General features: G+C 57.6%; 50 protein-coding genes and 4 tRNA genes (2 of these 54 running past the window's edge). 42 read left to right on the top strand and 12 right to left on the bottom strand.

What is annotated here, in order from left to right; all coding sequences use genetic code 11:
- From sufT to EP166_RS05665, 16 genes are all read left to right on the top strand, one after another.
- Positions 1–277, top strand: the 3' portion of a protein-coding gene (gene sufT / locus EP166_RS05740; RefSeq protein ID WP_127555808.1) for a putative Fe-S cluster assembly protein SufT. 251 nt of this gene lie to the left of the window's left edge; 277 of the gene's 528 nt are visible here — the last part of the coding sequence; its start codon lies beyond the left edge, outside the window; its stop codon occupies positions 275–277.
- Positions 278–359: 82 nt separating this feature from the next.
- Positions 360–779 carry a SufE family protein gene (locus EP166_RS05735; RefSeq protein ID WP_127555807.1) on the top strand — a complete coding sequence of 140 codons (420 nt, stop codon included), beginning with the start codon at positions 360–362 and terminating at the stop codon, positions 777–779.
- Positions 780–811: 32 nt separating this feature from the next.
- Positions 812–2,374, top strand: a complete 1,563-nt coding sequence (locus EP166_RS05730; protein WP_127555806.1) for a putative bifunctional diguanylate cyclase/phosphodiesterase — start codon at positions 812–814, stop codon at positions 2,372–2,374.
- A 188-nt stretch (positions 2,375–2,562) separates the two neighbouring features.
- Complete coding sequence (gene ndk / locus EP166_RS05725) at positions 2,563–2,991, top strand: nucleoside-diphosphate kinase (protein WP_127555805.1); 429 nt, start codon at positions 2,563–2,565, stop codon at positions 2,989–2,991.
- 111 nt (positions 2,992–3,102) lie between these two features.
- The gene (rlmN, locus tag EP166_RS05720; RefSeq protein ID WP_127555804.1) at positions 3,103–4,266 is read left to right on the top strand and encodes a dual-specificity RNA methyltransferase RlmN; all 1,164 of its coding nucleotides are present in this window, start codon (positions 3,103–3,105) and stop codon (positions 4,264–4,266) included.
- The gene (locus EP166_RS05715; RefSeq protein ID WP_127555803.1) at positions 4,263–5,051 is read left to right on the top strand and encodes a tetratricopeptide repeat protein; all 789 of its coding nucleotides are present in this window, start codon (positions 4,263–4,265) and stop codon (positions 5,049–5,051) included. The genes rlmN and EP166_RS05715 overlap by 4 nt, the downstream gene beginning before the upstream one ends.
- A complete protein-coding gene (gene ispG / locus EP166_RS05710) occupies positions 5,048–6,169 on the top strand; it encodes a flavodoxin-dependent (E)-4-hydroxy-3-methylbut-2-enyl-diphosphate synthase (protein WP_127555802.1) in 1,122 nt (373 codons plus the stop codon). The genes EP166_RS05715 and ispG overlap by 4 nt, the downstream gene beginning before the upstream one ends.
- A gap of 64 nt (positions 6,170–6,233) precedes the next feature.
- Positions 6,234–7,547, top strand: coding sequence for a histidine--tRNA ligase (gene hisS, locus EP166_RS05705; RefSeq protein WP_127555801.1), 1,314 nt, complete (start codon positions 6,234–6,236; stop codon positions 7,545–7,547).
- Between the two features lie 85 nt (positions 7,548–7,632).
- A complete protein-coding gene (locus EP166_RS05700; protein ID WP_127555800.1) occupies positions 7,633–8,274 on the top strand; it encodes a YfgM family protein in 642 nt (213 codons plus the stop codon).
- On the top strand, positions 8,274–9,428 hold the full coding sequence (locus EP166_RS05695) for an outer membrane protein assembly factor BamB (RefSeq protein WP_127555799.1): 1,155 nt from the start codon (positions 8,274–8,276) through the stop codon (positions 9,426–9,428). Before EP166_RS05700 ends, EP166_RS05695 begins: the two co-directional genes overlap by 1 nt.
- A 109-nt stretch (positions 9,429–9,537) precedes the next feature.
- Entirely contained in the window at positions 9,538–10,944 is a 1,407-nt protein-coding gene (gene der, locus EP166_RS05690; protein ID WP_127555798.1) for a ribosome biogenesis GTPase Der, read from the top strand.
- Positions 10,901–11,596 (top strand): hypothetical protein, encoded by a 696-nt coding sequence (locus EP166_RS05685; protein WP_127555797.1) that lies wholly within the window; start codon positions 10,901–10,903, stop codon positions 11,594–11,596. The genes der and EP166_RS05685 overlap by 44 nt, the downstream gene beginning before the upstream one ends.
- Positions 11,586–12,152: a gamma-glutamylcyclotransferase gene (locus tag EP166_RS05680; RefSeq protein WP_127555796.1), complete on the top strand. Its 567-nt coding sequence runs from the start codon at positions 11,586–11,588 to the stop codon at positions 12,150–12,152. The genes EP166_RS05685 and EP166_RS05680 overlap by 11 nt, the downstream gene beginning before the upstream one ends.
- A 28-nt stretch (positions 12,153–12,180) precedes the next feature.
- Complete coding sequence (locus EP166_RS05675) at positions 12,181–12,870, top strand: ABC transporter ATP-binding protein (protein WP_127555795.1); 690 nt, start codon at positions 12,181–12,183, stop codon at positions 12,868–12,870.
- On the top strand, positions 12,867–15,365 hold the full coding sequence (locus tag EP166_RS05670) for an FtsX-like permease family protein (protein ID WP_220432485.1): 2,499 nt from the start codon (positions 12,867–12,869) through the stop codon (positions 15,363–15,365). Before EP166_RS05675 ends, EP166_RS05670 begins: the two co-directional genes overlap by 4 nt.
- On the top strand, positions 15,365–16,474 hold the full coding sequence (locus tag EP166_RS05665; RefSeq protein ID WP_127555794.1) for a lipocalin-like domain-containing protein: 1,110 nt from the start codon (positions 15,365–15,367) through the stop codon (positions 16,472–16,474). The genes EP166_RS05670 and EP166_RS05665 overlap by 1 nt, the downstream gene beginning before the upstream one ends.
- Before the next feature lie 264 nt (positions 16,475–16,738).
- Here EP166_RS05665 and xseA read toward each other — a convergent pair whose 3' ends face one another.
- Positions 16,739–18,064 (bottom strand): exodeoxyribonuclease VII large subunit, encoded by a 1,326-nt coding sequence (gene xseA / locus EP166_RS05660; RefSeq protein ID WP_127555793.1) that lies wholly within the window; start codon positions 18,062–18,064, stop codon positions 16,739–16,741.
- A 400-nt stretch (positions 18,065–18,464) separates the two neighbouring features.
- Between xseA and guaB the strand changes: the two genes are divergently transcribed.
- Complete coding sequence (guaB, locus tag EP166_RS05655) at positions 18,465–19,934, top strand: IMP dehydrogenase (RefSeq protein WP_127555792.1); 1,470 nt, start codon at positions 18,465–18,467, stop codon at positions 19,932–19,934.
- A gap of 83 nt (positions 19,935–20,017) precedes the next feature.
- Complete coding sequence (guaA, locus tag EP166_RS05650; protein WP_127555791.1) at positions 20,018–21,595, top strand: glutamine-hydrolyzing GMP synthase; 1,578 nt, start codon at positions 20,018–20,020, stop codon at positions 21,593–21,595.
- Positions 21,596–21,629: 34 nt separating this feature from the next.
- Here the strand turns inward: guaA and EP166_RS05645 are convergent, their stop codons facing one another.
- Entirely contained in the window at positions 21,630–22,844 is a 1,215-nt protein-coding gene (locus EP166_RS05645; RefSeq protein WP_127555790.1) for a hypothetical protein, read from the bottom strand.
- Between the two features lie 921 nt (positions 22,845–23,765).
- On the opposite strand from EP166_RS05645, the gene tadA reads away from it, so the two are divergent.
- Positions 23,766–24,287 carry a tRNA adenosine(34) deaminase TadA gene (gene tadA / locus EP166_RS05635; RefSeq protein ID WP_281276754.1) on the top strand — a complete coding sequence of 174 codons (522 nt, stop codon included), beginning with the start codon at positions 23,766–23,768 and terminating at the stop codon, positions 24,285–24,287.
- A 65-nt stretch (positions 24,288–24,352) separates the two neighbouring features.
- Positions 24,353–25,528 (top strand): MFS transporter, encoded by a 1,176-nt coding sequence (locus tag EP166_RS05630; RefSeq protein ID WP_127555789.1) that lies wholly within the window; start codon positions 24,353–24,355, stop codon positions 25,526–25,528.
- A 25-nt stretch (positions 25,529–25,553) separates the two neighbouring features.
- On the opposite strand, the gene EP166_RS05625 is transcribed toward EP166_RS05630, so the two are convergent.
- The 3 genes from EP166_RS05625 to EP166_RS21115 all read right to left on the bottom strand — a co-directional run bounded on the left by EP166_RS05625 (position 25,554) and on the right by EP166_RS21115 (position 28,573).
- Positions 25,554–27,038 carry a glycogen synthase gene (locus EP166_RS05625; protein WP_164743832.1) on the bottom strand — a complete coding sequence of 495 codons (1,485 nt, stop codon included), beginning with the start codon at positions 27,036–27,038 and terminating at the stop codon, positions 25,554–25,556.
- Positions 27,025–28,365 carry a glucose-1-phosphate adenylyltransferase gene (gene glgC / locus EP166_RS05620; protein WP_281276767.1) on the bottom strand — a complete coding sequence of 447 codons (1,341 nt, stop codon included), beginning with the start codon at positions 28,363–28,365 and terminating at the stop codon, positions 27,025–27,027. Before glgC ends, EP166_RS05625 begins: the two co-directional genes overlap by 14 nt.
- 70 nt (positions 28,366–28,435) lie before the next feature.
- Complete coding sequence (locus EP166_RS21115) at positions 28,436–28,573, bottom strand: hypothetical protein (RefSeq protein WP_164743831.1); 138 nt, start codon at positions 28,571–28,573, stop codon at positions 28,436–28,438.
- 138 nt (positions 28,574–28,711) lie between these two features.
- Here EP166_RS21115 and EP166_RS05615 point away from each other — a divergent pair, with 138 nt between their 5' ends.
- On the top strand, positions 28,712–29,206 hold the full coding sequence (locus tag EP166_RS05615) for a hypothetical protein (protein WP_127555787.1): 495 nt from the start codon (positions 28,712–28,714) through the stop codon (positions 29,204–29,206).
- Between the two features lie 29 nt (positions 29,207–29,235).
- On the opposite strand, the gene aceK is transcribed toward EP166_RS05615, so the two are convergent.
- Complete coding sequence (gene aceK / locus EP166_RS05610; protein ID WP_127555786.1) at positions 29,236–30,960, bottom strand: bifunctional isocitrate dehydrogenase kinase/phosphatase; 1,725 nt, start codon at positions 30,958–30,960, stop codon at positions 29,236–29,238.
- On the bottom strand, positions 30,947–31,732 hold the full coding sequence (locus EP166_RS05605) for a hypothetical protein (RefSeq protein WP_127555785.1): 786 nt from the start codon (positions 31,730–31,732) through the stop codon (positions 30,947–30,949). Before EP166_RS05605 ends, aceK begins: the two co-directional genes overlap by 14 nt.
- A 158-nt stretch (positions 31,733–31,890) precedes the next feature.
- Here EP166_RS05605 and EP166_RS05600 point away from each other — a divergent pair.
- From EP166_RS05600 to fbp, 7 genes are all read left to right on the top strand, one after another.
- Positions 31,891–31,966 (top strand) — tRNA-Glu (locus EP166_RS05600).
- Between the two features lie 236 nt (positions 31,967–32,202).
- Positions 32,203–33,126 (top strand): carbohydrate kinase family protein, encoded by a 924-nt coding sequence (locus tag EP166_RS05595; protein WP_127555784.1) that lies wholly within the window; start codon positions 32,203–32,205, stop codon positions 33,124–33,126.
- 154 nt (positions 33,127–33,280) lie between these two features.
- Positions 33,281–33,991: a DUF3581 domain-containing protein gene (locus EP166_RS05590; RefSeq protein WP_127555783.1), complete on the top strand. Its 711-nt coding sequence runs from the start codon at positions 33,281–33,283 to the stop codon at positions 33,989–33,991.
- 301 nt (positions 33,992–34,292) lie between these two features.
- Positions 34,293–35,165 carry a kinase gene (locus EP166_RS05585; RefSeq protein WP_127555782.1) on the top strand — a complete coding sequence of 291 codons (873 nt, stop codon included), beginning with the start codon at positions 34,293–34,295 and terminating at the stop codon, positions 35,163–35,165.
- Positions 35,162–35,956: an HAD-IIB family hydrolase gene (locus EP166_RS05580; protein WP_164743830.1), complete on the top strand. Its 795-nt coding sequence runs from the start codon at positions 35,162–35,164 to the stop codon at positions 35,954–35,956. The genes EP166_RS05585 and EP166_RS05580 overlap by 4 nt, the downstream gene beginning before the upstream one ends.
- Positions 35,949–37,169, top strand: a complete 1,221-nt coding sequence (locus EP166_RS05575) for a glycosyltransferase family protein (RefSeq protein ID WP_127555780.1) — start codon at positions 35,949–35,951, stop codon at positions 37,167–37,169. Before EP166_RS05580 ends, EP166_RS05575 begins: the two co-directional genes overlap by 8 nt.
- A gap of 219 nt (positions 37,170–37,388) precedes the next feature.
- Positions 37,389–38,414: a class 1 fructose-bisphosphatase gene (gene fbp / locus EP166_RS05570; RefSeq protein WP_246026221.1), complete on the top strand. Its 1,026-nt coding sequence runs from the start codon at positions 37,389–37,391 to the stop codon at positions 38,412–38,414.
- Positions 38,415–38,465: 51 nt separating this feature from the next.
- On the opposite strand, the gene EP166_RS05565 is transcribed toward fbp, so the two are convergent.
- The 5 genes from EP166_RS05565 to EP166_RS05545 all read right to left on the bottom strand — a co-directional run bounded on the left by EP166_RS05565 (position 38,466) and on the right by EP166_RS05545 (position 40,764).
- On the bottom strand, positions 38,466–39,500 hold the full coding sequence (locus EP166_RS05565; protein ID WP_127555779.1) for a polysaccharide deacetylase family protein: 1,035 nt from the start codon (positions 39,498–39,500) through the stop codon (positions 38,466–38,468).
- Positions 39,497–40,363 carry a sulfurtransferase gene (locus EP166_RS05560; protein WP_127555778.1) on the bottom strand — a complete coding sequence of 289 codons (867 nt, stop codon included), beginning with the start codon at positions 40,361–40,363 and terminating at the stop codon, positions 39,497–39,499. Before EP166_RS05560 ends, EP166_RS05565 begins: the two co-directional genes overlap by 4 nt.
- Before the next feature lie 105 nt (positions 40,364–40,468).
- Positions 40,469–40,543 (bottom strand) — tRNA-Gln (locus tag EP166_RS05555).
- 60 nt (positions 40,544–40,603) lie between these two features.
- Positions 40,604–40,678 (bottom strand) — tRNA-Gln (locus EP166_RS05550).
- A gap of 9 nt (positions 40,679–40,687) precedes the next feature.
- Positions 40,688–40,764, bottom strand: a tRNA-Met gene (locus tag EP166_RS05545).
- A gap of 382 nt (positions 40,765–41,146) precedes the next feature.
- Here EP166_RS05545 and EP166_RS05540 point away from each other — a divergent pair.
- The 14 genes from EP166_RS05540 to ung form a co-directional block, all read left to right on the top strand.
- The gene (locus tag EP166_RS05540) at positions 41,147–41,743 is read left to right on the top strand and encodes a LemA family protein (RefSeq protein WP_127555777.1); all 597 of its coding nucleotides are present in this window, start codon (positions 41,147–41,149) and stop codon (positions 41,741–41,743) included.
- A gap of 14 nt (positions 41,744–41,757) precedes the next feature.
- Positions 41,758–43,674, top strand: coding sequence for a M48 family metallopeptidase (locus EP166_RS05535; RefSeq protein ID WP_127555776.1), 1,917 nt, complete (start codon positions 41,758–41,760; stop codon positions 43,672–43,674).
- A gap of 271 nt (positions 43,675–43,945) precedes the next feature.
- The gene (gene rpsF, locus EP166_RS05530) at positions 43,946–44,368 is read left to right on the top strand and encodes a 30S ribosomal protein S6 (RefSeq protein WP_127555775.1); all 423 of its coding nucleotides are present in this window, start codon (positions 43,946–43,948) and stop codon (positions 44,366–44,368) included.
- Positions 44,369–44,385: 17 nt separating this feature from the next.
- Positions 44,386–44,613, top strand: coding sequence for a 30S ribosomal protein S18 (gene rpsR / locus EP166_RS05525; protein ID WP_127555774.1), 228 nt, complete (start codon positions 44,386–44,388; stop codon positions 44,611–44,613).
- A gap of 25 nt (positions 44,614–44,638) precedes the next feature.
- Positions 44,639–45,493 carry a hypothetical protein gene (locus EP166_RS05520; protein ID WP_127555773.1) on the top strand — a complete coding sequence of 285 codons (855 nt, stop codon included), beginning with the start codon at positions 44,639–44,641 and terminating at the stop codon, positions 45,491–45,493.
- Between the two features lie 10 nt (positions 45,494–45,503).
- Complete coding sequence (gene rplI, locus EP166_RS05515; RefSeq protein ID WP_127556255.1) at positions 45,504–45,953, top strand: 50S ribosomal protein L9; 450 nt, start codon at positions 45,504–45,506, stop codon at positions 45,951–45,953.
- 505 nt (positions 45,954–46,458) lie between these two features.
- Positions 46,459–47,862, top strand: a complete 1,404-nt coding sequence (gene dnaB / locus EP166_RS05510; protein ID WP_127555772.1) for a replicative DNA helicase — start codon at positions 46,459–46,461, stop codon at positions 47,860–47,862.
- A complete protein-coding gene (alr, locus tag EP166_RS05505; RefSeq protein ID WP_127555771.1) occupies positions 47,859–48,944 on the top strand; it encodes an alanine racemase in 1,086 nt (361 codons plus the stop codon). The genes dnaB and alr overlap by 4 nt, the downstream gene beginning before the upstream one ends.
- Before the next feature lie 534 nt (positions 48,945–49,478).
- A complete protein-coding gene (locus EP166_RS05500) occupies positions 49,479–51,902 on the top strand; it encodes a cyanophycinase (protein WP_164743829.1) in 2,424 nt (807 codons plus the stop codon).
- A gap of 376 nt (positions 51,903–52,278) precedes the next feature.
- Positions 52,279–53,763: a malate dehydrogenase (quinone) gene (gene mqo, locus EP166_RS05495; protein WP_127555769.1), complete on the top strand. Its 1,485-nt coding sequence runs from the start codon at positions 52,279–52,281 to the stop codon at positions 53,761–53,763.
- Between the two features lie 370 nt (positions 53,764–54,133).
- Positions 54,134–55,429, top strand: a complete 1,296-nt coding sequence (locus EP166_RS05490) for an NCS2 family permease (protein WP_425470011.1) — start codon at positions 54,134–54,136, stop codon at positions 55,427–55,429.
- A 91-nt stretch (positions 55,430–55,520) separates the two neighbouring features.
- Entirely contained in the window at positions 55,521–56,093 is a 573-nt protein-coding gene (locus EP166_RS05485) for an adenine phosphoribosyltransferase (RefSeq protein WP_246026220.1), read from the top strand.
- Positions 56,094–56,187: 94 nt separating this feature from the next.
- Entirely contained in the window at positions 56,188–57,183 is a 996-nt protein-coding gene (locus EP166_RS05480; protein WP_127555767.1) for a YhdH/YhfP family quinone oxidoreductase, read from the top strand.
- 4 nt (positions 57,184–57,187) lie between these two features.
- Positions 57,188–57,671, top strand: the 5' portion of a protein-coding gene (gene ung, locus EP166_RS05475; protein ID WP_127555766.1) for a uracil-DNA glycosylase. 251 nt of this gene lie beyond the right edge of the window; 484 of the gene's 735 nt are visible here — the first part of the coding sequence; the start codon lies at positions 57,188–57,190; its stop codon lies beyond the right edge, outside the window.

Below are 57,671 nucleotides of genomic sequence, written 5' to 3'. Positions count from 1 at the left end.
GGCGATGGAGACCATTTTCGACCCGGAAATTCCGGTGAATGTGGTCGCACTGGGGCTGATCTACAAGGTGGCCATAGAAGGCCATCACGTTATGGTCGAGATGACGCTGACCGCCCCGGGCTGTGGCATGGGTCCGGTGCTGGTCGACGATGTAAAATACCGGGTGGCCAAGGTGCCCGGTGTCGAGTCGGTGACGGTTGAACTGGTGTTTGACCCGCCCTGGAGTCGTGACAAAATGTCCGAAGAAGCCCAGCTCGAGACCGGTCTGTTTTTTTAGCAGAACTGCCTGAACCAACGAGCCAAAAAACGACACCCCACTAAAGTACTACTTTACCCATTTTCAAACAAACAGGTCAGCTATGAGCACCGAATTCGGCACTGATGTCACCAGCGACGACATCGTTGAAACCTTGTCTTTCTTCGACTCCTGGGAAGACCGATACCGCTATATCATTGACCTGGGGAAGGATTTGCCGGCGATGGACGATGCTCTGAAAACCGACGAGCGAATCGTTCGCGGTTGCCAGAGCCAGGTGTGGCTGGTCGATGACGTCGACGGTGACCAGATCCGTTTTCAGGCCGATTCCGACGCCCACATTGTTCGGGGCTTGCTCGCCATTGTTTTAGCTGCCTACAATGGCAAGACACGCCAACAGATTCTAGACTTCGATACCGAAGCTTATTTTTCGCAGCTGGATCTGGTCAAACATCTCAGTCCAACGCGCGGTAACGGATTGAGAGCCATGGTTGCCCGGATCAAGGACATAGCTGCCCACTGATATCAGGGTAGAACCAAACCGGCGGATTGCCTGTGCGACACAAACGTTGGATCAGTTTGGGCTTATTGTTGCTTTGGCAAGGTGCCGCCTGGTGGTCACTGCAATCGCTGGCCACGCCCTGGTCTGTCTGGGTTGCTACAGCGACCGGCCTGGTGTTTGGCGGTGCCATTCTGATGCTCTGGTCACTTCACTACCGGCGTCTCAAACGCGCTGCCGACTACCGGGTGCTGGAAGCGCATCAGCAGCTCGAAACTGTCCGTCAGGAGGCGAACAAAGATCCGTTGACCGGCCTCAACAGCCGCCGTTACATGCGGGAGCGGCTTGAGGAAGCCTTACACGTCGCGATAGAACGCAATCATCTGTGTGCCGTGCTGATGATGGACCTCGATTTCTTCAAAGACATTAACGAAGCCCTCGGGCATCAGTTGGCCAATCAACTGCTGGAGAGCGTTGCGGTGCGGCTGCGGTCTGTCGTTAAGAAAGGCGATTTGCTGGGCTATTACGGTGCTGATGAGTTTATCGTGCTGTTACCGCACATCCAGGATGGTATGGCCGCCGAACTGGTGGCGCGGCGCATTCTGGCCAGCATGTCCGAACCCTTTGCCGTCAATTCGCATTCGTTGGCCGTATCGGCCTCCATTGGCGTCAGCCTGGGGCCTTCCGATGGCCGGGACGGTGAGACGCTGATACGGGAGGCCGACAGCGCCCTGGCTCAAAGCAAGGCCAGCGGCCGCCGGGGTTACCAGTTCTTTACCCAGTCGATGAACATTCAGGCGGCCGAGCGGCTGCGGATCGATCAGCATCTGCGCGGGGCGCTGGAGCGGGGCGAGCTGGCACTGGTTTACCAGCCTATTGTCGCAACGGAAGATCGCAGTCTGAAAGGGATGGAAGCTCTGATTCGCTGGAACAACCCGGCGTTGGGGCGGGTTTCTCCGGAGGTGTTCATACCCATAGCCGAGCAGATAGGGGTGATTGGCGAGATTGGGCAGTGGGTGCTGAAAGAGGCCTGCGCCCAACTGCGTCACTGGCAGAGCCAATACGAAATTCCGATGCTGATGTCGATAAACGTCTCCCCGCGCCAGTTTCAGGACGGGAGCATTCTGGCTGCGGTTAAGAGCGTATTGGGTCAGATGTTGCTGAACCCCAATTCGTTGCAGTTGGAGGTGACCGAGGGGCTGCTGGTTAATGCATCCGAGCGGGTCGTGCGTGAACTGAATGTGCTCAAGGACGCGGGCGTGCAACTGGCGCTGGACGATTTCGGGACGGGCTATTCATCCCTGTCCTATTTGCGTCATTTGCCGTTTACCGTGCTGAAAATCGACAAAACCTTCATTAACGACATCGCCCAGCGCAGTCAGGATGAAGCGATGGTTGGTGCCATGGTGAAGATGGGTCACAGTCTGGACATGACCGTGGTGGCCGAAGGCGTGGAAACCGCTGCCCAAATGCACTGCCTGGAGACCCTGGGCGTCGACAGCATTCAGGGCTACTATTTCAGCCAGCCACTGTCACCGCGTGAGTTTGAGAACCGATTTCTCTCGCGGGGCCGGGCGACCGGCGTTGCGCTGGATGCCTCGGTGTGGGACCGCCTTTGACGCTTTGGCCCCTGTTTCGGTTGATTTACAGCTGCTCCACCCGTCGGCCCTGACGCCCGTCGCCTTGCGACTTGGGTCCGGCCCGTGTCAAGTCGGGTAAAACCCGCCCCGGAGCCATGGTAACGGCGGCTCCAGCCACGTATAATCCGCGCCCGACTCAATTCGTACACAGTGGAGCTTTACTGAACATGGCTATTGAACGCACTTTTTCCATCGTTAAGCCCGATGCCGTTGCCAAGAACCTGATTGGCGCCATCTACAGCCGCTTTGAGGCCGCTGGCCTGAGCATCGTTGCCTCAAAAATGGTTCATTTGAGCCAGGAGCAGGCTGAAGGCTTTTACGCCGAGCACAAAGAGCGTCCGTTTTTCGGTGCTTTGGTCCAGTTCATGACCTCTGGTCCGGTTATGGTTCAGGTTTTGGAAGGCGAGAATGCCATTGCCAAGAACCGCGAGATCATGGGCGCAACCAACCCGGCCGAAGCCGCTGCAGGCACTCTGCGTCACGACTACGCTGACAGCATTGATGCCAACGCCGTACACGGCTCTGATGCTCCGGCCTCTGCCGAGCGCGAAATCGCCTATTTCTTCTCGAACGATGAGATCTGCCCGCGCGGCTGAAGCATCGATGCGGGGCAGTATCAGGCTGCCCCGGCAGGCCCACGCTGGCATGCTTTCGGGTGTGCGGGGCCTGCTGTTTTAGAACGACCTACCGAATACAAAGGTGAATTCATGACTGAACAAACGGCACAGAAAGTGAACCTGCTGGGGATGGGACTGCCCGCCCTGGAGGCGTTTTTTGTCGACCGTCTCGGCGAAAAGAAATTTCGCGCGATTCAGGTTTTGAAATGGATTCACCAGCATGGCGTCGACAATTTCGACGACATGACCGATATCAGCAAGGCCACGCGGGCCAAGTTGCACGAGTGCGCTGAAATTGTCGCGCCCGAAGTCACCTACCAGAAAGACTCGAAAGACGGCACCCGCAAATGGGTCATGAAAATGCCGGGTGGCAGTGCCATTGAAACGGTGTTCATTCCCGAAGACGACCGTGGCACCCTTTGCGTTTCCTCCCAGATCGGCTGCGCGCTCGATTGCTCCTTTTGCTCCACCGGCAAACAGGGCTTTAACCGGGATTTGAGTACCGCTGAAATCATTGGCCAGGTCTGGATTGCGGTCCGATCGTTCGACCAGCCGGGTGAAAAACGCCAGCGCCGGGTCACCAATGTGGTGATGATGGGCATGGGCGAGCCGCTGCTGAACTTCGACAATGTAGTCGAGGCGATGGGCCTAATGATGGAAGACAACGCCTATGGCCTGTCGAAGCGCCGGGTTACACTGAGCACCTCAGGCGTCGTGCCAGCCATATACGAACTGGCCAAGGTCACCGATGTGGCGCTGGCGCTGTCGCTGCATGCGCCCAACGATGCCCTGCGCAATACGCTGGTGCCGGTGAACCGCAAGTACAACATCCAGTCGGTGCTGGACGCCTGCAACCATTACATGAGCCGGTTCTCGGAAAAGCGTGTGGTCACCATAGAATACACGTTGATGAACGAAGTGAATGACAAGCCCGAACACGCCCATGAACTGGTTGACGTACTGCGCAACACGCCCTGTAAAATCAACCTGATTCCGTTTAACCCCTTTCCGAATTCAGGGTATGAACGCCCCAGTAACAACCGGATGCACAAATTCCGGGATATCCTGACGGCGGCAGGCTACAACGTCACGATTCGCAAGACGCGTGGCGACGACATCGATGCGGCCTGCGGTCAGCTGGTTGGTGAAGTGACGGACAAGACCCGTCGTTCCGACCGGTTTATCGAAGCAGTTCAGTTGGGCCAGACGGCGGCCGAACTGGCGGGTGCCCGTTTTCAGAGGAATGTACTATGAACGTGATCCGTGCCCTGGCGCTTGTTGCGGTGTCGGTGTTGTTAACCGCCTGTGTGACCACAACCCAAAGCCCATTCTCCGGCAAACAGGATCTGGACAAAGCCGTAGAAACCTATATTCAAATTGGCTATGCCCACTTCGAAAACAACAACCTGTTCGAAGCCAAGCGCTCGTTGGACCAGGCGCTCGACATCGACAGCCGAGCCTCGGGTGCTCACTTAGGTCTGGCCCGTGTGTATGAAGTCGAACGGGAAGTTGACCTGGCCGATCACCATTTCCGCCGCGCCATTCGGTACGACGGCGGAACCGAGGCACGCTTTCAGTATGCGGTTTTTCTGTATAACGAGCGCAGCTATGAAAACGCACGCGAGGAATTTGCCGAGGTCGTTACCGACACTTTTTATCAACGCCGTGCCCTGAGCTTCGAATATCTGGCGTTGAGTTCGCGCCGCGTTGACCGGGTCGATGAAGCCATTGCTGCCTATGAGCGGGCCATTGTGCTGGATCGGTTGCTGGTGAACAGCTACATCGGGCTGGCCGATTTGCAATTCCAGCAAGAGCGTATGCAGGAAGCCTTGCGAGCCTACCGAGGGTACATTTCACTGGTACGTGCCAACCGGGCGAATCAGAGCCCCTTTACGCTCTGGCTGGGTGTCCGCATCGCTCATGCGATGAACGATGAAGATCTTTATTCATCACTCGAACTGCAATTTCGCAACCGTTTTGCCAACAGCCCCGAATTTCGGGAATTTCAGCGCTGGAAGCAAGAGCAGGGTGTTTCATGAACAAGCAACACGTTAGCCCGATTAAACGTCGGGTATCGCGCAAAATATGGGTGGGTGATGTGCCCATTGGTGGCGATGCGCCCATCGCCGTACAAAGCATGACCAACACCGAAACCTGCGATGTCGATGCCACGGTCGATCAGATCGAGCGGCTGCAATCGGCGGGTGCCGATCTGGTGCGGGTCTCAGTGCCCAGCATGGACGCCGCCGAAGCGTTTGGCGCCATTCGCAAACGCGTCAGCCTGCCGCTGATCGCCGACATTCATTTCGACTATAAAATCGCACTGCGAGTCGCCGAACTGGGTGTCGATTGCCTGCGCATCAACCCTGGCAACATTGGCCGGGAAGACCGGGTTCGGGCTGTCGTTGAAGCTGCGCGTGATCGCGACATACCCATCCGTATTGGTGTGAATGCCGGCTCTCTGGAAAAAGACCTGCAAAAGAAATATGGCGAACCGACCCCGGAAGCGCTGGTCGAATCGGCCATGCGTCACATCGACATCCTGGACCGGCTCGATTTCCAGAACTTCAAACTCAGCCTGAAAGCCTCCGATGTCTTTATGACCGTGGCCGCCTACCGGCAGATTGCGAGCCAGATTGAACAGCCGCTGCACCTGGGCATTACCGAAGCCGGCGGCCTGCGCTCGGGCACGGTGAAGTCGTCGGTAGGGCTGGGCATGCTGCTGATGGACGGCATTGGCGACACGCTGAGGGTCTCGCTGGCGGCAGACCCGGTTGAAGAGATTAAGGTTGGCTTTGATATTCTGAAAAGCCTGCGCCTGCGCAACAAGGGCATTAACTTTATTGCCTGCCCGAGCTGCTCGCGGCAAAACTTCGATGTGATTGGCACCATGAATGCGCTCGAATCGCGGCTCGAAGACGTGCTGACGCCGCTCGACGTTGCGGTGATCGGCTGTGTGGTTAACGGCCCGGGCGAAGCCAAGGAGGCTGACCTTGGCCTCACCGGTGGCAGCCCTTCTAATCTGATCTACGTCGATGGCAAGCCGGACCACAAAGTGCAGAACGACACCTTGGTGGATCACTACGAACAATTGATCCGCCGTAAAATTGCCGAAAAAGAAGCCGAAGAAGCGCTGGTTATCGCCAAGAGCCAGTAATATGGGTCGGCGATTCCGGAACCTTGGATTCTGGGCCGAACGCATTGATTGAGGGAGAGTAAGGTTGTCCACATTACAAGCCATCCGTGGCATGAACGATATCCTGCCGGAGGCGAGTCCGGTCTGGCAGTACCTTGAAGGCCAGATCAAAACCGTTTTGGGCCAATACGGCTATCGTGAAATTCGCATGCCGGTGGTTGAACCAACGGCGCTGTTCAAGCGCGGCGTGGGCGAGCATACCGATATTGTTGAAAAGGAAATGTACACCTTTGAAGACCGCGGTGGCGACAGCCTGACACTGCGTCCCGAAGGTACGGCCGGTTGCGTCAGGGCGGCGTTGCAGCATGGCTTGCTGCACAACCAGATACAGCGTCTCTGGTACAGCGGTGCCATGTTCCGTTACGAGCGTCCGCAGAAAGGGCGTTACCGCCAGTTTCATCAGATAGGCGCTGAAGTTTTTGGCGTGGCCACACCGGATATCGACGCCGAATTGATTCTGGTCAGCGCGCGCCTACTGAACAACCTGGGCCTCGGCGACCATGTCACCCTGAACCTGAATACCCTGGGCAGTTCCGAAGCCCGTGGTCGCTATCGCAAAGCGCTGGTCGATTACCTGGAGACGGTGAAAGAGCAACTTGACGAAGACAGCCAGAACCGGTTGTACAGTAATCCGTTGCGGATACTCGACAGCAAATCGGAAAGCACTCAGAAGCTGCTGGACAGCGCGCCCAAATTCGATGCCTACCTGGACGACGACTCGCGACTGCACTTCCAGAGTTTGTGCACCCGGCTAGACAGCGCCGGCGTCCGCTATACCGTGAACCCACGGCTGGTACGCGGGCTCGATTATTACTCACAGACGGTGTTTGAGTGGATAACCGACAGCCTGGGTGCCCAGGGCACCGTCTGCGGTGGTGGCCGGTACGATGGCCTGGTGCCCATGCTGGGTGGTAAGCCGACCCCGGCGGCCGGGTTTGCCCTGGGGGTTGAGCGGCTGCTGTTGATGCTGGAGACGCTCAAGAAGATACCGGCTGAGGTGTTTGAGACCGTCGATGCCTATTTGATCATGGCCGGTGATCTTGCCGAAACCCAGGGCCTGGCGCTGGCCGAAACGCTGCGCACCGAAGTGGGCGGGTTAAGGCTGATCTCCCATTGCGGTGGTGGCAGTTTCAAGAGCCAGATGAAGAAGGCCGACAAGTCCGGTGCTCGCTGGGCGCTGATTCTGGGTGAAGACGAAGCCGCAGGCAGTCAGGTGACCGTCAAATCCTTACGCGACGACGCACCGCAGCAAACCCTGGCGCAGGGGGAACTGGCGAACTGGTTGATGAATCAGTATGGTAGCCAGTCGCAACACGCGGTTACGCACGCACAATCATAAAACAGACCCTCCGGCAGATGCCGGAGAACCGGGTGCCAGGGGTTCAGGTTGAACCACCTCGCATCCGCCAGAGGAGAAAGACAGGGTGTACGATACCGAACAGGAACAGATTGAAGCGATTAAACGCTGGTGGGCAACCTACGGCAATGGCGTTATTGGTGGCATTCTGGTGGCACTGATCGCCTACTTTGGCTGGTTGTATTACAGCAACTCGGTACAGGCCAAACAGGAAGCGGCCTCGGGCATGTACATCACCCTGATGGAGCTGGTGGATGACACCAGCAGCGATGCCGGTGAACGACTCGCCCTCGCACAAACGCTGAAGTCTGATTTTCCAGACACCACCTACGCCGTTTACGCCGCGTTTCAAGCGGCCAAAGAAAAAGTAGAGCAGGGTGATTTGGCCGGTGCTGAAGAGGAATTGAGCTGGGCTGTCGACAACAGTGATGCGCTGTTGTCACCCGTGGCTCGGGTTCGACTGGCGCGGGTTCAGTTTGCTCGGGATAATACCTCTGCCGCACTGGCGACGCTCGATAGCGTTGAGTCCGAGGGGTACGAGCTGGTGATCAACGAACTGCGTGGCGACATTCACAGCGCCGATGGCGATGCTGAAGCTGCCCGCGAAGCTTACCGTCTGGCCTATGAGCAGGCTCAGCAACAAGGTGTGGAAAGCCCTTACCTGAAAATGAAGCTGGATGATCTGGCTGCAACGACGGACGACGCTTGATGCGGCTGACTGCGATACTGACACTGGTCGCCAGCCTCACGCTGGTTGCCTGTTCGTCGGGCCCCCTGCGGGAAGCGCCTACGCCGCTGCCTGAAGAACGGCCCGAAAAGGCCCGGCTGACGATCGACTGGTGGCATATCCTGGTCGACTTCTACACCGAAGTGCCGTTGAACCGGATTACGCCAACGGTCACAGACCAGGGCATTCTGACGGCATCGCCACTGGGCGAAATTGTTTTGTTGAACGAGCGCGGCCGGTTCATCTGGCGCCACCAGGTGGCCGACCAGATCGTGTCGCCGGTGGCAGCCGATGATCGCAATATGGTCGTCGTGACCGGCAATGGTGATTTGCTGATGCTCGACTGGGATGGTGAGCCGGTCTGGCGCAACCCACTCAGTGCGCTGGCAACCGAAGCACCGGTATTGCTTGATGACCGCATCATCGTGCAAACCACTGACGGCCGCGTGACAGCGCTCGAGCGAAATACGGGTCGGGCTCTCTGGGCCTATCAGGATGTCGAGCCGAGCCTGACGGTGACCGGCACCGCTGCTCCGGTTGTGGTCAATGACTGGGTGGTCACTGGCCTGGCCAACGGCAAGCTGGTTGCACTGAATATAAACGATGGTTCGCCCGAGTGGGAGTATCGTCTGGCACGCGCCTCGGGTAAGACCGATGTCAGCCGACTGGTCGACGTTGACGGCTCCATTACCGTGGTCGATGGGTATATTCTGGCAGCGGGCTATCAGGGTGATATGCTGGTCATCGAAGCTGATTCTGGCCGAGTGGTAGCGACCAAGCCGTTTTCCACTTACCGGGCGATCGTTGCCGGTGAACAATACTGGTATGGCGTGAACGATCAAAGCCACGTCATCGCCATGGACCCACAAACGCTGGAACCGGTCTGGACTCAGGAGCAGTTTACCTACCGACGCCTGACCGAAGTGGTTGAGTGGCCGGGGCAAAACGCCCTGGCCGTTGCCGATGGGGCTGGTTTCGTTCATGTTCTGGATGCCCAGTCCGGTGAATGGCTGGTCTCTCAGCCGATCGACTGGACCGGTATTTACACTGCACCGGTACCGTTTGGTGATCGCCTGTTGCAACAAGGCAACAGCTCGCGCATCAAGATGATGAGTTTGCGCCGGCGCGATCAGTAGCGGCCACCGGGTGCGACCCGTGAAAACGTGACTAAAATACGAACCGCGAGGCCAGAATTGGTCTCGCGGTTTCTTGCATTAATAGCCTGTAGAGGCACTGGAAGACATCATGATCCCTGTAATTGCCCTGGTCGGGCGACCCAATGTGGGTAAATCGACCCTGTTTAACCGCTTTACCCGTACCCGGGATGCCCTGGTGGCCGACTGGGCGGGCCTGACGCGTGACCGTAAATACGGTGATGGCAAGTTGGGTGAGCGCCCCTTTATTGTCATCGATACCGGTGGTATCAGTGGGTTTGAGCAAGGGTTGGACGCCAAAATGGCCGAGCAGAGTCTCGCTGCCATTGAAGAGGCCGATGTCGTTCTGTTTATTACTGATGCCCAGGCTGGCGTGACCGCGGCAGATAATCATATTGCCCAGCATTTGCGTAAAACCGACAAGAAAACCGTGCTGGTGGTGAACAAGACCGATGGGCTGGATACCGACGTGGTGCTTGGTGATTTTCACGAGCTAGGCCTGTCGACCGATCCCTTGCCGATTGCCGCCGCCCACAACCGGGGCGTGCGTTCGTTATTGGAGCTGGCCCTCGAAGACTTCCCCGAGCCCGAACCCATTGAGGGCGCTGAAGACGACGAGCACGATAACATTCGGCTGGCCATTGTCGGGCGCCCGAACGTGGGTAAATCGACGCTGATTAATCGTATTATGGGTGAAGACCGGGTCGTGGTGTATGACCAGGCTGGCACCACCATGGACAGCATCTACATTCCCTACGAGCGCGACGGCCAGGCCTATACCCTGATCGACACCGCCGGTATTCGCCGCCGGCGCAGTGTGTCCGAAGCCGTTGAAAAGTTCTCCATTGTGAAAACCCTGCAGGCCATTCAGGACGCGAACGTCGTTGTGCTGGTGCTGGATGCTCGTGACGGCCTGGTCGAGCAGGACATGCACATGCTTGGCTTTGTGCTGGAATCGGGTCGTGGCCTGGTGGTCGCCATCAACAAATGGGATGGCCTCAGCGAAGACGAGAAAAAGAAGATCAAGGAAAGCATCGACCGGCGCATGCCGTTTCTGGATTGGGCCGACATGCACTTTATCTCGGCCCTGCACGGCACCAACGTCGGCCATCTCTACAAGTCGGTTGATCTGGCCTACCACTCGGCGCGGCGCAAATGGAGCACCAACCAGCTGACCACCATCATGCAAGGGGTGATTGAACTGCACCAGCCGCCGATGGTGCGCGGCCGGCGTATCAAACCCCGCTATGCGCACCAGGGTGGTTCAAACCCGCCGATTATCGTGATTCACGGTAACCAGTTGGGCGATTTGCCGGGCAGCTACAAGCGGTATCTGGAAAACGCCTTCCGCAAGGCGTTGAAAGTACGCGGCACGCCGATCCGGTTTGAATTCAAGGTGGGCGAGAACCCCTACGCCAACAAGCCTTCAGGCTTTGGTCCCAAGGGTGGACGCGGTGGCAAGCAAACGACCAAGAAAACTCAGCGCGCTCGTCGCTAGCAGCCTGGCGCTGCTGAGTCTGGCGCCGGCGGCTCTGGCCGACGCGCCGGTTCAGCTGGAGCACTGCTACGAGGAGCTTGCCGTGCTCAGCGAAACCCCGCTGCGCACGCTCGACCGCTATCCCCGCTACCTGTTGCAACGCCACCAAGCCTTGCCCGGCGGAGAAAACTCTGTAGAGCTAGCCGCTTGTGAATCCCGGCTTTCAACGCTGGTGACCGAAAACCGGCAACTGCATCCGGGGCTGCTGAACCAGCTGTGCAGTCAGTCGGAACGCGTCCCACGGGACTACGCTGGCCTGCAAACCTACCTGATGGGCATTCCCTCCCTGCAGTGCGAAAGCCGCTGGTTTGATGCACTCACACCGACCCAGTGGCAGCAACTGCAACCGCAGCTGGCGCGCATCAACAATCTGGAACACGACTGCACCCGGGCGCTGGAAGCGCTGGCCCGGGGCGGGCGGTTGCGTGAGCAACTGGCTCAGACCACCGGTCGATTAATCAACCTGTCACGCCGGGTGTTTACTGCCCAGTGGCGAACCACCCTGGCTGGCTTGCCGGATGATGTCGCTGCGGCACTGGTCGAACGCGAGCAGCAGCTCGACCAGTGTGAACGCTTGCTAACGGACCAATTGGCGGCCGCCCATGTCGAATGACACCATCGCTCTGAATCAGCAGAACACGCCGCTCGATCACCTGGAAGACGTCTGGTTGTTCGGCTATGGCTCCTTGCTGTACAAAGTCGACTTTCCGTATCTGGAGTGCCAGCCTGCGAGTATCCGCGGTTGGGCACGCCGCTTCTGGCAAGGTTCGCACGATCATCGTGGTACGCCGGAAGCCCCCGGCCGAGTGGTCACACTGATCAAAGCACCCAATGCGGTTTGCCACGGTTTGGCCTATCGAGTAACGCCCGATACCTTTGCGCATTTGGATTTGCGGGAGAAAAATGGCTACCTGCGCTTTTTTACGCCCATGACGTTCAGCGACGGCCAGCAGGCAGAAGGCCTGGTTTATGTGGCCAGCGACACCAATGCTGCCTTTCTGGGGCCGGACTCACTGACCGGGATGGCGCGCCAGATCGCCCATAGTCACGGGCCGTCCGGTGCTAATGCCGAGTACTTGCTAAAACTCGACGAAGCCCTGGCAGAACTGGGCGCCAGTGATGCCCACGTGGCCGAACTGGCCATCCAGGTCAGGCAACTGCTCGAATAACCTTGTTTATCGAATGCCGGTGAGGCCCATGCTCAGACTCAACCAGGTCGTCAAACACTTTGCCCAGCCCGATGGTGAGGTCAGGGTGCTCAGTGGCGCCAGTTTTCACCTGCCGGCCGGACGCTCGGCTGCATTACTGGGCGAAAGTGGCAGTGGCAAAAGCACTCTGCTGCATCTGGTCGCGGGGCTCGATACGCCCGACTCCGGTGAACTGGTCATTGATGGGCACAGTAACCTGAGCATGAGCGCCGGCGACTGGAACCAGTTGCGACGTGACCGGCTCAGCCTCATCTTTCAGCAATACCATCTGGTACCGACCCTGACGGTGCTCGATAACCTTCAACTGCAAGCCCGGCTAAGCCAGCGCCTCGACCCGGTGTTTCGCGATCATTTGATTGACCGGCTCGGCCTGGGCGACCTGACCCGCTGCTTGCCACACCAGCTCTCCGGTGGGCAACAACAGCGGGTTGCCATTGCACGGGCCCTGCTGCACCGTCCTGCCCTGGTATTGGCGGATGAGCCCACCGGCAATCTCGATGAAGCCACCAGCGAACGGGTGATGGGTGTACTGGTTGAGCTGGTGCGTGAAACCGGCAGCAGCCTGTTGATGGTCACCCACAGTGCCCACATGGCCAGCTTTCTGGATGAACAGTGGCGCCTGCAACATGGCCAGTTGCATCAGCAACATGAGCCGTACAATGGGGAGCCTGCCCTGTGACCGGGACACTGACCCGGCTGTTGCGCGTTCTGATCACCCTGCTGAGTCATCACCGCCGGCACCCGTTGCAGACCCTGTTTCTGCTTACCGGGCTGGTAACCGGGGTGGCGCTCTGGTCAGCGGTTCAGGTTATCAATGCACATGCCCGCGCCAGCTACGCCGAAGCCGATCAGGTACTGGGGGCTCAGGCCAGCCACTGGGTGCGGTCTGGCAGTGGGGCAGGGGTGTCGTTGGACGATTACGTCAACCTGCGCCGCCAGGGCTGGCGTTCGGTCTTCCCGATTCTGGAACAGCGCCTGACCACTGCCGACCAGTCGGTCATTAATCTGATTGCAACCGACTTGTTGGCGTTACCGGATGAAGAGAGTGGTACGGCGACCGGGTTACCGGCCGGTGGTTGGATGCAACTGGTTACTCCGCCTCATGAAGCCTGGTATCCGGAAGCTCTGGCTCAGCAACTGGGTCTGGAGGACGGTGACCGGCTGACCCTGAATTCGGGTAGGGCATTGCCACCGGCCCGGGTATTTAGCCGCGAACAGCAGGGCTTGCGAGTCTTTATGGACGTCGGTGCGGCGCTGACCCTGCTTGAGCGGTCTCACCTCAGCTATCTGGTCGTGGCTGAGCTGCCTGGCGATGCCGCTGCCCGGCTTAGCGAAGATCTGGCGGCCCTGAACCCGGATCTGAGGCTGATCGCCAATCAGCAACGGCTTGATTTGACCGAGCTTACCCAGAGCCTGCACACCCAATTGGCGGCAATGAGCTTGTTGTCGTTTGCGGTGGGGCTTTTTATCGTGTTCAACGCCGTGCGGTTTTCGCTGTCGGCGCGCCGGCATACGCTGACCACCCTGCGGGAACTGGGGGTCAGTCAGCGTTTGCTGCTGGGCGCGATTGCCCTGGAAACCCTGGCAATGAGCGTAATCGGAACCTTGGGCGGGTTGGGGCTCGGGTATGGCTTGAGCCAGCTGCTGTTGCCGTCGGTCGCCGCGACGCTGCAAAACCTCTACGGTGCCGTTCTGGATTACACCTTGCTGGTGCAACCGATTACGGTGCTGCAAGCCTGGTTGCTGACTTCGGCTGGCCTGGTGCTGGCATTGGCCTGGCCTCTGTGGCGCCAGGCGCAGAGGTCGCTGCAGGATCAGCGCGACGAACCGTCGCAATGGCAGCAGGATCAGCGCGCCCGGGGCCGGCTGGCGCTGGGCAGCCTGGTACTGGCCTTGCTCGCCCTGGGGCTCTATTTCCAGCTTAATTCCATTGCCATGGGTTTTACCGTGCTGGCGTTGATTCTGTTTGCCGGGGCCGGCCTATTGCCCTGGACGGTTGCGTTGATCTTGCGAGGGGTGCAACGGGCATTGCCGGACTCGGCCTGGCGTTTGAAGTGGGCTTGCGGCGAGGGGCTGGCGCAACTGGGGACCTTGCGCACGGCGCTGATGGCGCTGTTGCTGGCGCTGACCGCCAATTTCGGCGTCGATTCACTGGTCGACTCCTTCCGTACTTCGCTTAGCGACTGGCTGCAACAACGCCTGGCTGCCGATCTGTTTGTGCAAAGCGATACCCTTGATATCGACGCCTTACTGGCGAACCCCGGCGACTGGCTGGTCGAGTCGCACCGCCGTAATGGTTTAACCGTGCGCTGGCAAAACCGGCCTACTCAGATTCGCGGCCTGAACACTGAGACCTCCGACACCCGGGCATTGCCCTTGGCCGCTAAAACAGACCGGTCATCTGCCTGGTTCGACGGCGACCCGGGCGTTGTGCTGGCCAATGAACAGGCGCGCTATCTGGCGGGCATTGAACTGGGTGACACCGTACAGATACCGGTGGGCGAGCAAACCGTGGCCTTTGAAGTGGTGGGTTTCTATCACGATTACGGCAACCCGGCGTACCAGTTTTATTTGCCGTACCAGCGTGTCGCCGAACTGTGGCCGAACGCCGGTGAGCAGGGCCTGGGGCTCTGGCTCAGTGACGAGGATGATGCCCTGGCCAGCGCCGAAGCGGCCCTGGTGGCAGCCGGTGCCCGACCCGGCGACTGGACCCGGCGCGAGGATGTGCTGGCCATTTCCCTGCGCGTGTTCGACCGCACCTTCGCCATGACCGCCGCCATTAATGCCCTGACCTTTACCGTGGCCGGCATCGCGCTGCTGGCCTCGTTGCTGGCTATTCACCAGCAACGCCTGCCCAGTTACGCTCACTGGCGCAGTATGGGGGTAAGTAACCGGGAGTGGCTGTTGATAGCGGGGCTGCCGCTCGGCATCGGGCTGCTGGTCACCTGGCTGTTGTCAATTCCGCTGGGCACCTTGCTGGCCGGCTTGCTGATCTACGACCTCAATGTGCTGAGTTTCGGCTGGACCATGCCGCTGATCTGGCAATTTGAACCGGCCCGGTCATTGTTCTGGCTGACGTTGCTGGTGGCCGGCTTTACCTTTGCGCTCAGCGCCGTGCAGGCGCGGCTGAAGTTGCCGCAGGCACTGAAACACCTGGGAGAGGATGCCGCCTGATGGGATTTTTTCGATTAACCTGTGTCGTGGTGCTGTTCAGTGTCGCCGCTCTGGTAACGGCCGAAAGCCGGGACACTGACCCCAGTGCCGCCCTGGATATCATGCGCGCCAGTGGCGAAGGCTACCAGACCGCCCAGCCCGGTCAGCCGATCCGCTTTCCCGAAGATCACCTGGCACATCCGGATTACCGCATTGAGTGGTGGTACCTGACCGCCAATCTGACCGATGCCGAGGGCCGCCCTTACGGCGTGCACTGGACCATGTTCCGCACCGCACTGCGGCCCGGCAGTGACGCTGAGGGCTGGACCAGCAACCAGATGTGGATGGCCCATTCGGCGATACATACCCCCAGTGGTCATGACTACGAAGAGCGGTTTGCCCGCGGTGGAATAGGGCAGGCAGGCGTAGGCATAACGGATGAAGGGCGGTTTGATGCCTGGCTGGATGACTGGCAATTGCTGGGCACAAGTGATTCGCCCGTTCCGGGCAGCCTGACCACCACGGTCAATGAGGTAACGCTGACACTGAACTGGCAGGCGGAACAGCCCTGGGTGTTGCATGGCGATAACGGCTTCAGCCAGAAATCCGGTCAGGGGCAGGGCAGTTACTACTACAGTCAGCCGCGATTACAGATTACCGGCCAGGTAACGATCGAAGGCACTTCAACCCCGCTGTCGGGCGAAGGCTGGCTCGACCGGGAGTGGAGTTCACAACCGCTGGCATCGGACCAGTTGGGCTGGGACTGGTTTTCACTTCAGTTTGACGACGGTGCATCGCTGATGGCGTTTCATCTGCGTCAGGAAGACGACGGGCCCTATGTGCGGGGCACCTGGATCGATGCTGACGGTCAATCGCGGTCGCTTGAAGAAGGTGACCTGGTGGTTGAGCCGCTAGAGTGGGGTGAGGTGGTCGTGGCCCAGGGCGAAGACGCCCGAAAATCCCTGCCACTGGTCTGGCGAATTGAATTGCCCGGTCAGGATGCCCGCTGGACAGTCCGGGTGCGTGAGGCTGATAGCTGGCTGGCGACGCTGGTGCCCTATTGGGAAGGGCCGGTTAGGGTTGAAGGCAGTTCCGGCGGGGTTGGGTATTTGGAGATGACTGGGTATTAGGAGTTCCAGTTCCGGAGTTCGGATACCTTGAGTGGCAAGCGTCCGCGTCGGCTACCAGTGGCGTCTCTACGGGGTCGGCGTGAATCCGTCCATGGAGCCTAGACCGCATGATATGAATCCCCTCCATGGGATTCACCCTTCGGGCTCGCTGCGCTCATGCTAAAACGCTCCCGGCGTTTTAGTCCATGTTGAGGACTTTCCCGCAGAGGCACCACTGGCACCCGCCGCTCGTACTGTGCGAACTCCGAAACTGGAATCAGGAGTCTATTCCACCCGACTGGTCAAGGTACCATCACGCAGCAGGGTGGTGATCCGATCTCCGCTTTTGGTCTGACTGGCCTGTTGGATGACCTGGCCATCCTCCGCCCGGGTAATGCTGTAGCCGCGTTCCAGGGTATTCAGCGGTGACAGGGTGTTCAACTGGCCAGCCAGGGTGGCCAGTTGCTGCCGGCGCGGCTTCAGCTGTTCCAGGCCGAGCCGCTGCAACCGCTGACGCCACTGGCTCAAACGCTGTTGATCGGTTTTCAGCCGCGCCAGCGGGCTGGCCCGGTGCAGTCGTTTTTCCAGCGACTCGAAGCGTTGTGTGCGCAATTTCTGTTGGTTCTGTAAGGCATGAACCAGGCGCCGTTCGCGGTCGTCGAGCCGTTGCTGCCATTCGCGCAGCAGAGTGCCCGGGTCGCGCAGACGCTGGCGCAGATGCGATAGCCGCTGTTGTGCATGCTGGCTGATGTTCAGCCAGCGCCGCACCAGTTGGTCGCGCCGATGGCTGATCTGGCCATACAGGTCGGCCTGGTCCGGGCTGACCAGTTCGGCCGCCTGCGACGGGGTCGCGGCCCGCACATCGGCGACAAAATCACTGATCGACACATCCACTTCATGGCCAACGGCCGAGACAATGGGCAGACGTGACGCAAACACCGCCCGTGCCACACCTTCGTCGTTAAAACTCCACAAATCTTCGAGAGAACCGCCGCCGCGCCCGACGATCAACACATCGACCTGATTCAGCCGGTTGGCGGTTTCGATGGCGTTGATGATCTGACCGGGGGCGTCGGCACCCTGTACCTGAACCGGGTACAGGATCACGCTGATCGCCGGAAAGCGGCGTTTTAGCACCGTCAGAATATCGTGCAGGGCGGCCCCGGTGCGGGAGGTAACAATACCGACGCGGTGAATGACCGCTGGCAGGGGTTGCTTGTGCTCGGGCGCGAACAGCCCTTCGCGCTCCAGTTTCTCTTTCAGTTTGAAAAACGCAGCCTGTAGAGCGCCTTCGCCCTCCGGCTGAATGCTGGAGACAATGATTTGGTAGTCGCCGCGGCCCTCATAGAGGCTCAGCTTGCCACGCAGCAGCACCTGGTCGCCTTCTTTGGGCTTGTATGTCGAGCGTGCCAGTACCGATTTGAACAGGGCGCAGCGAATCTGGGCGCCCTGATCTTTCAGCGTGAAATACATATGGCCCGACGCCGGGCGGGAGACGTTGGACAACTCACCCGTGACCGGTACAGCCGGGTACTGGGTTTCCAGCAGAAATTTCACCTGGCGGTTAAGCTGGCTGACGGTCAGGGGGGCGTTTGGCTCGGCAAGGCTCATGAACAATGGAATCCGAAGGCGGGTCTTACCAGGCAAAACCACCCTCTGACAGGGCGTGAACAGGCGAGTGGTCCATGCGCAAAGTTCTGTCACTGTTCACTGTGCCAGCAAGCCCAGAGCTTCGTTGTCAAACCTTGAAATAGCGGTGCTATTCCGGCGGCTTTCCGCCTCGCTCTGAACTTCCTGGCGTCGTTCCTTAATAACAGAACTTCACGCATGGACCACTAGACAGGCCGGAAAGAACCCGGTGCATTTACCGCGACCGCATTAAGGTACGGTATATAAGCGCGTTATTTAACCACAAAACTTTGTTTGCAGGCAAAACTGGTTATAATGCCGCCGCAACTCGGACCTGATGCTAGTCAGGTCGTTTCCCACACACCCCGGAGGGAAGTCCACCATGTTGCGTATTGCCGAAACCGCCCTAACCTTTGACGACGTCTTGCTTGTGCCCGGATATTCCGAGGTTCTGCCCAAGGACGTTACGCTTAAAACTCAGTTAACCCGCAACATCAATCTGAACATTCCCCTGGTCTCCTCTGCAATGGATACCGTCACCGAAGCGCGCCTGGCCATTGCCATGGCCCAGGAAGGTGGCATTGGCATTATCCACAAAGCCATGACCATTGAGCAGCAGGCCCAGCAAGTTCGGCTGACCAAGAAATTCGAAGCCGGCGTGGTGCGCGACCCCATCACCATCGACAAATCGGCCAGTGTGCGCGAATTGCTGGCGCTGACCCGGGAGAACAACATCTCCGGTGTTCCGGTGATGGAAGGCAACGATCTGGTCGGCATCGTTACCAGCCGTGATGTCCGGTTCGAAAAAAACCTGGATGCCCGCATTGAAACCGTCATGACCGGCCGCGACCAGTTAGTCACGGTTAAAGAAGGGGTCAGCCCCCAGGAAGTCCGCGATCTGTTGCATGAATACCGTATCGAGAAGGTGCTGGTTGTTGACGACGATTTTCAGCTGCGTGGACTGATGACGGTCAAAGACATCAATAAAGCCGAAGCCTATCCAAACGCCTGCAAGGATTCCGATGGCCGCCTGCGCGTCGGCGCTGCTGTCGGCACCGGTCCGGAAACACCAGACCGGGTAGACGCTCTGGTGCGTGCCGGCGTCGATGTTATCGTGGTGGATACCGCCCACGGTCACTCAAAGGGTGTGATCGACCGCGTACGCTGGGTTAAGGAAAACTACCCGCAGGTTGATGTCATCGGCGGCAACATTGCGACGGCTGACGCCGCTCTCGCCCTGGCGGAAGCCGGAGCAGACGGCGTAAAAGTGGGCATCGGCCCGGGCTCCATCTGCACCACCCGTATCGTCGCTGGCGTCGGTGTGCCGCAAGTGTCTGCGGTTGCCAATGTGTCTGCCGTGTTGCGTGATAAAGGCATTCCGGTCATCGCCGATGGCGGTATCCGGTTTTCCGGTGACCTGGCCAAGGCCATTGTCGCCGGTGCCTCGGTCATCATGGCCGGCAGCATGTTCGCCGGTACCGATGAATCCCCGGGCGAGGTGGAGCTATTCCAGGGCCGTGCGTATAAGAGCTATCGTGGCATGGGGTCCATTGGCGCCATGGGTCAGACCCAGGGGTCGAGTGATCGCTATTTTCAGACCGTTGAAAGCGGCGTAGAGAAACTGGTTCCCGAAGGTATTGAGGGTCGTATCGCCGTAAAAGGCCCGTTGCACGCCGTTGTGCACCAACTGATGGGCGGGCTTCGTGCGTCCATGGGTTATACCGGCTGTCGTACCATCGAAGAGATGCGCACCAAACCGGAGTTCGTGCAGATCACCGGGGCGGGCATTAAGGAATCTCACGTTCATGATGTGCAGATCACCAAAGAAGCGCCGAACTACCGGGTCAGCTAAACCCGATTCACGAGCGGCCCGCGGGCCGCTTTGTTGTTTACTACGTATCAAACCTCATTCAGAACAACCAGCCGGAACCCGCCATGAGCCACCTCGACATTCATGCCCAGAATATCCTCATTCTCGATTTCGGATCCCAATACACCCAGTTGATCGGCCGCCGCGTGCGCGAGATTGGGGTGTATTGCGAAATCCGTCCGTACGACATGACCGATGATGAAATCCGCCAGTTCAACCCGAACGGCATCATCCTCTCCGGTGGTCCGGAATCGGTTCATGCCAAAGATTCTCCGCGCGCGCCCCAGGCTGTGTTTGAACTGGGTGTGCCGGTGCTGGGCATTTGCTATGGCATGCAGACGATGGCCGAACAACTGGGCGGCTCGGTGATTGGCTCCAAAGAACAGGAGTTCGGCTACGCCGAAGTCCAGATCGATACCGCGTCAAGGCTGCTTGAGGGTCTGAGTGACAAAACCTCAAACGATCGGAACTTTCTGGATGTGTGGATGAGCCATGGCGACAAAGTCAGTGCCATGCCCGACGGCTTCTCGCTGATGGCCTCGACCCCAAGCTGCCCCATTGCCGGTATGGCTGACGATGAACGTCGCTTCTACGGTGTGCAGTTCCACCCTGAAGTGACCCACACCCTGAAAGGCCTGGACATTCTGGAGCGTTTCGTGCGCACCCTGTGCGGCCTCGATGCGCTCTGGACACCCGCCAACATCATCGACGATCTGGTCGATAAGGTGCGTGAACAGGTGGGCAGCCAACACGTGTTGCTCGGTTTGTCCGGCGGGGTCGATTCTTCTGTCGTAGCGGCCTTGCTGCACAAAGCCATTGGTGAACAGCTTACCTGCGTATTCGTCGACAACGGTCTGTTGCGTAAAAGCGAAGGCGACCAGGTCATGGCCACCTTTGCTCGCGAAATGGGCGTTAAAGTCATTCGCGTTAACGCCGAAGAGCGTTTCCTGAACGCCCTGGCCGGCGAAGCCGACCCGGAAAAGAAACGCAAGATCATCGGTCACCAGTTTATTGAAGTGTTCGACGAAGAAGCCTCAAAAATTCACGACGTCGCCTTCCTGGCCCAGGGCACGATCTACCCGGACGTCATCGAATCGGCTGCTTCAAAAACCGGTAAGGCGCACGTGATAAAATCCCACCACAACGTGGGTGGCTTACCGGACGACATGGCGTTGAAACTGGTTGAACCACTGCGCGAATTGTTCAAGGATGAAGTGCGTAAAATCGGTCTCGAACTCGGCCTGCATTACGACATGGTCTACCGCCACCCCTTCCCGGGCCCGGGTCTGGGCGTGCGCATTCTCGGCGAAGTGAAGAAAGAATACGCCGACCTGCTGCGCGAAGCCGACGCCATCTTCATCGAAGAGCTGCACCGTGCCGACTGGTACCACAAAACCTCACAGGCCTTTGCGGTGTTTCTGCCGGTTAAGTCAGTGGGCGTCGTTGGTGACGGTCGTCGTTACGAATGGGTCATCGCCGTACGCGCCGTTGAAACTATCGACTTCATGACCGCCCGCTGGGCGCACCTGCCGTATGAAATGATGGAGCGGGTGAGCAACCGGATCATCAATGAAATATCCGGTGTCTCTCGTGTGGTGTATGACATTTCCGGCAAGCCACCCGCGACCATCGAGTGGGAATGAGCCACTGCATTCATTAGTGAGAGCGGTGCCCCGTTCAATAAGCGCAAGCACCGCAGGTAAACCCTGCGTCTAAATCTGTGCAGGAACTCAATACGCCGGCATCGGTGGCATTGGGGTAGTTGACCGAGCAAGAGCCGCCTTCTGTAAATGACGAATTGGTCAGCATTTCACAGGATTCTCGCGGGTAGTCATTAAAGCAAATAGTGCCGATGCCCACATCCTGGTCGTCGTCGTAAGGGGCGCTGACGCTGGACTCGTATGTGGATGTTTGTCCTTCATTGTCTTCAACCAGAAATTGCCAGCTGGCACCTGAGGTGCAAGGTATGTTCGAGATCGTAACCGGATCCCGGCGGTGTGCAGCCCGGCTGGCATACCAGAGTGATTCAGGTGCGTCCATGATCAGTTCGACTGGTGCCTGGCCGTCTATTGTGTAGCGGAAGGTTGGTTTTTTGGACAGATAACCATCGACATCTTCGGAGGTTATTTCGAATGACAGAAACCAGGTATCCATGCTGTCTCTGCAGATTCCCTGAGTGACTTGGCTTTTTCGATAGACTTTCGGGGGCAGGTTGGTGACCGTATTTGCGGTCAGGTAAATAAGATCGGTACAGGCAACATAGGTGACGTCGGGGTCAGCGTCATACACCCGAATACGCCCGCTATAGTTGTCGCCTTCAATGCTAATATAATAGGTGTTGGATTCGGTGCCACCTTTGTGATCACCGTTCAGATCGAAGGCGTATTCAGTGCCATCTTGATCGGTTATTTGTCCGGTATAGCGCACGCCGTCACCCACGTTTGTTGTTTGGGTCTGAACGGTGGCGCTGGTCCATTCACGGCCAGCAGAGCAGGTGTTGGCGGAGGTTGTGAATGCGTAGCTGGAAGCGAGGTCCGGGCTGGGCAATGTCGCCAGGGTAGTGTCCAGATGAGCTTTGGCCGCAGCGGTGCTTTTGAGGGTCAGACCAAGCCCGTTTAATTCCTGTTGAATTGCGAGGTCGTCCGTTAAGTCCAGATCCGACGCAAGGTCGGCGGCCTCTTCAATCAGTTGAATGCCATTGTCTGGATTATTATCACCATCGAGCGTTTGAAGCAGGCGGGCTATGTTAAGGGCGAGTTCGTCGTCACTGGTATAGGCGCTGGCCAACTCCAGCGGAGTCAGTGTAGCCTGACCAGGGTGGGCGCCAAGAGCAAGGTCACCCAGGTAAAAGGCTACTTGCTCACCGGGTTCATATCGGAATGTACCGTTCACATCCGTCTTTCCTGATCGGGTCGGGGTGACGTAGCTTACCCCCTGGACCGCACTGTCGAGAAACTGACCGCTCAGTGCCGTGTCCCCGTCCGAATCACCACCATCGCTCCCACCACCGCCTCCGCAAGCGCCTAATAAGGGGAGGGCAAGTAAACACAACAGGTAGGGAGACTGTCTCATATGAAAACGGCTCTTTATGGCTTATGGTCAGTGTTTTGGTTAATTAATACCCGAAAGTTACTGCAATAATATTAAGGGTGTCAAACGCTCGTTGAACCCTGTTCACTTTTGATGAGCGGGCCATGACAATGACCGTGGTGGTTACTTGTGCAACTGGATTTCAGCCGGTTAAAGGCCGGTCCAGGCAGCATGCTTTTCTTCAGCGTTTGCCACGAGTAAGGGTGCTGATCCGGTGCGAAGATGAAGTGACCTTCATTTTGGCCGGGTGGGCATCTGTTATCGCCCTAGCAGGCACCTGGTTCACCGACGTGGCTGATAGGATGGCAAATCGTACCCGAATCGGAGCGGCCACCGCTCGATCCGGTTTTGCTGGGCGCTGCCACATCGCTCGGCAGTTCTGTTTTCTCGGTCACGGCGGCCCGGTATGGCCATGCTGAATTGGCTGTGAGCCATGCGCTGGGCGGTATTGCGGTGCAGGCCTTCTTCCTGGCAGTGCCCAATAGGGTGGGTCGACGAGCTAATCTGGAGCACGCCGCTGCTTCAGTGCGAACTTGATGCAAAACGGCCTGCTAATTTGCCTGCTGGCAATGATTCTACGGGCACCCTACCTCCCGGATGTGACGATTACGGGCGTTCACGCAGTAACGCCGGCGCAGGCAATGCCCTATTTATACTGGGAATTTGGTATTCTTGTCATCTGAATTGGCCCGGCAATAGGGTAGGGTAATCGGGAGTGGACGTTTGATAGCTAACCACAATGCGGTCATTGATGACATAAGCGCGATGCAACTGGCGCTGGATCAGGCGCGACTTGCGGCGGCTGAAGGGGAAGTACCTGTGGGGGCTGTTGTGGTGTTGAATGGTCGCGTCATTGCGTCGGGTTATAATGCGCCTATCGGTAGTCTGGATCCGAGCGCTCATGCTGAAACCCAGGCGATTCGCCAGGCGTGTCTTGCGGTTGGGAACTACCGTTTGCCGGGCGCGACGCTGTATGTAACCGTTGAACCCTGTACCATGTGCACCGGTTTGCTGGTGCACAGCCGCATAGCACGGTTGGTTTATGGCGCGGTCGAGCCCAAGAGTGGCGCTGTTGTTTCCAACTTGAATCTGTTGCAAAACGGCCCCTACAATCACCGTATTGACGTGACCGGTGGCGTTCTTGCCGACGAATGTTCGACCCTGATGTCTGACTTTTTTGCCGAGCGGCGTGCCCGTCAGAAGGCGCTGAAACAGGCGTCCGGTGCTGCAAAGCCCGAATCCTGATCTACGCTTGACCCTGTATCTTCGAGCCACCCCCTAACCGGTTTTTGTTTCCCGACAAGGATTTTATGACCGACACCACCACACTGAGTTTCGCTCAGAAGTCGCGACGGCTATCGCCGATGTACGCCGCCTATTTCACCTTGTTCGGCGTTTTTACACCCTACCTGGCGCGTTACCTTACTGCGCAAGGGCTGACGCCCCAGCAAATTGGTGTCATTGTCGCTACGGTCTTTGGTGTTAATGTTTTCGCCCCTTTTCTGTTTACTCTGATCAGTGATCGCACCGGTCAGCGCCTGCCGCTGATTCGCATTGGCTATGTGCTGATGGGGGTTTTTTACCTGTTGGCGCTAAAGAGCGGAGACTTTTTCTGGTACCTGACGGTATTCGGGCTTTTTGGCGTCTTTATGTCGGCGGTATTGCCGCAGATGGAGGGGGTGGCGTTAAACGTTCTGGGCAAAGACCGGTCCCGCTATGGTCAGATCCGTCTCTGGGGCTCGGCCGGTTATGTGGTCATCGTCTGGACGCTGGGTGCAGCGCTGGACCGCTATCCGGTCACCATTCTACCCATTATAGGCGCCGTGCTCTGTGGTCTGATGTGGGCCTCCACCTGGCTTATTCCGAAAGAGACCCGATTGCGTGCTGAAGACAGAAAAGCCTCAAAAGGACTGGAGACTGCCTATATTGACTGGCCGCAAGTGGCCGTATTAATGGCGGTTGTGTTTCTGTGGCAGCTGGGCCTGGCGCCTTATAACACCTTTTTTGATCTGTTTTTGAAAGACCGGGGCTTCAGTGCGACGACCATCGGGTTTCTGATCAGTTTCGGTTCTATCTGTGAGATTGTGGTGTTTCTGTTTATCGCTGGCTGGTTTCAACGCTTTAGCGAGCGACTGCTGATCGTCTTTGCCCTGGGCATTACTGTCGTGCGCTGGGTTCTGCTGGCCAATTTGGAGCAAAGCTTCGCCTCGGCATTGCTGATACAGGGCATGCATGCCCTGACGTTCGGTGTGGTGCACTCGGTTGCGATTCACCGGGTAGGGCGGCTGTTCCCACCCAGCCGACAAGGGTTTGGGCAGGGCCTGTATGTTTCGATGGGGATGGGCGTCGGGCTGATCTGCGGCAACCTGATAGCCGGTTGGCTGTGGCAGGGCACCGGCATTGTGTATTGGTTTGCCGCTGCCATGGCATTGGTGGCCACCTTGCTGGCCTATTTTGGGTTTAAGCCCATCCGCAGCCAGGGGTAGTGCCGGGGCTGCGAATGGGCAAGCCTCAGTGCCGGGGTACTTTCAGCAGTTTCCGGTACAGGCTGACATAGTCCTTGGCCGCTGTTGCCCATTCAAAACGCTGCTTCATGGCGGTCTGTTGCATGTCAAGCCACACCTCTGGCTGCTCCTGGTAGACCCGGATCAGGCGATGCAGTTCGGTGATCAGGGCGTCCGGTGTTGGGTCTGCAAACATGAACCCGGTGGCCTGGCCGGAATTGGTGCCATCGTCGGCCAGCGGGACGACAGTGTCTTTCAGACCACCCACCGCCCGCACCAGTGGCAGCGTGGCGTAGCGCAAGCTGTATATCTGGTTCAGGCCACACGGTTCGAAAATCGACGGCATCAGAAAGACGTCACCACCGGCCTCGAGCCGATGGGCAAGGGCGTTGTCGTAGCCTTCCACGAAGGCTACCCGGGTGGGGTATTCACGCGCCAGCCGGTGCAGTTGGGCCGCCAGGTTCGCATCGCCCGAGCCCAGCAAGGCAACCTGAGCATCGGTACTACGCAACGTTTCCCATAGCGCCGGGATCAGCAGGTTAAAGCCTTTCTGGTCAGCCAGCCGGCTGATCGACACCAGCAGGGGGGCCTCACCTTCTGCCAGCTCGAGTTCCTGTTTCAGCAACGCTTTGCAGCGAGCCTTACCGCCATCGTTCGGGCTGCTGAAGTGTGCCAGTATGTCCGGGTCGGTTTCTGGCGACCATTGGCCGTAGTCACAGCCGTTGAGTATGCCGCTCAGGGCGTCGGCCCGTTCGCGAAAGATAGGCCCCAGACCGTGACTGCCGAGATCACTGAGCAATTCAGCCGCGTAACCCGGGCTCACTGCGTTGATGGCATCGGCAAACCGAATTCCCCCTTTGAGCAGGTTGATCTGGCCGTGGTCTTCGAAGGCCCCCGGGTGGAAAAACTGTTCGTGAATGCCCAGCGTTCGTAACCAGCCGGAGCTGCACTGTCCCTGGTACGCCGCATTGTGCAGCGTCAGAACGGAACGGCTGTGGGCAAAGAAGGGTTCATAGCGAAAGTGCTCGGCCAGATAAAAGCAGGCCAGGGCAGCCTGCCAGTCATTGGCGTGCACAATGTCGGGTTGCCAGTCGTTGTCGCGGCACCATTGCAAGGCCCCTTTGCTGAGCAGGGCAAAGCGCCGGGCATTGTCTTCATAGGGTGTGGCACCGTTGTCGTAGATACCCGGGCGGTCGAAGCTGTCGCTGTGCTCGATCTGCACGGTTGGTATGCCCTGGTGCTCGCCAGTGCGAGTGGCCAGCCAGGTTTCCTCAAACGCATTCAGATGAACGCAAAGACTCTGGTGCGGCCACTGCGACCAGACGGCCCGGGTTTTGGCGTAGGCTGGCGTCACCAGCCGGACGTCATGCCCGAGGCGTACCAGCTCGGCTGGCAGCGCGCGGGCGACATCGGCCAGCCCGCCTGTTTTTACCAACCCCTCAACTTCAGAGGCAATGACCAGTACCTTCAGGGGAGATTTATTCGAAGCCAACCTGGGCTCCTTTTGGAATGGTGACGATGCCGTTCGGCGACACGTGGAAACGCTGGCGATCGTGCTCGGGGTCTTCACCGATGACGGTGCCCGGAGCAATGTTCACGTTCTTGTCGATGATGGCGCGGCGAATGCGGCAACCGCGACCGATGTCGTTGTTGCCCATCATTACGCAATTGTCGACGTAAGCGTGGCTGTGAACATGGCAGTTGTAGCCCAGGATACTGCGGTGCACGATGCTGCCAGAAATGATACAGCCGCCGGATACAATGGAGCTGATCGCCTGGCCAGTGCGGTTGGCCTCGTCGTGCACGAACTTGGCGGGGGGCACGGCCGGATGGTAGCTGCGCAGCGGCCAGTGTTTGTTGTACAGGTCGAAGGGGGGTTCGACCGCCAGCAGATCCATGTTTGCTTCGTACAGGGAATCGAGCGTGCCCACATCCCGCCAGTAACCGCTGGTGTGTTCCAGCTCGCCACGGATCACGTTGGTGGAAAAGTCATAGACGTACACCACACCAGCCTTGTACAGGTCGGGAATGATGTTGTGGCCAAAGTCGTGCACGGAATCTGAGCTCTCGGCGTCTTCTTTCAGGCACTGCACCATGGTGGGCGCGTCGAATACGTAGTTGCCCATGCTGGCCAGCACGTAGTCGGGTCGGCCGGGAATGGTTTTCGGGTCTTTTTTCGGCTTTTCCTGAAAGCCAATCATCTTGTTGTTTTCATCGATTTCGATGATGCCAAACTGGTCGGCCTGGCTGATGTGAACCGGAATGGCGGCAACGGTAAGCTTGGCGTCGTCGAAACTGCGGTGAAATTCCACCATCTGGCGGACATCCATCTTGTAGATGTGATCGCCCCCGAATACGCAGACGACCTCCGGGTCCATGCCTTCAATGAGCTCGATGTTCTGATAAATGGCATCGGCGGTGCCCTGATACCAGTGCTTGCCCATTTGCATCTGGGCCGGTATCGGGTCGATGAACCGGTTGGTCAGACCGGTCACGCGCCAGCGCCGGCTCATGTGTTTCATCAGCGAATGGGACTTGAACTGGGTCAGAACGAAAATTTGCAGCAAGTCCGAGTTGACGAAGTTGTTCAACACGAAGTCTATGATGCGGTAGTTGCCGCCGAACGGTACCGCCGGTTTTGCTCGGACCGAAGTAAGTGGTGCCAGGCGAGTGCCCTCCCCACCGGCCAGAATCATCGAGAGTATGCCGGACATAATGTATCCCTTTTTCTGTCTGTCTTGTTGTTGTCGTGATGCGCGCCGGCCTGCCCCTGAGTCCTGAGACGGCGGGCAGGTGAGTGTTTGGCGATAGCTGCTCAAAATCAGTGTAGGCAAAAGCGCATTGATTTGCCGTTAGTTTCTTGCTTAATTTCTTCTTAACACGCCGGTGTCAGGCCCCGAAGACCAGGCCAAGGGAGCTGAAGAAAACCTCAGACCCCCAAGGGTTGGTCCGGTTCCGGTCGTAATAAACCAGCGCAGCAACCACCGCAGCAACAACCAGCAGAAAGAGCAGCAGCTTTTTATACATTGGGCAACGTCATCCTGGAAAGGTGCGTTTCATTGTGTACCGAATCTTTTCGTGTTGGCAAGGCATGAGGTCTGCCTGATGCCGCTGATTCTGGTAAACTGGCGCCGTTTTTATCGGTTTACTGACGTGAGGATGAACATGAAAGCGCCTTTTGAGAAATCGCTGAGCTGGTCGGTTGGCATGCTGATGCTGGTACTGGCTGGTGCGGCGGTGGCGGAAACGGAAGGCTCAGGGGAGGCAGCCATCGCCCTTTCTGAGACGGCAAAAATTCGCCTGGTACCGTTGGTGGACCAGACCCTGACGGAATCCGGGACGGTCACGGTTCAGCCCGAAGACGATGGCAGCCCGGATGGCGCTCTGAGTGAGGCGTTGCCACGCCACTGCCTGATGTCAGTTCGGGTCTCACTCGGGGGTGACGAAGCTCAACTTGAAGCCGGTAAAATGGTGTGTGTAACCGAAGACCGTCGGATTCTGGAGCTGATGCCTGAAGCGACGATTGAAGGGCTGGGTGAGTGCCAGGCGTCCGGCGGGGCCGATTGTGGCCGGTTTGTGATCAGTGCCCAGCAGCACGGAACCCTGTCGTTGCAAACGGCCGGCAGGCTGGTGCCTCAGCCTCGTAACGAGCAGAACTAACGCACGAAGTACCGGCTTGCCGTCGCCTGTCAGGGGCGGCTCAGCCGGATGTGGTCGGGGTAGGGAAATATATCAGCGACCACACCGGCGTTCAGTTCATCCTGTACCCCGCGCCAGTAGTCCGCATCCAGCAAAGCGGCGTGGTAAGTCACAAAGTAACGTTCCAGCCGGGCTTCGTTGAACAGGAAGGTGGCAAACTCTTCCGGAAAAATATCGTTCGGCGCCACGCTGTACCAGGGTTCGCTGGCCATTTCGTCTTCCGGATAGCGTGGTGGCGGAATCCGGCGGAAATTGCAGTTGGTCACCCAGTCGATTTCATCGTAATCGTAGAAAATCACCCGTCCGTGACGCGTCACCCCGAAGTTCTTCAATAACATGTCTCCAGGGAAGATGTTGGCCGCCGCCAGCTCCCGTATGGCCTGGCCGTATTCCCTGAGAACGGCTTCCTGCTGCGCTTCGCGGGCCGGGTCTTCCAGATAGAGATTCAGCGGGATCATCCGGCGCTCAATGTAGCAGTGGTTGATGATCAGCTGGTCGTTTTCAAAGTGAATGCTCGATTCAGCCACCCGTGCCAGCTCTTGCTGCAGCTCTTCCGACACGCGATCCAGAGGCAGGGCAACCTTGGAAAACTCCCATGTATCGGCCATGCGACCAACCCGGTCGTGCTGCTTGACGCGGTGATACTGGTTTTTGACGTGCTGGCGTGTCATGTCTTTCTGGGGGGCGAACTTGTCTTTGATGATCTTGAACACATAGGGGTAGGAGGGCAGGGTAAACACCGTCATCACCATGCCCTTGATGCCCGGTGCGATCTCGAACTGATCGTCGCTGACCGACATGTGTTGCAGTAGCTCGCGATAGAACTGGGTTTTCCCCTGCTTGTGCAACCCGATTGATGAATAGAGCTCGGCCCGGGTTTTGGTGGGCATCAGTTTGCGCAAGAAATTGACGATGGCCATGGGGCTGCCGGTGTCTACAAAGAAATAGGCCCGGGCAAAGCCGAACACGATGGCCATGGCATTGCTGTCGAGCAGCAGGGTGTCGGCATAGAGGAAGCCGTCTTCGTTGTTCAGTACCGGCACGATAAACGGCAATGTCCGGTTGGCCAGGTTCAGCCGACCGATCAGGTAACAGGCCTTGTTGCGAAAAAACGGCGTGGTGATCAGGTCGATGCTGTACTTGGAGGCCGTTTTTGCCAGTTCCGGTTCCTGCGTCCGGAACCGGTGAATCAGGTGCCGGACATCCCGGTGGGCGTTCTCGAACGGCAGGCCGATGTCCATGTCTTTCAGCAGTTGCAGTATGGTCGCTTCCAGGTTGCCATCGACCGTATAGCGGCGCACCAGGTCTTCGTCGGTCTCATAATGGCGCCACAGCGCATCGGATTCGACGAAGATGTATTCGTTGTTGAAATAGCGTCGGTCGAACAGCCGGCAAAAGACCGAGTTGAAGAAGGTTTCTGCCAGGTCGGGCTGAGGGTGATGGCGCAGCTGCTCACTGAGCAATTGTTTGACGCCTTGCCAGTGCTTTGGATCCAGTCCTTCATTGCATTCACGCAGCGACTGCACGCACAAGTCGACCTGGGCGTCATAGAGGTCGACCCTGTCTCTGTGAATGGCTTGCAGCTCAAGCCATTGAGCGTTCAAAAAGCCTTGATGGGCACGCTGGCAGTAAGATCGGAAAATCTGATAGTGCTGGTCGAACCCGGCCAGGATGCGCCCGGCCAGTCGAACAGAGGGTGACTCAGTCGTAGACATTCTTTTTCTTCCAGCTGTCCTGGTCATCAATCAGGCCTTCCATATCGGCCGCCAGTCGCTCGGCCTGACCACTGGATTGGGCTTTGCGGTCGTTTCGCCAGGCTTCAATGATTTGTTTCAGTCGGGTACGCAGCTCAATTTCTTCCTGCTTGAACAGTGGCGCCTGGCGCGAGGTGGCGATGGTATCTATGGCTTTCTGGTAGGCGACGCGCGCTTCCCTGAAGTGCTTGGTCACCATGGCCTGGTCGGCGCGAGTCTTGAAGTAATCGAGGGCCGTTTCAACCAGTTTGTATTCCACCTGGTTCAGCAGTTTGTCGGCGTCGGCTTTGTTCAGGCGGCCACTGTCGTAATTGCGTTTAATGAATAGAAACAGGGACTTGAGCGTTTGCCGGTGCAGATTGGTCTCTTCCGAATTCAGGCGCGGGGCTACCGCCGAAGGCGGGTTTTTGCGCAGCCGGGCGCGCTCTTTGGCCAACTCCTGAAAATCCTCTTCCAGCAACTTGGCTTTGTCAGCCGACAAGGGGATCTGTGCCTTGATGTTCTGCAGCAGTGCCTGGTAGATAAAATCGCGTAACTCGGGCGATAGAAAAGACGAAGGCAAGCCACGCAATACGTTGTTCAGTTTGCGTTGCTGATTAAGCAGGTTTTGCAGCAACTCTTTATTAGCGGCGCGGGCTTTGTGACGACCCTGGGCAATGAGCATGCCGATAACCATCAAGCTGATGATGGCGACTGCGATAACACCAAGCAATGTCGTAGTGGACGCGCCCATGTGGCCTCTCATTTTCTTCCAGCAGACGACCCGGCCCGGAGGGGCGGCGGCTGAACTTGGGTTGATAATCAGCAGTGTAATCTAAAAAAACGTATAAAAACAAAGATTTGCTTGACAGTATTCAGACTCGACCTTAAAGTTCCCACCGCTTTTGACGTGTCCCGTTCGTCTAGTGGCCTAGGACACCGCCCTTTCACGGCGGTAACAGGGGTTCGAGTCCCCTACGGGATACCACTCAAACGCCATCCCGCGAAATCACCTGCACATCCGTTCCGCCTTGTGCCGTCTGCACACAGTATAGCCTCACCTGATATTCTTGGGTGCGCGTTAGGTCCATTGCCCCTGGTTCGTTATCCTGGCCGGCCCCACAGTTTTTCCATAACGCCCGAATGGCGCCGCAGCCGTGACAGCCTGCAGCGGAAGTGACACACTTCAGTCTCTATGCAGCAACCCAAGTGAGTGAAACGTTCATGAAGCCGGTTTATGCCTTTGGTGAAGTGCTGGTCGATGCCCTGCAAAACGGAACCGTGTCTGAGCAGGGCCTGGCCATGCCTCAGGCCGTGTTTTACCCGGGTGGTGCACCGGCCAATGCCGCTGTTGCTGCCGCGCGCTTGGGCGCACGGGCACTGTTCATTGGTCAGGTCGGCCGGGATGGCTTTGGCCATTATCTGAAAACGGCCCTTAATCACTACGGCGTCGATACCCGGTATCTGCGGTCTACCGATGCGCCTACCCCGATGGCCATGGTGACACTCGATGACCGCGGCGAGCGCAGCTTTCAGTTTTACCGCCAGGGCACGGCCGATGTGATGCTCGCGGCCCATAAATTGCCCAACCCGGCTGAATTCGCCCCGGGCATCCTACACTGCTGTTCCAATACCCTCACCGAGCCCGGCATCCGCCGCGTCCATATTGGTTTTATTGACCGGTGCCGGGCGGCGGGCAATCTGATCAGCTTCGATGTGAATTTGCGTAAGAATCTTTGGCCCGATCAGACCAATTTCCGCGAACCGATCCAGTCGATGCTCAAACGCGCCGATGTGATCAAGGTCAGTCGCGAAGAATTGGATGAGCTATGGGATGGCGATGCCGAATCCGAGCTGGTGAACTGGGCCTTTGCTCATGAAGCCAAGGCCATCTTTATTACCGATGGCGCCAATCCGGCGACATTGATAACGCCCGATGCTCGCCACCAAATGCCGGTGCCTGATGTTACCGTGGTTGATACCACAGGCGCCGGTGATGCGTTTTCCGGCGCTGTGCTGGTCAGTCTTTGCGAGCAAGAGACGCCCGACTGGGCGGCGACGCTGAGTTTGGCCGTTAAATGCGGTGCCTGGGCAGTCGGTCGGGCAGGGGCCTTTCCCTCATTGCCGACGGTCGACGACATTCAGTGACCCTTATTCACAGCTCTTTTTGTTGATAGCCGCTGAATAGCCGGCCGCTTTGGTGAACAATGCCGTGTTCTGGATCAGTGCCGGCGCCGGGCTGTAATGATGTTCAGACCGGCCAGATTGTACGATTTATCGTTGCATTAAATAGGGGAGCCCTGTGTTTCTAGACGCCTTTCACACCCAGCACACCGACAACACCATCAGCATCAGTGCTGAGCAGGGCAGTGCCTTTGCCAAGGAAATCGCTGGCGATTTCAACCCCATTCACAATGTTGGCGCCAAGCGGTTTGTGGTGCCGGGCGATCTGTTGTTCGCGCTGGTTCTGAACCGCTACGGGCTGAGCAAATCGATGTCGGTGCGCTTCTCGGGCATGGTCGGCGCCGATCGGACACTGGTTCTTCCGGAAGTGGACAAGGGCACCATTGATATTGTCGATGCCGAAGGCAAGGCTTATCTGCACCTGGAGCACAGCGGTGAAACCAGCCACGATGCGGCCCTGATCGAAGACCTGACACGCAGTTACGTGGCGTTCTCGGGCCAGAATTTCCCTTTCATCATGGTTCCCCTGCTGGAAAAGCATCAGGTGATGTTCAACCCGCGCCGGCCGCTGGTGATTTATGAGAGCATGGCATTCGAGTTGACTGACCTTGATATCAGTCAGCCATCGCTCGAACTGGCCAATACCTCATTGATCGTCAATGGCAAGCGGGGCGATGCCCTGTTCGAGTTCAACATTGTCGCTGGTGGGCAGCGTGTGGGTACGGGCATCAAGAAGCTGATCGTCAGCGGCTTGCAGCCCTTCGATGCCGAGCTGATGGATGGCGTTATCGCTGAATTTGACCAGCTCAGGGCACAATACGCCCGCTGAGTGTTGCTCCACTCTCGCTGGGTTGGCCCGCGCACTGTCGTCCGGGCCGTCATTTCCTGTTCTTCCCCTGTTGTATCCCGATCCCTGAATCCTTGTATTCGTGCAGGACCCCGCGCGCCATTAAGGTGCTGGTGGGCGGCAAAAATGGGGCGATGCTCATCCTTTGCACCAATTCAGTGCAAGCAGCGCGCTAGTTCCACGGTCAGTCCTGGCCGGTATCTTGCTGTGTCCTATTCTGTAGAGCGACTGACGCCAATCAGGTTGGGGCAATAGGCCCTGACCGCAGGACAGGATTTTCATTATGGATCCGACATTCGCAGACTTTATTCAATCCGCCGGTTTGCCCGAGGCCTTGTTGGCCCATCAGGCCAGCCTGTATCAGCCATTGGCCGATTGGGTGATTGCCAGCCGGTTAACGCTGGTGGGCATTCAAGGCACTCAGGGGTCGGGTAAATCGACGCTGGCTCAGGTGTTGAAGTGGCACCTCGAAAAACGTGGGCTCAGAGTTGAGGTGCTGTCGATTGATGACCTGTACCTCAGCCGGGCGGATCGGCAAGCGCTGGCACAAAGCACGCACCCCTTGCTGGCCACGAGAGGTGTACCGGGTACGCACGACGTTGTGCTCGGACGAGAGATATTTTCCTGGGTTCTGTCTGGCACTGGTTCCCGTGCATTGCCCCGGTTCGATAAGGCTCAGGATGACCGGGCTTCACGAGCCGACTGGCACCATTGTGAAACGCCACCTGATGTCCTGCTGTTTGAGGGCTGGTGTGTCGGCCTGACGGCTCAGCCGGAAATCGAGTTGACCGAACCTGTTAACAGCCTGGAAGCACGGGAGGATTCCGCCGGCGACTGGCGTCACTACGTGAACGACCAGTTGCGGCAGTTCTATGAACCCTGGTTCAACCAGCTGGATGCGCTGATTGTGTTGCAAGCGCCCGGGTTTGAACAGGTGTTTGCCTGGCGTAAAAAGCAGGAAGAGGCATTGCGTGCCCGCAAGCAGGGCCAGGGCGTTATGGATGAGGTGGCGCTGCGGCGTTTCATCTCCCACTACGAACGGCTGACGCGGCACGCGCTGACAACCCTGCCCGACACGGCTGATGTATTGATTCCGCTGGGGGCCGATCAGCAGCCCGGCCGGATGCAATGGCTCAAAAAGGGACCCAGCCAATGACGCAGTGGATGGTACTGACCGACCTGGACGGCACCTTGCTCGACCACGACAGTTACGACTGGCGACCGGCCGAGCCCGCGCTTCAGGCATTGCAGGCACTGAACATTCCGGTCATCGCGGTCACCAGCAAAACGGCTGCCGAACTGGTCTCTTTACGCACCGAAATACCCTATCTGGCGTCCCTGATGGCCTGCGAGAACGGAGCCGTAGTGATTGATGATAGGCCCGGCTCTCAAACACGGGAGGTGCTCGGCGAAGCAACCGAGACTCTGATTGACCGGTTCAACCAGGCAAGCCTGGAGAGTGGCGCACGGGGCATCGGGTTTCACCAGGCCAGTGACCAGCAGGTGGCCGACTGGACCGGTTTGAGCCTGGCCGACGCGGCCCAGGCTCGTGCCCGGGAGGCCTCGTTGCCGGTCTATTACCCTGCCGACTGGCCCGGGCGAGCTGCCTTTATCCGTGCCGTGGAAGCCCGAGGTGGACAGCTGCTGGAAGGAGGGCGGTTTCTGCATTTGGCCGGCCGTGCTGACAAAGGTACCGCGCTGGACTGGATGGTGCGCCGCCTGAGCATCGAACACACGGTAGCGCTGGGCGACGGCGGCAACGACGACGCCATGCTGGCCCGGGCCACCATCGGTATTCGCATTCCCACCGCCGGCACGCGCCGGCTCGAATCCCTGACGACCATTAGACGTGCCAGCCAGCCGGGCCCTGCCGGCTGGAACGAAGCGATGGTGTCTTTGCTGAACCAGGGGCTGTTCAACGACCCCCGAGGAGAACGAGATGAGTGATTTTTTCCAGAACGGCGTGATTGCCAATCTGCACAACTTGGTGGACCGCCCGCTGGCGTCCATGGAAAAGGAGTTGGTCGGTTTTTCCCATCAAAACCCCATGGCACTGGTGTTGCCGTCCCTGTATTCCGAGCTTGAACAGCCGGCTCTGGAAAACATTGTTCAGGAGTTGATTCCGGTGCCGTATTTAAACGACATCGTGGTCGGACTGGACCGGGCCAATCGTGACGAGTTCAAGCATGCCCAGCAGTATTTTTCGCGGTTGCCGCAACAGGTGCGGATTCTGTGGAACGATGGCCCGCGCTTGCAGGCCATAGACCGCTTGCTGGCCAGCAAAGGCCTGGCACCGGCCGAGATGGGCAAGGGCCGCAACGTCTGGTATTGCTATGGCTATATCCTGGCTGCCAACCGGGCCAAGGCCGTGGCCATGCACGATTGCGACATAAAAACCTACGATCGCAGCATGCTGGCACGGCTGATCTACCCGGTGGCAAACCCGGCTTACCGGTATCAGTTCTGCAAGGGCTATTACGCCCGTATAGCCGACAATAAAATGAACGGGCGGGTGTGCCGCTTGCTGGTGTCTCCGCTGATTCGGGCGTTGAAGATGGTGAAGGGAGAGAATGAGTTTCTCGAATACATGAGCTCGTTTCGCTATGCGTTGTCCGGAGAGTTCAGCCTGCGTACCGACGTCTTGCGCAACATTCGCATCCCGAGTGACTGGGGCCTGGAGGTAGGCGTGCTGGCTGAATTGCACCGTAATTATAGCCCGCGCAGCATCTGCCAGGTGAATGTGGCGGATATCTATGATCACAAGCACCAGCCGCTGAGTCCGGAAGACGCCCGTCAGGGGCTGTCGAAGATGTCGCGGGACATCAGCAAGGCGTTCTTTCGCAAATTGGCGACCCAGGGCCTGGTGTTTACCGAAGAGCATTTTCGCACCATTAAGGCGACTTATTACCGGGTTGCTCTAGATTACATCGAAACCTACTACAACGATGCCGTTTTCAACGGGCTGTCGCTCGACCGACATGCCGAAGAGGAGGCCGTGGAGCTGTTTGCGCGTAATGTGATGTCCGCAGGACAGGAATTTCTGGAAAACCCCATGGCGACACCTTTTATGCCCAGCTGGAGCCGGGTGCAGTCGGCCATTCCCGACATTCTTGAGCAGATTTTCGACGCTGTGGAGTTGGATAATCAGGACATGAAGTAATACAAGGCTCGCCTCTGGGCGCCGGACGATCAATAATACCCACCTGAGCAGCGTCAATCCGCTCAACCCGAGCTAGCCGATCCGCTGGGATTTACTCAATGTCAGCGGTCTGCTGCTCATCTAATAACGAGCCCGCTCTGCAGAAGCGGTCCGAAAACAGTAAAACCATCAACCTGACAATCAACCCGACATAAACGTTAATAACACCAGGGAAGCACCATGAAACAGCAATTTATGCAAACGCTGGGCGAATTTATTGTCGCCAACCAGAAAGATTATCCCAATGCCTCTGGCGAGTTTTCCGCCCTGTTCTCTGCCATCCGTTTGGCGGCCAAGATCATCCATCGGGAGATCAACAAGGCAGGCCTGGCTGACCTGGCCGGCTTGGCCGGGGGTGACAATATTCAGGGCGAAGCGCAACGGAAGCTTGACGTACTGGCCAACGATACCTTCAAGGCTGCTCTGGCTGCGCGGGGCGTTGTCTGCGGCATTGCCTCAGAAGAAGAAGACCATTACATCCTGCTCGATGACGGCCTGAATACTGACAGCAAATACATCGTGTTGATGGATCCGCTCGACGGTTCGTCGAACATTGACGTGAACGTCTCTGTGGGCACGATTTTCTCGGTATACAAGCGCCGCTCACCTCTGGGTACCAAGGTCACCGATGCCGATTTCTACCAGCGCGGCAACGAACAGGTTGCGGCCGGCTATGTGATTTACGGGTCCTCCACCATGATGGTGTACACCACCGGTCATGGGGTGAATGGCTTCACCTTCGACCCAACGCTGGGCGTGTTCTGTTTGTCGCATCCGGATATGAAAACCCCGGAGCTCGGTCAAATCTATTCCGTTAACGAAGGCAACTACGTGCACTTTCCGGACGGGGTGAAACGCTATATCAAGTACTGCCAGGTGGAAGACGCGGCTACTTCACGTCCCTATACCAGCCGCTACATTGGTTCACTGGTCTCTGATATTCACCGTAACCTCATCTATGGCGGCATTTTCCTCTACCCGTCGTCAGCGCCTTATCCTCAGGGCAAGCTTCGCCTCTTGTATGAGTGCAACCCCATCGCCTTTCTGGTGGAGCAGGCCGGTGGCCGTGCCATCAGCGGTTCCGGGCAGCGCATCATGGACATCCAGCCCGAATCTCTGCATGAACGAGTGCCTTTTTTTGCCGGCTCCCGACGCATGATTGAAGACCTGGAAACCTGTCTCGATGAGTTTGGTGGCAAAGGCTGATATTGCACAGAGCTGTGCGGGGGCCGTGGCGGCTCCCCACATGCCTGTTGTTTATCGGTCGGTTTGCACCAGCCAGGGTTGCGAGAACCAATAGAAGAACGAGCCACTGCGTGCCTGTGAGGTGCAGTTAAAGCGGTGGCGTCCATCACTGAGGACGTCCGGTGCGCTTACCCGAAACCGGGTATCGTCCAGCCATTCGGCGTCGACCCAGGCGCTGTCGACAAAGCAGTTCAGGCTGCGGCTCATGTCGGAGGTGTCCGTCAGTTCCACGGTGACACTGGGGCGTGTCTCGGCCGTCAGCATGTCGGGCAGGGCCGTCCGGTTCACCGGCATCGGTTTGCTGTTGATTTTGGTGATCAGGGTTTCAGGGTTGGCGTAAACGCCTGCGGCCGCAAAGCGGGGTATGGCGCCCCAGTCACTGTCGGCATTCATGCCGCCCGAATGTTGTGCAAAGGCAATATAGTCTTCTTCCAGCAGCGCCTGCTTCAGCGATTCGTTGTACTCCCCATAGGGGTAGGCAAACCAGCGCGGAACGCCATCGCCCAGTTCGTCGGTCAGGCGTTGCTGGGCATGGCTGATGTTGTCGATCATCGCTTGCAGCCAGGCGTCATCGAGCGGCGAGTGGCGGACCATGTAATCGTGATCCCGGCTGTGATTGGTAATGGTAGCGCCCCAGTCCTGCAAGTCCCGAAGCTGATCCCAGCTCATCATTTCCTGGAAATTCTGGTCGATCGGGTCAGTGGCGACAAACACCGTGAACGGTACGTCAAATTCCTTCAGCAACGGAAAGGCGTTGGTGTGAATGTTTTCATAAGCGTCGTCAAAGGTAATGGCAACGGCTTTGTCGGGCAGGTCGATGTCGGCATTGCCGCGCAGTGCAGCCAGCGCATCTTCCAGCGGTACCACGGTCACGTCATTGTCTCGCAACAACTGCAGGTGCTCCCGAAACCCGGAGGGGCTGATCGTTGTACTGGCCGGCGTGTCATTGGCGACGTGGTGGTAAACGAGAATATTGACCGAATCCGTTGCGTTCACGGTAATGCTGAAAAGCATCGCACCTAGAGTCACTAGCAGACGCTTGATCATAAAGCGGGCTCCTTAGATGGGGAGGTTTCAATCGGATGCTGCGGATCGGTGATCCATTCACTCCAGGATCCGGCATATAAGCGAGGTTGCGGGTAGCCTGCCAGCGTCATGGCGAGAATCGTGTGGCAGGCGGTAACGCCAGAACCGCAGTAACTGACGGTGTTCGGGCGATTGCCAACGCTGGCAAAACGCCTGGCCAGGGCTTCCGGGTTCAGGAAGCGACCGCTGGTATCCAGATTGCCGGTAAAATCGGCGCAACGCGCACCGGGAATATGGCCGGCTTTGGCATCCAGGGGTTCCTGCTCGCCGAGAAAGCGGGGCAGGGCTCTGGCATCCATTAGCGTCAGGTCAGCCAGCCGGGTTTGTACGTCTTTGCCGGAGATGACCCAGTCTTGTGGGCAGGTAACGTTGATGCTCCCGGCCCGGTGCGGGTGGCTGTCGGCCCCCGATTGCAGTGGCCCTTGCCAGGCATCCAGCCCACCGTTAAGCACCTGAACCCGTGCAACACCCGCCCAGCGCAACAGCCACCAGGCTCGTGCGGCGAACATGGCATTGTTCTGATCGTAGACCACAACCGTCGTGTCAGCGTTAATCCCCCAGTCGCGCAAGCGGGCTTGCCAGTCTTCCGGGTGGGGCAGAGGGTGACGACCGGTCTGGCCAGGAATGCGGGTGCCGGACAGATCCCGGTCCAAATGGGCATAGACTGCCCCGGGTAGGTGTTCGCGCAGGTAATGCTGTTCGCCGGCAGCCGGATCGGCCAGATTGAACCGACAGTCCAGAATCAGGGGAGACACAATGCCGGGGTTGGCCAGCTTGTCGGCCAGCTGATCAGCCTCGATAAGCGGATGAAGTGCATCAGACATGCGTCGGCTTCCTTTCAATTGACCGGTTACGATAGCGACTAATGGCGTGAATGAGAAGCGCAGGGGCTGTCATGAAAGGGTAAGCGTTATGTGCGGAAGGAGGTATGGCTGGGCCGGCAGGATTCGAACCTGCGGATGACGGGATCAAAACCCGTTGCCTTACCACTTGGCGACGGCCCAATAGAATACATTAACAATACCGTCTACAGAGGGGAGATGATACCACTGAAGGCGGGGAGATGGCTGGGCCGGCAGGACTCGAACCTGCGAATGACGGGATCAAAACCCGTTGCCTTACCACTTGGCGACGGCCCATTAAGAAGTTGGTGGCTATGGCTGGACTTGAACCAGCGACCCCAGCATTATGAATGCTGTGCTCTAACCAGCTGAGCTACATAGCCTCCGTAACGGCTGCGTATTATGCGAATATTTTCCAGTGTGTCAACACGAACATCTCGTTTTTTTCAAAAAATTCAAGGGCTTAGAACCCTGAATCCGGAGATGAAACCCAGTCGATAACGCACGGAATGCGGTGCCGGTGTTGGCGCCCTCACACAACGGCCAGGCCGGTCGGCGATTTTCGCAGGATTGACCAAAAAAACAAGGCATCTGTCCAAATGGAGCGGAGCGGCGATTTTGTGACCGGGTGCCGAATACGGCTCGCAGCGCTATTGTTTCCAGCCGGGGCCCGCTAAACTGCCGGGCAAAGGCTGCCTCCTGTTATCAGGCCGGCTTAGCCCTGTTCGGGAATTCTGTGATGTTACCGCATTGAAGGAGAGTAAAATGGAGTCGTGGATCAGTACTGTTATTACCTGGGGTATACCTGCCGTCATCCTGATCGTAGGTGTGGTCATATACAACCGTCTGGTCGCACTGCGCAACCGCTTCAAGAATGCGTTCTCCCAGATAGACGTGCAGTTGCAACGCCGACATGACCTCATTCCCAATCTGGTCGAAACCGCCAAGAAGTATATGGCGCACGAGCGGGAAACGCTGGAGAATGTGACGTCGGCCCGAAACCAGGCCGTGGCGGCCCAGAAAACAGCAGCGGCTGACCCAACCAATGGTCCTATGGTCGACATGCTGAGCAAGGCCGAGGGCATGCTGAGCGGGGCACTGGGGCGATTGTTCGCGGTCTCTGAAGCCTACCCGGATCTCAAGGCTGATGGCACCATGCGGGACCTGATGGAGAGTCTGGAGACGACTGAAAACAAGGTCGCTTTCTCCCGTCAGGCCTATAACGATTCGGTCATGAACTACCAGACTTACAAGGAATCCTTCCCTAACAATTTGCTGGCGGGTGTCACCGGCTTTAAAGATGCGGCTTTGTTTGAACTGGAGAACCCCGAAGCTCGTGAGGCGCCCAGGGTTCAATTTTAAACAGGCGCTGATGGATGGATTTTTTTGATCATCAGGACCAGGCCCGGCGCAAGTCCGGACAACTGGTATTGCTGTTTGTGCTCGGTGTGCTTGTCACTGCCTTTCTGGTCAACCTGTTAGGCTTTGGCATCTGGCTGCTGATTCAGGGTTACGCCGGTGCTGGCCTGCCGGCGACGGTGTGGCAGTCGTTGCAGGGGTGGCTGACCAGTCACTATGCCTGGCAGCTGGCGCTCGGCACTCTGCTGGTCATCGCCGCTGGTTCACTGGCGGCCTACTGGCAACTGCGCCAAGGCGGGGGTGAGGTGGTGGCGCGCTGGTCGGGCGCTCGCCAGATCGATTACCAGCAGAATGAGCCGGCTGTTCAGCAATTCATTAATGTCAGCGAGGAAATGGCCATCGCCGCCGGTGCTCCGGTGCCCAGCCTGTATGTGATGGAACAGGAAACGGCGATCAATGCCTTTGTTGCCGGTTACCAGGCCGACCAGGCTGTGCTGGTGGTATCCCGCGGGGCGCTTGACGCTCTGAGCCGGGATGAATTGCAGGGTGTGGTGGGACACGAGTTCAGTCACATACTCAATGGCGATATGCGTCTGAATATTCGATTAATGGCGGTACTGGCGGGGCTGATTCAGATCGGTCAGGCAGGCCGCTGGATGTGGGACTCGATGCACATCGGGTACCGATCCAGGCGTCGAGATCGCTCTGACGCTGCTCTGGCAATGCTGGGGCTGGGGTTGATTCTGATTGGCTACGTCGGTGTGCTGACAGCCCGGGTAATTAAAGCGGGCGTCTCGCGTCAGCGCGAGTATCTGGCTGATGCCAGCGCCGTACAGTTTACCCGCAATCCGGATGGCATCGCCGGGGCGCTCTACAAGATTCGGGAACACGTTCAGGGTAGCCAGTTGCACCACCGACACGCTGAAGACATGTCGCACTTCTGCTTCGGAGAGAGTGTGGCATTGTCGAGCATGATGGCAACACACCCGCCGCTGGATGATCGCATCCGCCGGGTGAATCCGACCTTTATGGCTCGGGAACGCCACCGCAGCCGCGCCAGTGAGCAGGCTGACAGCGCAGTGGCGCGCACCGCACCGGATGCCTTCGAACAGGTGATGGGCGTGGCAACGCTGGGCGCCCTGGCTGGCACCGTGCGCCCGGATCACCTTGATTACGCCCGGCGGCTCTACAAAAACATCCCGGAGCAAATCCGCCACTCGGTGCATCAGTCGGCCGGAGCCCGGGCCTTTTGTTACAGTCAGATCATGCTGGCCAGTCCGGGGCATGAACAGGCACTGCTGAACCTGATTAAACAGGAAGATGTATCAGCCGTTGAGGTGCTCAGGCGGTTCTGGCCCTTTTATCAGAAGCTCGACCCGCAATTGCGGTTGCCGTTGCTCGACATGGCAGTGCCAGTGCTCAAGCGGCTGGATGAGCGTGAACGACTGGTGTTTCTGGACCGGCTGAACCGGTTGGCGGATATGGATCAGACGCTGGCACTGCGCGAATGGGTATTGCTGGCGCAAGTGCGCCGGCATTTGTCCGGGGCCGGTGCAGCCGGGTCGGGGTATTCCCGGCCGATTAAAGAGTGTGGGCAGGATCTGCAGACCGTACTCTCGGCACTGGTGCATGTGAACCGTCAGCCAACACTGGCCAGAGCCGCCTTTGACCAGGCAATACAACCCTTCGAGCTTGCCGACAAATCCCTGCTCGCGCCGGAACAGGCCAGCTTTGAAGCAGTAACCGGCGCGCTGGAGCATTTGGGGGAAATCGCCTATTTCTGGCGCCGGGCAGTACTGCAGGCTTGCGTTGATGTCATTCGTGCCGACGGTGTCATTCATCAGGATGAATACGAGCTGCTTCGGACTCTGGCGGATTGCCTGGGGTGCCCGATGCCGCCGATGGTCGAGCATGAGTGGCGTCCGGGCAGTTAGTGCACTGTAACAGACTAAATGGCCTCACCGGCGTGGCGCCAGGCGGCCAGATGCAAGGCGCACTGGCCCTGTTTTTCTTGATTCTATCGCCAGCATTCTATACTATGCGCGCCCTTCCGGCCTGTCTCAGGCAGGGAGGTTTGTGCCTTTTGCATGCGCGGGGCCGGGCGGTTACGCCGTTTCGGGCCGGGCCATAACAAGGGCTGAAGAGTCACTCCTTACCTTACTGCGGCCGCACCGCAGGAGGTTGCCAAAACCGCAAGGAGATTTTATGCGTCATTACGAAATCGTTCTGCTGGTCCATCCTGACCAGTCAGAGCAAGTACCGGCCATGATCGAGCGTTACACCTCTGTTGTAACCGAGAAAGGTGGCAAGGTACATCGCCATGAAGATTGGGGCCGCCGTCAACTGGCTTATCCGATTCTCAATGCTCACAAGGCTCACTATGTTCTGCTGAACATCGAAGCTGACAACGACACCGTTGAAGATCTGAAGAGCACCTTCCGGTTTAACGATGCCATCATCCGCAACATGATCATGCGTCGCAAAGATGCCGTGACTGAAGCATCCCCGATGATGAAGAGCGTTGAAGCCAAGAAGGCCAAAGACGAAGCTCAAGCCGCTGTTGCCCGCAACCGCGCTGAAGAGACTGAGTCTGAGCCTGAGAACGACGAAGAGTCTGAAGAAGCCTAACAACGAGGAGCATTCACATGGCACGTTTTTTCCGCCGCCGCAAATTCTGCCGCTTTACTGCAGAAGGCATCCAGGAAATTGATTACAAAGATGTAGACCTGTTGAAGGGCTATGTTACTGAAACCGGCAAGATCGTACCTAGCCGGATCACCGGTACCCGTGCACGTTACCAGCGCCAGTTGTCTTCGGCCATCAAGCGTGCTCGCTACCTTGCCTTGCTGCCTTACACCGACAGTCATCAGTAAGTCGGATTAAAGGGAGGACCCGGGCATGATGGGCTTGGCTCGCTTTGCGATGAAAAGCCAACTGAACGCTGGGGTTCTTGCTGCAGGTTTTGCTGCGCTGCCGATGCTTTATGCACTCAGCGCGGCGCTGGTGGCACTGGTCACGCTCAGGCGTGGCGCCACCGAAGGCACCAGGGTGCTGATGTGGAGTTTGGCAGGGGGATTGGTTTCCTGGCAATTGACCGGGATGATCTTGCCTCTGCTGGTTTTACCCGTCACCGCGCTATTGGCGATGGTGATGCGATCGGTGCAGAGCTGGTCGGTGTTGTTGACAGTGGCGGCCCTGCTGGGCATCGCGCTGGCTTTAGCCGCCCAGGGTTTGCTGAACGATCGGTTTGAAGCGGTGATTACCCAGGTACAGCAGGGTGTCGCTGGCGCCGATACCTCTCAGCCCATGTGGCAGATGTTGGAATCGGTGAAGCCCAACGCGGCTTTTCTGGTAATGACCGTAGAACTTCTGGAAGCGCTGTTGTGTTTGGTGCTGGCGCGTTACTGGCAAGCCGGGTTGTACAACCCGGGTGGGTTCCGACAGGAATTCCACGCGCTGCGAATCAGCGGCCGCTTGCTGATAGCGCTGGTGTTGCTGGCGGGCCTGGCTTACGTAGTTAAGCCTGCAGCCATGCTGTTGTTGCTGTTGCCCCTGTTATTCGCCGGTGTGGCGTTGGTGCATGGGGTGATCGCGAAAACGAATATGGGTGGGCAGTGGTTACTCGCATTTTATGTCGGGGGTCTGCTGCTCAATCAGTTCATTTTACCATTGCTGGTACTGGGTGCTGTGATTGATGGTGTGCTTGATATTCGAGCCCGCCTGACCAAAGCGCCGGACCAGAATGACGAATGAGGTAAGCGAGATGGAAGTTATCCTGCTTGAGAAAGTTGGCAAGATGGGTGTTCTGGGCGACACCGTTAACGTAAAAAACGGTTACGCACGTAACTACCTGGTCCCGCAAGGCAAGGCTGTGCCTGCTAGCAAGGACAACGTTAAAATTTTTGAAGAGCGTCGTGCCGAGCTCGAAAAAGCCGAGGCCGAAAAACTGGCTGCTGCTCACGAGCGCGCCGAGAAGCTGGCCGAAATCGAACTGACCGTTCAAGCGAACGCCGGTGACGAAGGCAAGCTGTTCGGTTCTATTGGCCCGCGCGATGTGGCCGATCTGGTTGCTGCCGCTGGCGTTGAAATCAGCAAGGCTGAAGTCAAAATGCCTGCTGGCCCGATCCGTAACACCGGTGAATTCAACATCACCATCCAGGTTCATCCGGATGTTGAAGCCTCGGTTCACATCATCGTGGTACCAGAAGCCTGATACAGCAGTAATTCACTGCTGATAGGGTTCTGACACAGAACGGGAGACAGGAGCGCACTTGGTGCGTTTCCTGCCTCCCGTTTTTTTGTGCCTGGCGTCCGTGTCAGGTGGTTGCCAATTCCAAAACATGATTCTTTGCGATCTATGGGATGGTCAAGTTGATTGGAGTTAGGCCGAGGAGTTCACCCGGGGGTCATGAGTCAGAAATTCTTTTGATTAAGCTACGTATGATCCAAGGAGTGTTGGGTGCGTCTACTGGTGGCCGTTAAACCGCATGGATGCGGTCTAACGGCCACCAGGGAGGGGTTTACGGCGTGCCTCCAGTAGGCGTACCCGACAGCCCGCCTGCCACCTAAGAAGGGGTGACCACAGGAATAGCTTACCCTCTGAATTTCTGACTCATGGCACCAGCCTCCAAGGCCAAAGCCACTCCCAATTGGCAGCCCAAACCGATACCATAGCTGGCTCTGTTCTCTGTGCTGAAGATCCCGATGAGTAACGCTCTATGACCGACACCCTCGAAGACGATCTGTTCTCCCACAACGACGAGTTGGCCGGGCTTAAGGTGCCGCCGCACTCGCTGGAGGCGGAGCAGTCGGTGTTGGGTGCGCTGATGATCGACAACAGCCAGTGGGATAACGTCGCCGAGATCCTACTGCCCGACGATTTCTACCGTAACGAGCACCGCCAGGTGTACCGGATGATGATCCGGCTGGCCGAGCAAACTCAGCCGCTCGATGTGATTACCCTGGGTGAAGCGCTCGACAACGAGAAACAGCTCGATGCCGTCGGAGGTATGGAGTATCTGAACGATCTGGCTGAAAACACGCCGTCGATCGGTAACCTGGTCGCCTACGCCAAGATCGTGCAGGAGCGGTCGGTGTTGCGGCGGTTGATTGCCGTTGCCAATGATATTGCCAGCAAAGCCTATGACCCGCGCGGGATGGATGCAGAATCCATTCTGGACGACGCCGAACGCCAGGTGTTTCAGATTGCCGAGGAACGGGCCGATCAGGATGGCGGGCTGGTACACGTTAACCCGCTGGTCGACCGGGCCATTCAGCGCATTGATGAACTCTTTCACTCCGACAGTGAGATTACCGGGGTGTCGACCGGTTTTACCGATCTCGACAAAATGACGACCGGTATGCAAGCCGGTGACCTGATGATACTAGCCGCGCGGCCCTCCATGGGTAAAACGACCCTGGCCATGAACCTGGTGGAAGAGGCGACGCTGAACCAGGAAAAGCCCGTCGTCGTATTCAGCCTGGAAATGCCCGCAGACCAGATCATCACCCGGTCCATCGCGTCACTTGGGCGCATCGATATGGGGCGGGTTAAAACCGGTAAGCTGCATGAAGACGACTTTCCCAAACTGACCAAGGCGGTCAACCTGCTTAAAGACCGTAAGCTGTTTATTGACGATACGCCTGGCATCAGTCCGAATGAGATGCGCAGCCGTTTGCGTCGGCTGGTGCGGGAGCATGGCGACATTGGTTTGATCATGATCGACTATTTGCAGCTGATGAAGATCAAGGGCTTTACCGAGGGCCGTACCGGTGAGATTTCCGAGATTTCGCGGTCGCTGAAGGCGCTGGCGAAGGAATTCAATTGTCCCATGGTCGCCCTGTCGCAGTTGAACCGGAGCCTCGAACAGCGCCCCAACAAACGACCGGTCAACTCGGACCTGCGGGAGTCCGGCGCGATCGAGCAAGACGCCGACATCATCATGTTCATCTACCGCGATGAAGTTTATAACGAAGATTCCACCGACAAGGGGATTGCCGAGCTGATTATCGGCAAGCAGCGGAATGGCCCCATCGGTACCTGTCGGGTCGCGTTTTTGGGGCAATACAGCCGATTTGAAAACCTGGCGCCGGAGCAATACGGGAGCTGGCAAGACGAATGAGCCGGGGCACATGCGCGTACATGGACCCCTCGGCGTTGCGGTACAACCTGCAGCGGGTCCGAACGCTGGCGCCCGGGGCTCGGATCTGGGCGGTGGTAAAAGCCGATGGCTATGGTCACGGTGCGGTTCAGGCGGCTCAGGCGCTGCATCAGGCCGATGGCTTTGCTGTTGCAACTTTGGCAGAGGCTCAGACACTGCGGGATGCGGGCATCAATGCGCCCATACTCTTACTGGAAGGCACGCTGGGGCCTCTGCAAGCGCTGGATGCGGTGCGCCTTGGCTGCGATACCGTCGTTCACCAGACAGAGCAACTGACCTGCCTCGAAACCATGGCAGACCGGCTCGGGCAACAGCGCATTTGGCTGAAGGTCGATACCGGCATGCACCGGTTGGGCATATCACCCGGCCAAGTGCCCGACTTCGTCAAACGAATTCAGGCGATTCGACCCCTTCAGCCAGTCAACCTGATGACGCATTTTGCCAGTGCCGATGAGCCCGAGGCCCCCTTTACCTCAACACAAATTGCCCGCTTTAATGCATTGGCCAGGGCACTGCCAGGCGTGCATTTGTGCCTGGCCAATTCGGCTGGCGTCATGGCCTGGCCTGAAAGCCATGCCGACTGGGTTCGACCCGGTATCATGCTGTATGGCGCCTCGCCCGGGTTCGGCAAAACCGGGTTGGAGCTGGGGCTGAAACCGGCGATGACCTTAACCGCGCCCGTTATCGCTCTGCGTCATATCCAGGCCGGTGAGAGGGTCGGCTATGGTGCTCGCTGGCAAGCCGAACGGGAGAGTCGCATCGCTACTCTGGCCATTGGCTATGGCGATGGCTACCCGCGTCATGCACCCGATAACACGCCGGTCTGGCTGAGCGGGCAGCGCGTGCCTCTGGTGGGTAAGGTATCGATGGATATGCTGACTGTTGATGTGACCGATGTACCCCAGGTCCAACTCGGAGACTCGGCTGAACTCTGGGGCGAGCACCTGAGTGTCGATGAAGTCGCCTCACATATCGGTACCATTGGCTATGAATTGTTGACGCGGGTTTCACCCCGTGTCGATAAACAATGGCCCACTGACTAAATCAAACCCGGTTAGAATTACAGGAATGCGACCTGGGTTTAATTTTTAGCGATTTCCGAGCAAAGATACTTGTCAACGCCCCCCGACTACACCTACATTGGAAGTGCTGATTACGCAGATTAAAATCATGCGAAGGCAACCAGCAAAACGTAACGCACAGCAGTCAATTTGCACAGCGTTCACGTTCCAAGATAACAATAAATGCCATCAACACGAGGGTAAAGGCAACCGACCCGGCTGCCGTAAACCATTATGATGACCAATGTAAGAGGCCATTATCGGGCCTTCCCGTGCAAAGCGTATTACCTCAGCGAGTGGTTCGACGAGTAGCCACTGCCTGTCCTTTGAGTCGTTCCTGGTCTCTGTTTCAATCTACAGTCTGATCGTTAGCGAGCCACGATCCGGTTGCTGTTACCGCTGTGTGTGCCTGCCTGTTACAACGTTCTGACTGTTTGAAACGTCATGGCCCAATCTGATCAATTCTCAAATTTTTACGTGATGAACTCGCGCGGTTCGTCGTGGACAGGTGAATCTATGAAGTCGAATAACACGCCTATATCGCTGGCACTAACGCTGGCCGCTGCTGCTGTACTGGCAGGCTGTAACGCCAGTTCGAAGGATGATACTCCCGAAACTGTGCAGCCACCTTTTAAGGTCAGTGTTGAGTTTCCATTAACGACAATCTCAGACGGCCAAATGCGTTCTCAACTCGTGGGTGGTGCGGGCAGTGTTTGCTCGAGTGTCCAACCAGATGATTGTGATGACTGGGATGAATATTGGGCATACTACGGCGATACGTCGGCAAAAGTCGCCGTCGCACTAACCGAACCGGTCGAGATGAGTCAGGTTAAAATTGATGCATTGGTGGCTGACCCCTCATGGGAAACGGATCCGGATTTCAAAGTTGGCGTCGAGCTGATACTCAACTATTTGCAGGGCCAATTAGGAGACGACTTGGAGTATGCCGATTGGCAGGATTTCAGAGCTGACTTTATTGGCACCACAAACGCGGAAGTGCCTGCGCTGCCCGATGACGTTGATGGTGAGAGTATCTGGTTTGACAGTTCCTCTGCCCAGTACGCCACGTTTGAAGGCTTGAAAAAAGCGGACCAGCGTCTGAATTATACGGTGACAGAAGCCAAGTCGGCAGCGGTCAGTGCCATGGTGAATGCTCTGGCCGCTGATACACTGACCGACGAACAGGATGTGATTAAAACCGTTGTTGCCGGGCTTGTCAGTACCGATGCTCGCAAGCAGGATGAGCTGCTGCTCGCCCTGAAAGGCATAGATGCGGGCGGAACGCTACTTGCTGATGGCGATGCACTTTATAACTCAGACCTGAGTTATCTGGTTGACGACGATAACGCCGGTGACTTCTTCCGTTTGGTTGATACGCTGGATGCCAATAGCTTTATTCTGGATCAGGCGATCATCGACGCCATTGACGTACAGTCTGGCTGGGACAGCAGCGAACACCAAGATGAGGTGGTGTTGATCCTGCAGGCGATGCTGGATGAATCCGGTGAAGTCTCAGTCGATTACAGCAACAATACTGGTGAAGGCAAAAATCGAGATGTGTTTGGCGATGCATTTTCCGACGTGGTACTGCGTGATGGTTATGAAACCGGACTGGACCTTTGGAACGACTTGCCAGGAACGATACGGTACAAAATACTCGAATTGCTTATTGATGACCTTACCGACTATGAGAGAGCGGTAGAGTATGTAGGTCTTTCGAATTCGGTCAATGGCGATGCAGTAGGTTTGTATCAAGCGTTTGTTGAGCAGGCTCGTGATGCCAGTGGCAAAGAGACGCCGACCATTCTTGTCATGACATCTTCTTCAGCAAACAGTTACGCTGCTGCCGATTATTATCAGGGTGTGTTCGAACAGGCTGGAGCTGAAGCACGCTGGTTACCGCTTGACCGTGCCTACCGCAAGGCACGCGATGAGGCCCAGTGCGACTGGCTGGCCGCTTACCACAGCGATTATGCGTCAGCGGCCCACCTGGATCTTCTCTATCCGGATTACTTCGAGTCACACATGACCGCTTGTGAGCAGGGGCTGGCAAGTGAAATCGAAGCAGCGGATGGTATATTCATCAATGGTGGTGATCAGGTTCGCACCTTTGATGCACTGGTGACTTTCGATGGCGCTGTCCGTCAGGAAAGTGCTGAGCTGACTCAGATTCTGGCGCGCCAGGCGGCCGGTGATCTGATTATTGGCGGCACCTCAGCTGGTGCGGCAGTTCAGGGGGGTGGCAAACTGCTCAATGCGGAACCCGTAAATCCGATGATTACGGCAGGCTCGGCCTATGATGCGCTGGTAAATGGTTACGACAGCAGCAATCACGAACCTACGGGTGGTATGGGCACCTTTCCATGGGGTGTGACCGACACGCATTTTTCGGAGCGCGCCCGTGAAACCCGCCTGGTTCGACTGGTCGAGGAAGCCGATGTTCGGTTTGGGTTCGGTGTGGATGAGACCACAGCCTTGAATGTAGCCGAGCACAATGGAGAAGGTACCCACCGTGTTGTGATGCAGGTAACGGGTGCTGGTGGTGTCTATATCATCGACGCGGCTGAACTGGTGGCGACTGCCGATGCACCGTTCGAGGCAAACAATGTCATCACTCACTACCTGACCGAAGGGGACCGGTTTGTCTGGTATCCGCAATCAGAAACGTACGACATCGAGTTTGCGGACACGGGTACGGAACTGACCCTGGATCAGACGCCGGCAGTCGGTGCCACCAATAACGATGTCTTGTATGAAGACAACTATCGGACCTGGGTTCGCAATACCCTGGTTGCTGGTGAGACCGGTGCGACGGGAACCTCCTTTGAAGATGACCCACAATACACCCTGACAATCTCTGCCGGTGCCGACACGGTGGCGGTGCAGAAGGGTGACCAGGTGTCGTATCAGAATCTGACGCTGGATATTGCCCACGACTGAGTCGTCCAACGTTGATCTGAAAGCCGGGGCAACCCGGCTTTTTTATGGGGGTGTAAATGCCTGCCGCCTACCCCGGTAAACCACTGAACGCCAACCGTCGTAACGTCTATACGCCAAATGGATGATCTTTGTTTGGCGCTTTGTTCAAGACATTTGTTACAAAATCCGTATAATTCGCTGCGGTTGGCTTAACTGTTGGCGATGCGGGTTAGCATACACTCGCTTTAATCCGTCGCCATGGTGGGCTTTCACAGTTTCAGGAAGTGGTTTGTTACTGACTGACGCTTGTACAAACCGATGGTCGCGGGCTTGCCGCGCATCGTAAAAGTGTCGCAAACGGCTTTCCAATGCTTACTTTTCAGCGGGCGATATCCTAATGACTGCAATCACTACAGACGTTGTGTTAGTTGGTGCTGGCGCCATGAGCGCTACCCTGGGAATGATGTTGAAACAGCTGGATCCCAGTTTCGAGATCCTGATGCTGGAAAAGCAAAACAGCGTCGCACAGGAAAGCAGTGATGGCTGGAATAATGCAGGCACGGGCCATGCCGCCTATTGCGAGCTCAATTACACGCCGGTGAAATCCGATGGCAGCATCGACACCACCAAAGCGTTCAACATCAACTCCGCCTTTGAAGTGAGTCTTCAATTCTGGTCTTACCTGGTGGAGCAGGGCGCCTTGCCGGAACCGGCCCGGTTTATTAACACTGCGCCGCACAAAAGCTTTGTTTGGGGGGACGACAACGTTGCCTTCCTGAAAAAACGCTATGAAACGCTGAAAGCCCACCACCTGTTCAAAGACATGGAATTCACCGACGACCCGGAGGTGTTGCGCCAGTGGATGCCGCTGATCATGCAGGATCGCGATCCGCACCAAAAAGTGGCAGGAACCCGCGTTCGCTATGGGTCTGATGTCGATTTTGGGGCATTGACCCGGCATTTGGTGAGCAACCTGGAACAACAGGAAGGCTTCGAATTGAAGCTCTCGCACGAAGTGGTCGACCTGAACCAGAAAGACAACGGTCTCTGGGCCATTACCCTGAAAGACACCAAAACCGGCTCGATACAGGCCGTGGATGCCCGCTTTGTGTTTCTGGGCGCCGGTGGCGGTGCTTTGCCCCTGCTGCAGAAATCGGGTGTACCGGAAGGACACGGCTATGGTGGTTTTCCGGTCAGTGGTCAGTGGCTGGTATGCCGCAAGCCAGAGATCGTTAAGCAACACCACGCCAAGGTGTATGGCAAAGCGCCTATCGGCGCGCCGCCAATGTCTGTACCACACCTGGATACCCGGATTATCGATGGTAAAGAGGCGCTGCTGTTCGGCCCCTTTGCCGGGTTCACTACCAAGTTTCTGAAGCAGGGGTCCTTCCTTGACCTGGTCAAATCGGTCCGGCCCAACAACCTGAAGCCCATGCTGATAGCGGGTCTGGGCAATATGGACCTGACCCGCTACCTGATCAGCGAAGTGATGCAATCCCACAAATCCCGGGTCGATGCCTTGCGTCAGTTCTACCCCAATGCGCGGGATGAAGACTGGGAACTGGCCATCGCCGGCCAGCGCGTCCAGATCATCAAGAAAGACCCTGAACTGGGCGGCAAACTGGAGTTCGGCACCGAAGTGATCTCAACCGCCGATGGCAGCCTGGCGGCACTGCTGGGCGCGTCTCCGGGTGCATCAACGGCGGCGCAGACCATGATCAACATCATTGAGACCTGTTTTGCCGAGCGCATGACCAACGCAGACTGGCAGCAAAAGATGAAGACGATGGTGCCTTCTTACGGCAAGTCACTGGTTAACGACCCTGACTTGCTGGCTGAGGTGCGTCAGCGCACTCTGGAAACCCTGAAACTGCATCCCTGATACCTCTAATACACCCAGCCTGCGAGTCGTGGGCTGGGTGTATTCCTTGTTTGTAACTCAAGTCACAGAATGCGCTGAGGTGACAAGCGGCGGCTGCCCGGGGGGCGGACCCATGCCACTTAGTCAACCGCGAACTCCGAAACGTGAGTTATCCAAAAATCCCCTTTCCTGGCACGGCTTCTGCTAACTTAAATTCTGACCGAACGGTCCAGAGGTGCTTGCGCGTGTAAAGTCTGCGAAAATCGCCGCTGTTACAAAACACCACAGTGGTTACACACCATAACCGCTGTTACGGAAAATCATAAAAACAAGGCGACTGACCAGTTGGCTGCGTTCGTACAGACGCCCATTTGGGTTGCCTATAATAGGAATCATCATGCTGGAACAATTCTTCAAGCTGAAAGAACTCGGAACCGATGTTCGCACCGAAGTGCTTGCGGGTATTTCTACTTTCCTGACCATGGCGTATATCATCGCCGTGAACCCGGGCATCCTGTCGGCGACAGGCATGCCGTTCGACGCTGTGTTTGTGGCTACCTGTATTGCCGCTGCCCTGGGCACCGGCATCATGGGTTTGCTGGCTAATTACCCGGTGGCACTGGCCCCGGGCATGGGTCTCAACGCCTTCTTCACCTTTGGTGTTGTGATGGGCATGGGTGTTAGCTGGGAAGTGGCGCTGGGCTGTGTGTTCTGGTCCGGTATCCTGTTTGTGCTGCTCAGTGCCTTTAAAGTACGGGAGTGGATCATCAACGCCATTCCCGGGTCGATGAAAACCGGCATTGCCGTTGGTATTGGTTTGTTCCTGGCCATTATTGGCTTGCAGGGTGCGGGCGTAGTGGTCAATAACGATGCCACCCTGGTTGGCCCGGGCGATCTGAGCTCACCGCAGGTGATTCTCGCGTTTCTGGGTTTTGCGCTGATCACAGCCTTGCACCACCGGGGCGTTACCGGCAGCGTCATCATAGGCATTCTGGCTACCACGGTTGCCGGCTTCTTTTTCGGTCTGGTTGAATACAACGGCCTGGTATCCATGCCGACGGGCCTCGGTGCCACCTTCTTCCAGCTGGATATTCTTGGCGCCCTGGAACTGAGCCTGATTGCTGTCATTCTGGCGTTCCTGTTTGTGGATGTGTTCGATACCTCGGGTACGCTGGTGGCCGTTGCCAAAGAAGGCAAGTTGCTCGACAAAGACGGCAAGCTGCCGCGCCTGGGTAAGGCCCTGATGGCTGACAGTACGGCCTCTGTGGCGGGGTCATTGCTGGGCACCTCGACCACCACCAGTTACATTGAGAGTGGTGCGGGCATCGCGGCCGGTGGGCGTTCTGGCCTGACTGCACTGACTGTGTCGGTACTGTTCCTGCTGGCTCTGTTCTTCTCGCCGCTAGCCCAGATGATTCCTTCCTACGCGACGGCGTCGGCCCTGTTGTTTGTCGCAGTGCTGATGATTTCGTCGATTTCCAGCGTTGACTGGAAAGACCTGACCGAAGCCGCTCCGGTCGTGGTGACAGCCGTCATGATGCCGCTGACCTATTCCATTGCAGAGGGCATCGCGGCCGGTTTCATCACCTATGCTGTCGTCAAAGTATTCGCCGGCAAGGCGAAAGACGTGAACATCAGCGTCTACATCATTGCCGGTGCAGCCTTGCTGAAGTACGTCTTTCTGTAACAGCCTGACGGGCTAAGCCCGTCAGAAGCATCGCGAAAATAAAACGGGGCCGCTACAATGGCCCCGTTTTTTATGTGAAGTGGAATAGTCAGTGCCAAATAATTCAGTACAGAACAGCGAAAACCAGGCCGGGTTGTTTGACCCCAAAGCTCACATCCGCACCGTGCCGGACTGGCCCAAGCCCGGGGTGCAGTTTCGTGACATCACTACGCTGTTGTCTGACGCGCGGGTGTTTCGTCAGCTGATCGATGCCTTCGTACACCGGTATTTCGAGTATGAAATCGATGCCGTGGTCGGTATAGATGCCCGTGGTTTCATTTTGGGTGCGCCACTGGCCTATCAGCTTAATACCGCCTTTGTACCGGTACGCAAGCAAGGCAAACTGCCGTTTGACACGCTGGAAGAGGCCTATGAGCTGGAATACGGTCAGGCGGTACTTCAGATTCATGCGGATGCACTTAAACCAGGTCAGCGTGTACTGGTGATCGATGACCTCATTGCCACCGGTGGCACTCTGGTCGCGGCCTGTTCACTGGTCCAGCGGCTGGGGGCTGAGGTGGTTGAATGCACGGCCATTGTCGATCTGCCCGACCTCGGTGGCAGCCAGACGCTGAGGCATGCCGGCTATACGGTTCGTGCTCTGTGTGAGTTTGAGGGCGACTAAAGCGGTATAACCCGTTCATCCCGTATGTGGTTAGACTGATTCTTGCCGGAGCGTTTCGGTTCCGGTATCCGCAGCAGACAGGCAGGGGGCAACCATGACCACTTATCGAGCATTACGAATACACCTCACCGATGACGGGGTGACTCGCGCTATTGAAGATCGGGCAATGAGCGAACTGCCCGATCACGATGTACTGATACGGGTGCACTGGTCGTCGCTGAACTACAAGGATGCGCTGTCCGCAAACGGCCACAAAGGCGTGAGCCGCTACTACCCCCACACGCCCGGCATCGATGCCGCGGGCGTCGTTGAACGTGACCGGTCCGGTCAGTTTCAGCCGGGGACCGAAGTCGCCGTGATCGGTTTTGATCTGGGCATGAACACCCAGGGTGGCTTTGCCGACTACGTCTGTGTTCCGGCCGACTGGGTGGTGACCCTGCCAACGGGTCTGAGCATGGCCGACAGCATGCGGCTCGGTACCGCCGGGGTAACGGCGGCCTATTGCCTGGAAAAACTGATTGAAACCGGTGTCCGTGCCGACGATGGCCCTATACTGGTTACTGGCGCAACGGGAGGCGTCGGCAGTCTGGCAGTGCATTTGCTCTCGACTTTGGGCTACAAGGTGACCGCTGTCACTGGCAAGACTGAGGCCCATGACTGGCTGCGACAACTGGGTGCCACAGACATACTGCCCCGGGAAGCGCTGAGTGAACCGGACCGGAAGGCCTTGCGACCGGCTCAGTTCGCCGGTGCCATCGATACCATCGGGGAACATACCCTGGTCAATATTCTCAAGAGCTTGCGTTTTGGCGGGTCAGTAGCGGCCTGTGGCATAGTGGGTGGCACGGCGCTTCCCGCCGATATATTCCCGTTTATTCTGCGAGGCGTGAACTTGCTGGGTGTCGCGAGTGCCGATGCGCCACTCGATGCCCGCACCCGGGTGCTGGCCAAGTATGCCGGGCTGTGGAAGCTGCCTCTGCTAAGTTCGATGTGTGACACCCTGTCGCTCGATGAACTGGGGCCCCGTATCGACGCCATGCTGTCCGGCAAAATTCAGCGTCGCGCGCTGATCCGCATTGCACAGGACTGATCCGATGGTGCAACCGGATCCAACCACACCGGGCTGGACACTGGACCCTGACCTCGCCCTGACTGACCCGGGCTGGAGGGCAGCGCTTGGCCCCATTCTCGCCGAGCCGCAACAGCGCACTCTGGTGCAATGGCTTAACCAGCGCGCGGCCGGGGGCGCGCAGCTGTATCCGCCCGCCGAGTCTGTGTTCAGAGCGCTTAATGCCACACCGGTCGAGCAGGTCAAGGTCGTCATTTTGGGGCAAGACCCTTATCACGGCCCAGGTCAGGCACAGGGGCTGAGCTTTTCAGTCCCTACCGGGGTTCGGTTTCCACCCAGCTTACGCAATATCTTCAAGGAGCTGGCCAGTGATGTGCCGTTCAGCCCGCCTGACAGCGGTGATCTGACGCCCTGGACTCAGCAGGGTGTATTGCTGCTGAATGCGGTACTGACGGTTGAGCAGGGCCAGGCCAATGCGCACCAGGGCAAAGGCTGGGAAGCCGTCACCG

This window comes from Saccharospirillum alexandrii, assembly GCF_004000275.1.
Taxonomy (GTDB): domain Bacteria; phylum Pseudomonadota; class Gammaproteobacteria; order Pseudomonadales; family Natronospirillaceae; genus Saccharospirillum; species Saccharospirillum alexandrii.
The sequence above is the reverse complement of the archived record's forward strand: the minus strand, read 5'-3'. Positions and strand labels throughout refer to the sequence as shown.

What these genes read in the sequence shown, in the direction of transcription:
- EP166_RS05565 (WP_127555779.1), bottom strand. Translation starts at nt 39,500, where the DNA reads ATGATCAAGCGTCTGCTAGTGACTCTAGGTGCGATGCTTTTCAGCATT.
- EP166_RS05675 (WP_127555795.1), top strand. Translation starts at nt 12,181, where the DNA reads ATGCTCAGACTCAACCAGGTCGTCAAACACTTTGCCCAGCCCGATGGT.
- mqo (WP_127555769.1), top strand. Translation starts at nt 52,279, where the DNA reads ATGACTGCAATCACTACAGACGTTGTGTTAGTTGGTGCTGGCGCCATG.
- der (WP_127555798.1), top strand. Translation starts at nt 9,538, where the DNA reads ATGATCCCTGTAATTGCCCTGGTCGGGCGACCCAATGTGGGTAAATCG.
- ndk (WP_127555805.1), top strand. Translation starts at nt 2,563, where the DNA reads ATGGCTATTGAACGCACTTTTTCCATCGTTAAGCCCGATGCCGTTGCC.
- EP166_RS05560 (WP_127555778.1), bottom strand. Translation starts at nt 40,363, where the DNA reads ATGTCTGATGCACTTCATCCGCTTATCGAGGCTGATCAGCTGGCCGAC.
- EP166_RS05535 (WP_127555776.1), top strand. Translation starts at nt 41,758, where the DNA reads ATGGATTTTTTTGATCATCAGGACCAGGCCCGGCGCAAGTCCGGACAA.
- EP166_RS05715 (WP_127555803.1), top strand. Translation starts at nt 4,263, where the DNA reads ATGAACGTGATCCGTGCCCTGGCGCTTGTTGCGGTGTCGGTGTTGTTA.
- guaA (WP_127555791.1), top strand. Translation starts at nt 20,018, where the DNA reads ATGAGCCACCTCGACATTCATGCCCAGAATATCCTCATTCTCGATTTC.
- alr (WP_127555771.1), top strand. Translation starts at nt 47,859, where the DNA reads ATGAGCCGGGGCACATGCGCGTACATGGACCCCTCGGCGTTGCGGTAC.
- EP166_RS05595 (WP_127555784.1), top strand. Translation starts at nt 32,203, where the DNA reads ATGAAGCCGGTTTATGCCTTTGGTGAAGTGCTGGTCGATGCCCTGCAA.
- fbp (WP_246026221.1), top strand. Translation starts at nt 37,389, where the DNA reads ATGAAACAGCAATTTATGCAAACGCTGGGCGAATTTATTGTCGCCAAC.
- EP166_RS05575 (WP_127555780.1), top strand. Translation starts at nt 35,949, where the DNA reads ATGAGTGATTTTTTCCAGAACGGCGTGATTGCCAATCTGCACAACTTG.
- rlmN (WP_127555804.1), top strand. Translation starts at nt 3,103, where the DNA reads ATGACTGAACAAACGGCACAGAAAGTGAACCTGCTGGGGATGGGACTG.
- dnaB (WP_127555772.1), top strand. Translation starts at nt 46,459, where the DNA reads ATGACCGACACCCTCGAAGACGATCTGTTCTCCCACAACGACGAGTTG.
- EP166_RS05580 (WP_164743830.1), top strand. Translation starts at nt 35,162, where the DNA reads ATGACGCAGTGGATGGTACTGACCGACCTGGACGGCACCTTGCTCGAC.
- EP166_RS05480 (WP_127555767.1), top strand. Translation starts at nt 56,188, where the DNA reads ATGACCACTTATCGAGCATTACGAATACACCTCACCGATGACGGGGTG.
- xseA (WP_127555793.1), bottom strand. Translation starts at nt 18,064, where the DNA reads ATGAGCCTTGCCGAGCCAAACGCCCCCCTGACCGTCAGCCAGCTTAAC.
- rplI (WP_127556255.1), top strand. Translation starts at nt 45,504, where the DNA reads ATGGAAGTTATCCTGCTTGAGAAAGTTGGCAAGATGGGTGTTCTGGGC.
- aceK (WP_127555786.1), bottom strand. Translation starts at nt 30,960, where the DNA reads ATGTCTACGACTGAGTCACCCTCTGTTCGACTGGCCGGGCGCATCCTG.
- EP166_RS05695 (WP_127555799.1), top strand. Translation starts at nt 8,274, where the DNA reads ATGCGGCTGACTGCGATACTGACACTGGTCGCCAGCCTCACGCTGGTT.
- EP166_RS21115 (WP_164743831.1), bottom strand. Translation starts at nt 28,573, where the DNA reads ATGTATAAAAAGCTGCTGCTCTTTCTGCTGGTTGTTGCTGCGGTGGTT.
- guaB (WP_127555792.1), top strand. Translation starts at nt 18,465, where the DNA reads ATGTTGCGTATTGCCGAAACCGCCCTAACCTTTGACGACGTCTTGCTT.
- rpsF (WP_127555775.1), top strand. Translation starts at nt 43,946, where the DNA reads ATGCGTCATTACGAAATCGTTCTGCTGGTCCATCCTGACCAGTCAGAG.
- EP166_RS05605 (WP_127555785.1), bottom strand. Translation starts at nt 31,732, where the DNA reads ATGGGCGCGTCCACTACGACATTGCTTGGTGTTATCGCAGTCGCCATC.
- EP166_RS05665 (WP_127555794.1), top strand. Translation starts at nt 15,365, where the DNA reads ATGGGATTTTTTCGATTAACCTGTGTCGTGGTGCTGTTCAGTGTCGCC.
- ispG (WP_127555802.1), top strand. Translation starts at nt 5,048, where the DNA reads ATGAACAAGCAACACGTTAGCCCGATTAAACGTCGGGTATCGCGCAAA.
- EP166_RS05615 (WP_127555787.1), top strand. Translation starts at nt 28,712, where the DNA reads ATGAAAGCGCCTTTTGAGAAATCGCTGAGCTGGTCGGTTGGCATGCTG.
- EP166_RS05540 (WP_127555777.1), top strand. Translation starts at nt 41,147, where the DNA reads ATGGAGTCGTGGATCAGTACTGTTATTACCTGGGGTATACCTGCCGTC.
- EP166_RS05520 (WP_127555773.1), top strand. Translation starts at nt 44,639, where the DNA reads ATGATGGGCTTGGCTCGCTTTGCGATGAAAAGCCAACTGAACGCTGGG.
- rpsR (WP_127555774.1), top strand. Translation starts at nt 44,386, where the DNA reads ATGGCACGTTTTTTCCGCCGCCGCAAATTCTGCCGCTTTACTGCAGAA.
- EP166_RS05630 (WP_127555789.1), top strand. Translation starts at nt 24,353, where the DNA reads ATGACCGACACCACCACACTGAGTTTCGCTCAGAAGTCGCGACGGCTA.
- EP166_RS05735 (WP_127555807.1), top strand. Translation starts at nt 360, where the DNA reads ATGAGCACCGAATTCGGCACTGATGTCACCAGCGACGACATCGTTGAA.
- EP166_RS05680 (WP_127555796.1), top strand. Translation starts at nt 11,586, where the DNA reads ATGTCGAATGACACCATCGCTCTGAATCAGCAGAACACGCCGCTCGAT.
- EP166_RS05500 (WP_164743829.1), top strand. Translation starts at nt 49,479, where the DNA reads ATGAAGTCGAATAACACGCCTATATCGCTGGCACTAACGCTGGCCGCT.
- EP166_RS05585 (WP_127555782.1), top strand. Translation starts at nt 34,293, where the DNA reads ATGGATCCGACATTCGCAGACTTTATTCAATCCGCCGGTTTGCCCGAG.